Genomic DNA, 55,197 nt, shown 5'->3' on the forward strand with positions numbered 1-55,197 from the left:
CACCGCGAGCTCGCGTTCGTCGAGCTCGTAGAGCAGTTGCGCGGCGCGCACGATCTCCAGCCGCTCGGCGCCGCGCCCGCGCGGCTGGCTGTTGAGCTCGATCTGCGGCAGGCCGAGTTTTGCCCGCGCGAGCTGGCCGTAATAGCTGGTCGACTGCTCGGCCGCGCGGGCATAGGCGTTGCGCGCCTCCTGCTGGCGGCCCATCGCCTCCGCGGCACGGCCCTGCCAATAGCCGGCGCGCGCCAGCGTGGTCGGGTTGACGCTGCCGACGCCGATGCGGGCAAAATGCTGGGCGGCGGTCGCGGGGTCGTTGAGGAAGCGCAGCGCGATCCACCCGGCGGTGAACTCCTGCTCGGTCTTGTAGATGTCGCGCGAGGGCAGGGCGGCGTCGCGCGCGATCAGATAGGCACTGCGGAATTCCTCGGTGTCGATCATCTTGCGCGCCAACAGGCGCCGCTCGATCCACCATTCGTCGAGATTGTGGAGGCGACCCGGATCCTTGGGCGCGGACAGCATCAGCTGGGCGGCCTCGGCGAACTTCTCCTCCCGGCGCAAGAGCTGGATCTTGCTGAAGATGAAGCCGGGATCGCTGTGCAGCTCGCGCGGCACCGCGTCGAGCAGTGCCCGCGCGTTCGGCGCCTTCTTGACCGCGGCGATGCGGGCCTTGGCGAGCGCGACATAGCCGGCGCCGAGCCGCTTTGCGGCGCGCAGCGCCGCCTCGGTCTCGCTGCCGTAGAGCAGGGTGTCCATCCGCGCCTTCTGATCGCCCGGCGTAAGCAGAGCGCCGAACTGGTCGAGCGCGTTGTTCTCGGTCTCCTCCGACATCGGATCGCTGCGCCAGGCCTCGCGCACCAGCCGCTCGGCATTGGCGCGGTCACCGCGCCCCAGCATCGCCTTGGCGAGCATGAAGCGGCCCTTGGCGGAGATCGGAGACTCGTTCTCGAACCATGACCACGCGACCGAATCGTCGCGCCTGTCGTCCCACATCGCGGCCTCGAGGCGCCGGCGCAGGAAAGTCTGCGACGGCCAGCTCGGATTGGCGGAGAGGAAGGCGCGATAGCGTTCCACGCTCGCGCCGTTATCCTCGCTGCGCAGGATGATCCATTCGGCGAGCTTTCGCGCGACCGGATCCGATATGCCGGTGGCCGCATTGGTGGCGTCACCGGCCTTGCGCTTGCGCACGAGCTCGATGACGCTCTCCAGCGTGTCCTTGTCCGCTTGCGACGTCGACGACGTCGCAGCGACGGCGGCCGGGATGACCGGCTTGCGCGGCGCCGCATGCTGGCGCGTCGCAGGAGCCAGGACGGGAGCTGTAACCGGCTTGGCGGTGACAGGGGCGGTGGGTCTGACGGTGGCCGTCACCGCCGGCTCGGTCTTGGGCGGTGCGGTCTTGGGCGGTGCGGTCTTAGGCGGTGCGGTTTTGGGTGATGCGGTTTTGGCCGGCGACCCGTTCGCGGTCGGCTGTGACTTTGGCGAGGAGACTGCTGCGGCGGGTTTCGACTTGTCTTTCGCAGGTTCCTTACCAGCAGCATCCTTGGCAGGATTCTTTGCTGCGTCCTTGGCCGGGGCGCCAGCCGCACTCTTGCCCGCGCTCTTCGCTGCGTCCTTGCCGGTTCCCTTGGCTGAGGCCTTGGCTGATCCCTTGACGGGCTCCTTCGCCGCGTCCTTGGCGGCTGGCTTCGCGGTATCCTTGGCCTCCGCGGCCATCTCATTGGACTCATTGGACTTGGCGAGCGCGGCGCAGCCCACCGACAGCCCGGCCATCAGGCACACGGCCAGACCTAGGGATCGCCATGTGGCACGAGCAAAGGAGGTCACGGCGTTTGGTCGCCCCGAATCAGTGAAGTGGCTCAAGACCTAGCTGAATTTGATTGAATATGCGGAGAAAATACCAACGCCCGCTTACCTCGGTCCGATTTGCACCATCACCGCGGCAAAATCGCGGCCTAAACGCAGCCTCGCACCGAGGCGGCCCTTTTACCGCCGGGATAGACCCGATATGTATGGGGCTTGCTCTCAAGATTGCCGCGTACGGAGGAAGTCCATGGCAGCCAAGACGAAATTCCGGGGATCGTTCACCGCCTTGGTCACCCCGTTCAAGAACGGCTCGCTGGACGAGGCGGCTTTCCGCTCCCTGGTCAACTGGCAGATTTCCGAGGGGACGAACGGCCTCGTTCCGGTCGGCACCACCGGCGAGAGCCCGACGCTCAGCCATGACGAGCACAAGAAGGTCGTCGAATGGTGCATCGCTGAGGCCAAAGGCCGCGTGCCCGTCATCGCGGGAGCCGGCTCCAACTCGACCAAGGAGGCGATCGAACTCTCCCAGCACGCCGAGAAGGCGGGCGCAGACGCCGTGTTGATCGTCACGCCCTATTACAACAAGCCGACCCAGGAGGGGATGTACCAGCACTTCAAGGCGATCAACGATGCGATCGGGATTCCGATCATCATCTACAACATTCCGCCGCGCTCGGTGATCGACATGTCGGTCGACACCATGAAGCGGCTGTGGGAGCTGAAGAACATCGCCGGCGTGAAGGATGCCACAGCCAGCATGGTTCGCGTGTCGCAGCAGCGCGCGGCGATGGGCGAGGATTTCAACCAGCTTTCGGGCGAGGACGCCACCATCATCGGCTACATGGCCCATGGCGGCCATGGCTGCATCTCGGTGACCTCGAACGTGGCGCCGCGCCTGTGCTCGGAGTTCCACGCCGCCTGGCAGAAGGGTGACACCAAGTCGGCGCTCGCCATCCACGACAAGCTGATGCCGCTGCACAACAACCTCTTCATCGAGAGCAACCCGGCGCCGATCAAGTACGCGATGTCGCTGCTCGGCAAGCTGGACGAGACGTTGCGGCTGCCGATGGTTCCGGTTTCCGAGCCGACCCGCGTTGCCGTGCGCAGCGCGATGGTTCACGCCGGACTGATCAACTGACGCCTTAGCACGCCGGGGGGTCTTTCATGAGCGTCGAGGAGAAGGGCGCACGGATGCTGAAGGAGTTCCGCGAGTTCGCGATGAAGGGCAATGTCGTCGACCTCGCGGTCGGCGTCATCATCGGCGCGGCGTTCGGCGCCATCGTCAACTCGCTGGTCGGCGACGTGATCATGCCGATCATCGGTGCCGTCACCGGCGGGCTCGACTTCTCGAACTACTTCACCCCCTTGTCGGCGAAGGTCACAGCCACCAACTTAGCCGATGCGAAAAAGCAAGGCGCCGTGCTGGCTTGGGGCAGCTTCCTCACGCTGACGATCAACTTCATCATCATCGCGTTCGTGCTGTTCCTGGTGATCCGCGCCATGAACACCCTGAAGCGCAAGGACGAGGCCGCTCCGGCCGCGCCGCCAAAGCCCTCGGCCGAAGTCGAACTCCTGACCGAGATCCGCGATCTCCTCAAGAAGTGACGCGCGCGCTTCATCCGAACTGTTAGAATCCGCGCCCATCTCGATCAGGTTAACGCATCATGGCCGATAAGAACGAACGTCCGATCAAGGTCATGGCGGAGAATCGCAAGGCCCGCTTCAACTATGCGATCGAAGACACGGTCGAGGCGGGCATTGCGCTGACCGGCACCGAGGTCAAGTCGATCCGCAGCGGCAAAAGCACGATCGCGGAATCCTACGCCGATTCAAAGGACGGCGAGATCTGGCTGATCAACGCCACCATTCCCGAATATCTCCAGGGCAATCGCTTCAATCACGAGCCCAAGCGGCCGCGAAAGCTGCTGCTGCATCGCCGGCAAATCAACAAGCTGATGGGGGCGGTCGACCGCGAGGGCATGACGCTGATCCCGCTCAAGCTTTACTTCAACGAGCGCGGTCGCGCCAAATTGCAGCTCGCGGTTGCCAAGGGCAAGAAGCTGCACGACAAGCGCGAGAGCGAGAAGAAGCGCGACTGGAGTCGCGAGAAGGGCCGGCTGATGCGGGCGAGGGGATAATGCGATGAACCAGCGGAACCTACTCGAGGTCGACTGGAGCCAGATTCCGGCGCCCACCGATGACGGCGGTGCCGCGCATCTGACTGGCATGACGCTGCCCCCGATCGGCCTGCTCGCGACCGACGACCGGTCGGTGACGCTGTCGGCGCTGCGTGGCCGGACCGTGGTGTTCGCCTATCCGCGTACCGGCGAGCCCGGCAAGATCGCGCTGGTGGACGATTGGGATATGATTCCGGGAGCGCGCGGCTGCACGCCGCAGACTTGCGCGTTCCGCGATCTATTCGCCGAGCTGAAGGCCGCGGGCGCCGCCCATGTGTTTGGCCTCTCGACCCAGAGCAACGACTACCAGACCGAGATGGCCTCGCGCCTGCATCTGCCGTTCCCGGTGCTCTCGGACGAGAAGCTGGCGCTGACGCGCGCCTTGAATTTGCCGACCATGGAGGTCGCAGGCCTGACGTTGATCAAGCGCCTGGCGCTGATCATCGACGACGCCAGGATCACGCATGTGTTCTATCCGGTGTTCCCGCCCGACCGGAACGCCGGCGATGTGCTCGATTGGCTGAAGGCCAATCCGGCCAACGGATCGTCCGCAAAGGTCGGATGAGTTTTGGTTGAGCCGGCGCATGCCGAGGGCGCATCTCTCCGTTGGGGAGAGGTGAACCACGACCGGCAGGCCAGCATGAGGCCTAGTCGAGGTCGGCCTTGATCCTCGCGAACACGCTCCGGAACATGTCCGGCGTCAGCACGCCAGTGTTGGTGTTGTAGCGCGAGCAATGATAGCTGTCGTACAGCTTGAACGCGCCGGCCTGATGCACCGCGCCATGGCCGAAGGGGGCTTGCGAACCCTTCAGATTCAGCGGCTTGAGCACGCTGTCGTGCGCAATCCGCCCGAGCGCGACGATCGCGCGCAGGTTCGGCATCGTTGCCAGATTCGCCGCAAGAAACTGGCGGCAGGTGTTGATCTCGGACGGCAGCGGCTTGTTCTGCGGCGGCACGCAATGCACCGCGTTCGCGATCCGGCAGTCCACCAGCGTCAGGCCATCGTCGGGCCGCGCCTGATAGGTGCCCCTGGCAAAGCCGTATTCGACCAGCGTGGCGTAGAGCAGGTCGCCGGCATAATCGCCGGTGAACGGCCGTCCCGTGCGGTTGGCGCCCTGCATTCCCGGCGCGAGGCCCACGATCAAAAGGCGCGCCTTGATGTCGCCGAAGGGCGCAACCGGCGCATTGTGCCAGGATGGCTCACGCGCGCGGTTCGCCTCGCGAAAGGCGACCAGGCGCGGACAGAGCGGACAGTCACGGTCGGGGACGGTGAGAGGCTGGCGGTTTGACCGGGCCGCCTCACTCCTCGAAGTCGTCATCGCCCCTCGGCGCCATCGTCGTTGCGCGCTGGAGGAATTGCGGGGCGTGGTGGCGTTCGCCACGCTCGCCGCGGTCACGCGGGGCGGGGCGTTCGGACGGATCGCGGCCGAGTTTGGATTGCAGCTCGACGAGGTCGGTGAAGACGTCGGCCTGGCGGCGCAGCTCGTCGGCGATCATCGGCGGCTGGCTGGCGATGGTGGAGATCACCGTGACCCGTACGCCGCGGCGCTGCACCGCCTCGACCAGGGAGCGGAAGTCGCCGTCGCCCGAGAACAGCACCATCTGGTCGATGTGCTCGGCGAGCTCCATGGCGTCCACCGCGAGCTCGATGTCCATGTTGCCCTTCACCTTGCGGCGGCCGGAGGCGTCGATGAATTCCTTGGTCGCCTTGGTGACGACGGTGTAGCCGTTGTAGTCCAGCCAGTCGATCAACGGGCGGATCGAGGAGTATTCCTGGTCTTCGATGATGGCCGTGTAGTAGAACGCCCGCAACAATGTCCCGCGGCTCTGAAACTCCTTCAGCAGGCGCTTGTAGTCGATGTCGAAGCCCAGAGTTTTCGCCGTCGCGTACAGATTGGCCCCATCGATGAAGAGCGCGATCTTGTTGGTAGGAGAAGGTGACATTCAGTTGCTCGCGTAGTGTTCGAGATTGATCGTTTTTTGTTGGCGCGGGGACAGCAAGCCGCGCGGTTCTAAAGTGGCGCTGAGACCCGTCGAAACCGCAAATCCGGAGAAGTCGGGGCAATCAAGGTATAGTTATGGCGGACTCGCATACACTCGGGGCCGCCCCTGTTGGCAGCCCGGGGAAAACCACCCGTCCCAGCCCCAATGTGGGGTTAGCAGAGCCGTTTGGCGAGGCCAAATTACAAATTGGCCTTGCGAAACCGTCCCGGCCCCTATAACTAGCCCCAATCATCCACATCTTTTCGTCCCACCCACAACGGAGCGACAGTCCATGGCTCGCGTCACCGTAGAAGATTGTATCGACAAGGTCGACAACCGGTTTGACTTGGTCCTGCTGGCTGCCCACCGTGCCCGCATGATCTCGTCCGGGTCACAACTAACGGTTGACCGCGATAACGACAAGAACCCTGTTGTGTCCTTGCGCGAAATTGCCGAGACGACGATTTCGCCGGAGGACCTCCGCGAGGAGCTGGTGCACTCGCTCCAGAAGTTCGTCGAGGTGGATGAGCCCGAGCCGGATACCGTGCCGCTGATCGGTTCCGCAGGTGCCAGCGTCGATGCGGACGACACCGAGGTCGCCGTGGAGCGCATGACCGAGGAGGAGCTTCTGAAGGGCCTGGAAGGCCTCGCTCCGCCCGAGGAGCAGCCCGAGGAAGACGAGTAATTCCTCAGTCGCGATCATCGACTTCTTGTGATCTTATCAAAGGCCCGAACCGTCGTTCGGGCCTTTGCTTTTGTTGACCTTTTCGTGGTTACCATAGCGTTGCCGGTTGGCGCTGCGCCCGGTCAACGAATAGGTCGGACACAAGCGCGATCGGGGCGAGGATGTATACAACGGGCCGGGTCAGGGCCCGTTTGAAGGCAGGACGGAATGGTATATCGGCGTCGCAGATCCACGCAGATGCAGGCTGCAACCGAATCGGTTGCCGTAGCCCCGACTGCGCCGGTCGCGCGCCCGGCCCGCCCCCGCGCGCGCATGATGCGTCAGTATGACCTCGTCGAACGGGTCAGATCCTACAATCCCAACACCAACGAAGACCTGCTGAATCGCGCCTATGTCTACGCCATGAAGGCGCATGGTTCGCAGACCCGTGCCTCGGGCGACCCCTATTTCTCGCATCCGCTCGAAGTGGCGGCGATTCTCACCGACCTGAAGCTCGACGACGCCACCATCGTGGCCGCGCTGCTCCACGATACGATCGAGGACACCGAGGCGACGCGGGCCGAGATCGACCAGATCTTCGGACCCGAAATCGGCGCGCTGGTCGAGGGCCTGACCAAGCTGAAGCGGCTCGAGCTGGTCTCGCGGGAGGCCAAGCAGGCCGAGAACCTGCGCAAATTGCTGCTGGCGATCGCCGATGATGTCCGCGTGCTTCTGGTCAAGCTCGCCGATCGCCTGCACAACATGCGCACGCTGGACTTCGTGCCGACGGAATCGCGCCGGCGCATCGCCGAGGAGACGCTCGACATCTACGCGCCGCTGGCGGGGCGCATGGGCATGCAGGAAATGCGCGAGGAGCTGGAGGATCTGTCCTTCCGCACCCTCGATCCCGAAGCCTATTCGGTCGTGATGCAGCGGCTCGACGCACTCGCCGAGCGCAACCGCAATCTGATCGGCGAGATCGAGGACCAGCTCTCCAACAATCTGCGCCACAGGGGCCTCGGGGCGCGGGTCTATGGCCGCCGCAAGAAGCCCTTCTCGATCTGGACCAAGATGGAGCGCAAATCGGTCGGTTTCGAGCAATTGTCCGACATCTTCGGCTTTCGCCTCGTCGTCAGCGACATCGAGGCCTGTTATCGCGCGCTCGGGATCGTCCACACCACCTGGCCGGTCGTGCCGGGACGCTTCAAGGACTACATCTCGACGCCGAAGCAGAACGACTACCGCTCGATCCACACCACGGTGATCGGCCCCGGTAACCAGCGCGTCGAGCTCCAGATCCGCACCGAGGCGATGGACCAGATCGCCGAGCGCGGCATTGCCGCGCACGTCTTCTACAAGGAAGGCGTGGGCTCGCCGACCGAATTCCTCAAGCGCGAGTCCAACGCGTTCGCCTGGCTGCGCCACACCATCGGAATTCTCTCCGAGAGCGCCAATCCCGAGGAATTCCTCGAGCACACCAAGCTCGAGCTGTTCCACGACCAGGTGTTCTGCTTCACCCCCAAGGGCAAGCTGATCGCGCTGCCGCGCCACGCCAACGTGATCGACTTCGCCTATGCGGTGCACACCGACGTCGGCAACAGCGCGGTCGGCTGCAAGATCAACGGCAAGTTCGCGCCACTGTCCTCGGAGCTCCAGAACGGCGATGAGGTCGAGGTGCTGACTTCGGAAGCGCAATCCGCGCCGCCGTCGGCCTGGGAAACGCTCGCCGTCACCGGCAAGGCGCGTGCCGCGATCCGCCGCGCCACGCGCACCGCGGTGCGCGATCAATATGTCGGCCTCGGCCGGCGCATCGTCGAGCGCCTGTTCGAGCGCGCCAAGATCGAATACGCCGACGACAAGCTCAAGGGCGCGCTGCCGCGGCTCGCGCGCACCTCGATCGAGGACGTCATGGCGGCGGTGGGCCGCGGCGAGATCAAGGCGTCCCACGTCGCGCGTGCGATGTACCCGGACTACAAGGAGGAGCGGATCGCGCGCTACGGCGGCAAGAAGGGGCTGGCCGCCAAGCTCAAGGAGAAATCCTTGGAACCGCGCAGCCCGGTTGCGATCCCGATCCGCGGCATCAATTCCGACCTTCCGGTGAAGTTCGCTCCGAACGGCGGCGCCGTGCCCGGGGATCGCATCGTCGGCATCGTCACGCCGGGCGAGGGCATCACGATCTATCCGATCCAGGCGCCGGCCCTGAAGGATTTCGAGGAGGAGCCGGAGCGCTGGCTCGACGTCCGCTGGGACATCGAGGATTCCGCGCCGCAGCGCTTCCCGGCCCGCATCAAGGTGGAGAACGTCAACGAACCCGGCGCATTGGCGCAGATCGCGACCGTGATCGCCGAGCACGACGGCAACATCGACAACATCAGCATGCAGCGCCGCTCGCCTGACTTCACGGAGACGACGATCGATCTCGAAGTCTACGACCTGAAGCACCTGAGCGCGATCCTGGCCCAGCTGCGCGCGAAGGCGGTCGTCGCCCGTGTCGAACGTGTTAATGGATGATGCTGGTCGTTGCCGGGCTTGACCCGGCAACCCATCTCTTCAAGAAGAGGGATACGCGGGCCTTCGCCGCGCCGAAGGGGCTTCGGCCCCGCAGGCGGGTCGAGCCCGCGCATGACGAGAGGGAAATGTCGCTTCGTGAGTTCTGAAATGCCCGCACCTCCGCTCCGCCTCGGCATCAATGTCGACCATGTCGCAACCCTGCGTAACGCGCGCGGCGGCCGCAATCCCGATCCGGTGCGTGCGGCGCTGCTCGCGATCGAGGCCGGCGCCGACGGCATTACCGCTCATCTGCGCGAAGATCGCCGGCATATCCGCGACGAGGACATGGCGCGGCTGAAGGCGGAGATCTCCAAGCCCCTCAATTTCGAGATGGCCGCGACTGACGACATGATGCGGATCTCGCTCGCCACCAAGCCGCACGCGGTGTGCCTCGTGCCGGAGCGGCGCCAGGAGGTGACGACCGAAGGTGGGTTGGATGCGGTCGGTCAGCACAACGCGCTCAGGCCCTATATCGCACGGCTGAACGATGCCGGCATCCGGGTCTCGCTGTTCATCGCCGCGGATCCCGCCCAGATCGAGATGGCGGCACGGCTGCGCGCGCCCGTGATCGAGATCCACACCGGCGCCTGGTGCGACGCCGTCGTCGACGGCCACACCGACAAGGCCGAGGCCGAATGGCAGCGGATCGTGGCCGGGGCAAGGCTCGCCAAGGATGCGGGGCTCGAGGTCCACGCCGGGCACGGGCTGGACTATGCGACGGCAGAGACGATCGCGGCCCTTCCTGAGATCATGGAGCTCAATATCGGCTACTACATGATCGGCGAAGCGCTGTTCGTGGGCCTGGCCGAGACCGTGCGCAGGATGCGCGCGGCGATGGACCGCGGCCGGAGCCGGGCATGATCATCGGCATCGGCTCCGACCTGATCGACATCACCCGCGTTGCCAAGGTGATCGAGCGCCATGGCGAGCGCTTCCTCGACCGGATCTTCACTGCGGCCGAGCGGGCCAAGGCGGAACGCCGCGCCAAGAATGACAAGATGGTGGTGGCGACCTACGCCAAACGCTTCGCCGCCAAGGAGGCCTGCTCCAAGGCGCTCGGCACTGGCATCAGGCGCGGGGTGTGGTGGCGCGACATGGGGGTGGTCAACCTGCCGGGCGGGCGGCCGACCATGCAACTGACCGGCGGCGCCTTGGCCCGGCTCCAGGCTCTGACGCCGGAGGGGTTCGAGGCGCGGATCGACGTTTCGATCACCGACGACTGGCCGCTGGCGCAGGCCTTTGTCATCATTTCCGCCGTCCCCCTGGCGAAGCTCTGACGCCCTCCGTTCAATTTTATAATTCGTACGTAAAATCAATGTCTTATTCAGTTTTGATGCGATCCTTGATTGCGTGGCCTCCGACAACAGTCTAAAAGTCCGCCAACGCAAATCAGCTTGGGCGGATTCGGCTTTACGCCGGAATTGGCCCTCACTATCAGAATCAGGACAATCTCCATGGGCCGCGAAGCAATGGGCTGTTCGCGCCAGGAGGGCGCTCTGTGACCGGCGGCCGGAATTGAGAGAGCAATGAGCGTGACTTCAGGAACGAAATCTGAGAGCGGCGTCGGTGAAACGATCCGGGTCGTCATTCACGCTCTCCTGATCGCGCTGGTGATCCGCACCTTCCTGTTTCAGCCCTTCAATATTCCCTCCGGCTCGATGAAGGCGACGTTGCTGGTCGGCGACTACCTGTTCGTCTCGAAATATTCCTACGGCTACAGCCACTATTCGATTCCGCTCTCGCCGCCGCTGTTCTCGGGGCGGATCTGGGGCTCGGATCCGAACCGCGGCGACATCGTCGTGTTTCGCCTTCCGAAGGACGATTCCACCGACTACATCAAGCGCGTGATCGGTCTTCCCGGCGACCGCATCCAGATGCGGGACGGGCTGCTCTACATCAACGACACGCCCGTCGAACGGCAGCGCATGAGCGAATATGTCGGCGAGGACCCCTGCGGCTCGGAAGGCGGCGGCATCTCCCGGGTGAAGCGCTGGAAGGAGACGCTGCCGAACGGCGTGTCCTACGAGACGCTGGACTGCGCCGACAACGGCTACATGGACAACACCAACGTCTACACGGTGCCGCCCGGTCACTTCTTCATGATGGGCGACAACCGCGACAACTCCACCGACAGCCGCTTCCTCGGCCAGGTCGGCTACGTGCCAAAGGAGAATTTGATCGGCCGCGCCCAGATGATCTTCTTCTCCATCGCTGAAGGCGAGCATGCCTGGACGTTCTGGCGCTGGCCGTGGGCGGTGCGCTGGAATCGCTTCTTCAAAATCGTCCGATGAAAGACGAAGCCAAGGACATCGCGACCCAGCCGATCGAGGCGCAAGCGGGCCCCGAAGGGGAAGCTGCGGCCAAAACGCCTGCAAACAAGACAACTGCGAAGAAGAAGCGGGCGCGGAGCAGCAAGGCCAAGGGCATGGATGCGAATGCGGCGCTCGAGGCGCGCATCGGCCACAGCTTCACGGACTCGAACCTCTTGATGCAGGCGATCACGCATGTCTCGGCATTGAAGTCCAGGCGCAAGCGCGGCGACAGCTATCAGCGGCTGGAATTCCTCGGCGATCACGTGCTCGGGCTCGTCGTCTCCGACATGCTCTATCATGCCTTCCCGAACGCCGATGAAGGTGAGCTGTCCAAGCGTCTTGCCGAGCTCGTGCGCAAGGAAAGCTGCGCCGACGTCGCCAAGTCGCTCGGTCTGCTCGACGACATCAAGCTGGGCTCGGTCGGTCCCAGCGCCGACGCGCGCCTGCGCAAGTCGGTGCTGGGCGACATTTGCGAGGCCGTGATCGGTGCCATCTACCTCGACGGCGGCCATGCGGCAGCAGCCGAATTCGTCAAGCGCAACTGGACCGAGCGGATGCACAAGCCGCGCCGTCCCTTGCGCGATCCCAAGACCGTGCTGCAGGAATGGGCGCAGGGCAAGGGGCTGCCGACCCCTGTTTACCGCGAGGTCGAGCGCACCGGCCCGCATCACGATCCGCAGTTCCGTGTCGCGGTCGATCTGCCGGGGCTGGCGCCGGCCGAGGGCATCGGCGGCAGCAAGCGCGCGGCCGAGAAGGTGGCAGCTTCAGTGATGATCGAACGCGAAGGCGTTGGCGGCGGCAATGACGGCTGAAGCAAGCGGCGAGGCGCCCACTCCGACGCGCTGCGGCTTCGTCGCACTGATCGGCGCACCGAACGTCGGCAAGTCCACGCTGGTCAACGCGCTGGTCGGGGCCAAGGTCACGATCGTCTCGCGCAAGGTGCAGACCACGCGCGCGTTGATCCGCGGCATCGTCATCGAGAACAACGCGCAAATCATCCTGGTCGACACGCCCGGCATCTTCTCACCGAAGCGCCGGCTCGACCGCGCGATGGTCTCGACCGCATGGAGCGGAGCGCATGACGCCGACCTCGTCTGCGTACTGCTGGACGCCAAAACCGGGATCGACGAGGAGGCCGAGGCGATCCTCGCCAAGGCAGCCAGCGTCAATCACGAGAAGATCCTGGTCATCAACAAGGTCGATCTCGTCCAGCGCGAGAAGCTGCTGGCGCTGGCCCAGGCCGCCAACGAGCGCATGAAGTTCGCGCGGACGTTCATGATCTCGGCGATCTCAGGCGACGGCGTCGACGACATCCGCAAGACGCTCGCGGACATGGTGCCGCCGGGCCCGTTCCTCTATCCCGAGGACCAGATGTCGGACGCACCGATGCGGCAGCTGGCGGCCGAGATCACGCGCGAGAAGATCTATCAAAAGCTGCATCAGGAGTTGCCTTACCAGTCCACGGTCGAGACCGACAAGTGGGAGGAGCGCAAGGACAAGTCGGTGCGCATCGAGCAGACGATCTTCGTCGAGCGCGAAAGCCAGCGCAAGATCGTGCTCGGCAAGGGCGGCGCCACCATCAAGTCGATCGGCGCGGATTCGCGGAAAGAGCTGATGCAGATCCTGGACGTGCCGGTGCATCTGTTCCTGTTCGTCAAGGTGCGCGAGAACTGGGGCGACGATCCAGATCGCTACCGCGAGATGGGCCTGGACTTCCCCAAGGAATAACCAAGACAAGATCGGTTTCCGATGAGCGTGCCCAGCAATGTCAGGCGCTTCGAAGCGCTGCTCTATGCGTCGTTGATGCTGGATGCCCTTTCGGTTGCCGTGCAGGACCGTACGCCGAATGCCGAGGTGACCGAGCAGATGATCATGACGGCGACGCTGCTCGCCGGCGGCATGATTCTGCTGCTGGTCCATTTCGTCTCGCTCGCGGCGCGCTGGCGCAAGAACTGGCCGCGCTGGGTGCTGGCGGCAGCGCTCGTGCTGTCGGTGATCTCGCTCGGACAGATCATCGGCGAGAAGGGCATGGAGCTCGACAGCGCCATCGAGATCGTCTCCTGCGCGCTGACGACCATGGGCCTGTACTTCTCCTTCACCGGCGACGCTCAGGGCTGGTTCAACGCGTGAAGCCCCGTGTCCCGGACAAGGTGCAGCGCGTCAGCGCTGCGCCGCAGAGCCGGGACACGGGGAGCGCGCGGAGAGATGGGCCCCGGCTCGGCAACACGTTGCTTGCGCGCCGCGTTTTGTCCGGGGCACGAGTGCGTGCGAGAGGCACCGGAATCCTGTAATATTCCCTCATGGAATGGACCGACGAAGGCATCGTGCTGGGGGTGCGGCGGCATGGCGAGTCTAGCGCCATCGTCGAGTTGTTGACGCGCGCGCACGGCCGGCATCTGGGCCTCGTGCGCGGCGGGGCCAGCTCGCGGATGCGGCCGCTGCTGCAACCCGGAAACAGCGTCAGTGCAGTGTGGCGGGCACGGCTCGACGAGCATCTCGGGACCTATACGATCGAGGGATTGAAGCTGCGCGCGGCGACGCTGCTGGCCTCGTCCCACGGCGTCTATGGCGTCACCCATCTCGCCTCGATCGCGCGGCTCTTGCCGGAGCGCGATCCGCACGAAGACATCTTTGCGCTGCTCGAACATTCGCTGGATGATTTCGACGATATCGGCAGCGCCGCCGTGCATTTGATCCATTTCGAGCTGGCGATGCTCGCCGAGCTGGGTTTCGGACTGGCGCTGGACAACTGCGCGGTGACCGGGGAGACCACGGACCTGATCTATGTCTCGCCGAAATCCGGCGGCGCGGTGTCGCGCGGCGCTGGCGAGCCGTGGCGCGATCGGCTGTTGCGTCTGCCGCCGTTCCTGCGGCATGGCGAGACCGCGAGCGATCTCACCGAGCAGGATCTCCAGGACGGCTTCCGGCTGACCGGCCTGTTCCTGCTGCGCCACGTGCTGGAGCCGCGCGGGCAGGGCCATTCCGATGCGCGGGCCGGCTTCATCAATGCCTTGATGCGACAGCAGGCGAGAGCGGCGATTTTCGCGCCATGAGTCATCGCGATTCTGCATTGCTGCTTTGCGGGCGGTCCTGCGGAACCAAATCGGACCAGTCGAGTTCGCTTTCAGGTTCCACACAGGGGGGACAGCCTAAATGTTGATCAGGGGCTTCGCCTTGTCCGCGGCGCTGCTTGCGTTTGCGCCCGATGCAGTTGCCGGCGAGCAGCAACCTGGCGTATTTCGCCGGGCGTCCTGCACGCTCGTCCGATATTATGTGGCGAAATATTCCGCTGCCGCCGCAGAGACATGGGCACGGTCCCATGGTGCGACTGAGGCCGAGATCGAGGCGGCCCGCCGCTGCTTGACCAATGCGCCGGCGCCTGCCCAAGCGCCGGGTCAAGCCAAGACCCAGACGTTCACGGCCGGCTGGGCGGGCCAGTAGGCCACCCACAGGGGACCACTCGATCCTTGCCCGATTCGCTCCCACGGTTTAACCGGGCGGCATGGGAAAACGAATCGTTCCGCCGGAAGAACCGGCCGAAATCCATGAGGTGCCGCTGCGTGATGCGCTCGAAGAGCGCTATCTCGCCTATGCGCTGTCGACCATCATGCACCGTGCGCTGCCGGACGCGCGCGATGGCCTGAAGCCGGTGCACCGGCGCATCCTCTACGGCATGCGGCTGCTCCGCCTCGACCCCGGTACGGGCTTCAAGAAGTCGGCAAAGATCGTCGGCGATGTGATGGGCTCGTTCCATCCGCACGGCGACCAGGCGATCTACGACGCCATGGTCCGTCTCGCGCAGGATTTCTCCTCGCGCTATCCGCTGGTCGACGGCCAGGGAAACTTCGGCAATATCGACGGCGATAATCCGGCCGCCTACCGCTACACCGAAGCGCGCATGACCGACGTCGCGCGGCTTCTGCTCGAAGGCATCGACGAGGACGGCGTTGAATTCCGCGCCAATTACGACGGCCAGTCGAAAGAGCCCGTCGTGCTGCCCGGCGGTTTTCCGAACCTGCTCGCCAACGGCGCGCAGGGCATCGCGGTCGGCATGGCGACCTCGATTCCGCCGCACAACGCCGCCGAGCTTTGCGATGCGGCGCTGCATCTGATCGAGAAGCCCGACGCGAAATCCAAGGCGTTGTTGAAGTGGGTCAAGGGCCCGGATTTCCCGACCGGCGGCATCTGCGTCGATTCCAAGCAGGCCATCGCCGAAGCCTACACGACCGGCCGCGGCTCGTTCCGTGTTCGCGCCAGGTGGCAGCAGGAAGAGGGCGCACGCGGTACCTGGGTCGTCGTCGTCACCGAGATTCCGTATCTGGTGCAGAAGTCGCGGATGGTCGAGAAGATCGCCGAGCTGCTCGACCAGAAGAAGTTGCCGTTGGTAGGCGAGGTCCGCGACGAATCTGCCGAGGACGTTCGCCTCGTCATCGAGCCGAAGTCGAAGAACGTCGACCCGGCGCTGATGATGGAATCGCTGTTCCGCCTGACCGAGCTCGAAAGCAAGATTCCGCTGAACCTCAACGTGCTGGTCAAGGGCCGCATCCCCAAGGTGGTCGGCCTTGCCGAAGCGTTGCGCGAATGGCTCGACCATCTGCGCGACGTGCTGATCCGGCGCAGCAACTACCGCAAGGCGCAGATCGAGCACCGATTGGAAGTGCTCGGTGGCTTCCTGATCGCCTATCTGAACATCGACAAGGTGATCAAGATCATCCGCACCGAGGATGAGCCGAAGCCCGAGCTGATGAAGGCGTTCAAGCTCACCGAGGTTCAGGCGGAAGCCATCCTCAACATGCGCCTGCGCTCCTTGCGCAAGCTCGAGGAGATGGAGATCCGCACCGAGGACAAGAACCTCCGCGCCGAGCTCAAGGGCATCAACGCGGTGCTCGCCTCCGAAGCCGAGCAGTGGAAGAAGGTCGGCGAGCAGGTCGGCAAGGTCCGCGACATGTTCGGACCGAAGACGCCGCTCGGCAAGCGCCGCACCACCTTTGCCGACGCGCCCGAGCACGACCTCGCCGCGATCGAGGAGGCCTTCGTCGAGCGTGAGCCGGTCACCGTCGTCGTCTCCGACAAGGGCTGGATCCGTACCATGAAGGGACATGTCGAGGATCTCTCGGGCCTCGCCTTCAAGCAGGACGACAAGCTCGGCTTCGCCTTCTTCGCCGAGACGACCTCGAAGCTCTTGCTGTTCGCCACCAACGGCAAGTTCTACTCGCTCGATGTCGCCAAGCTGCCGGGCGGGCGCGGTCACGGCGAGCCGATCCGCCTGTTCATCGACCTCGAGCAGGAGGCGGCACCCGTCGCGCTGTTCGTTCACAAGGGCGGGCGCAAGTTCCTGGTCGCGAGCCACGAGGGCCAGGGCTTCGTCGTCAACGAGGACGATTGCGTCGGCACCACCAAGAAGGGCAAGCAGGTCCTCAACGTCGACATGCCGAACGAGGCGCGCGCGATCACCGAAGTGGTCGGCGACACCGTCGCCGTCATCGGCGAGAACCGCAAGATGCTGGTCTTCCCGCTTGAGCAGGTGTCCGAGATGGCGCGCGGCCGCGGGACGCGGTTGCAGAAGTACAAGGACGGCGGCCTCTCCGACGTCGCTGTCTTCGACGCCAAGGCAGGCCTAACCTGGAAGGACTCCGCGGGCCGCGAATTCTCCGCGAGCATGAAGGAGCTTGCCGAGTGGCAGGGCAATCGCGGTGATGCCGGCCGCCTGCCGCCGAAGGGTTTCCCGAAGTCGAACAAGTTCGGCCGGGTAATCGGGTAGGGCGGCTCTCACCAACGGTGTCATGCCCCGGCTCGACCGGGCATCCAGTACGCCGCGGCTTCTCCGTATGCGTCGCTGTCGCTGGAATACTCGGTCGCCCGGTCGAGCCGGGCGACGACAGCGAGAGTGTGGCGCGCACCTGTCTCCACATCGTCATCGCGAGCGTATGGATTGCTTCGCTGCGCTCGCAATGACGAGAGGCGATGGCGCTGCTCTCCAACTGACATTGAGTACCCCGCAAACGCGTAGCAGATAGTCCCGAGTGCATACGTGCGGGCACGAACATTGCTTTTTCCTGGCGACTGCAAACGGCTGGTGAAAAGGCAAACACATCCCAATGTTCAAACTGAAGGCTTTCATTGCGGCGCTGTTCGGTCTCGCGCTGGCGGCTGCGCCCGCGCATGCGGTGGGCAATCTGGTCGCGGTGCTCGAGGCGGAAATCGTCACACTCGATCCGCATTTCTCCACGGCCTATATTTCGCGCACGTTCGGCTACATGGTGTTCGACACGCTGTTTGCGAAGGATTCCAAGGGCGACATCAAACCGCAGATGGTGCAGGACTGGAAAGTCTCGCCCGATGGCTTGACCTACACGTTCACGCTGCGCGACGGTTTGAAATGGCATGACGGCCAGCCGGTCACATCTGTCGATTGCGTGGCCTCGCTACGTCGCTGGGGCACCCGCAGCGCACTCGGCCGTCGCATTTTCGCGATCACGGCCTCGCTCGAGCCGACCGATGCGAAAACCTTCGTGCTGACGCTGAAGGAGCCGTCCGGGCTCGTCATCGACGCGCTCGGCAATCCGGTCAGCCCGGTCGCCTTCATGATGCCCGAGCGCATCGCGAAAACGCCTGGCGACCAGCGGATCACCGAGATCATCGGCTCCGGTCCGTTCGTCTACAGCAAGGCCGAGCACCGCACCGGCGACCGCATGATCCTGAAGAAATTCGCCGACTATGTGCCGCGTCCCGAACCCGCTGACTTCCTCGCCGGCGGCAAGCGCGTCAACATCGATACGCTGGAGATCCGCGTCATTCCCGATGGCGCGACGGCGGCCTCCGCGCTGCAGGCCGGCGAAGTCGATTTCATGCAATACGCGCCGTTCGATCTGTTGCCGCAGCTGGAGAAGAACTCGCGGGTCAAAGTGGTCAATTTCACCGGCGGCAACATGTTCGCGGGCGCCTATCGCCTCAATGCCGCATCGAAACCGTTCGACGATCCCGAGATCCGCCGCGTGCTGTGGAAGCTGGTGGACCAGCGCGAAGTGCTGGATGCACTCGGCTTGGACGCCAAATACGCCACGCCGTGCGCGACGTTCTTCACCTGCGGTACCACCTATGAAAACAAGGCCGGCACGGAAGCGGCGGCAAAGCCCTCGATCGAAGCGGCGAAGGCTGCGCTGAAGGCGACCAAATACGCCGGCGAGCCTGTGATCGTCATGGAGGCCAACGATCTCGAAGCCCCGCGCGTCTCGGCGCAGGTGCTGGCCGAGAGGTTGAAGGCTGCCGGGTTCAACGTCGATCTGCAGGTGATGGACTGGGCGAGCGTGCTGGCGCGCCGTGCCAAGAAGGAGGGCTGGAGCGTCTATGGCGTTCACGCCGGCGGCTTTGATCTGGGCTCGCCGCTGACCAACGTCATGGTCGCCTTCAACTGCGCCGATTTCACCGGCTGGCAGTGCGATGCGCGCATCACCCCTCTGATGGAAGCCTTCGCCAAGGCGCCGGCCGAGGCGGACCGCAAGAAGATCGCGGGCGAGATCCAGGCCGTCATGTACGATCAGGCGCCCGCAATTCCGTGGGGCCAGTTCGCTCAGCCGGCCGCCTATCGCGCGACTTTGCGCGGTCTGATACCGTCCGCCATCCCGGTGTTCTGGAACATTGAGAAATAACGCGATGTACGATGTCATTGTTGTCGGCGGCGGCTCCGCCGGTGCTGCTGTTGCGGCACGGCTCTCCGAGGATCCGGCACGGCGCGTCCTGCTGCTCGAAGCGGGGCGCGACTGGCGCGCTGATGATGCGCCCTGGGAGGTGAGGACGCCGAACCCGATCCCGATCATCCACAGGCGCGAATACCAGGAGAAATGGCAATGGCCCGATCTGCTGACGCGCCGTGTGGCTGGGCAGGAGCCGCGCTTCTATTGGCGGGGCAAGGGGTTGGGCGGCTCGTCGATGATGAACGGCCAGATTGCAATCCGCGGCGTTGCGGATGCCTTCGACGAATGGGCGGCCAATGGCTGCACCGGCTGGTCGGCCAGGGAGGTGATGCCGCTCTTCTCGGTGATCGAGGACGATCTGGAGTTCGGCGATGCCGACGGCCACGGACGCGGCGGACCGTTGCCGGTCTACCGCGCGCCGCCGGAGACATGGGGCCCGATCGATCGCGGCCTGCGCGACGCGGCGCTGGCGAGCGGCTATCCCTGGTGCGCGGACCTCAACGGTCCTGATGGCGAGGGCGTCGCCTGCTATCCCATCAACAGCCGCGACAGTCGCCGCATCACCACCAATGAGGGCTATCTCGAGCCCGCGCGCGGTCGCGCCAATCTGGAGATCCGCGGGCACGCGCTGGTCGATCGCGTGCTGATCAGCGACGGAAGGGCAACCGGACTCCGCGTTCATATCGAGGGGCAGGGCACCCACGACATCAGCGCGCGCCAGATCGTGCTGTGCGCCGGCGCCATTCACAGTCCTGCGATCCTGCTGCGCTCGGGCATCGGACCAGCGCAAGAGTTGAAGGCGATGGGGATTGCGGTCGCGCGCGACCTGCCGGTCGGCCGCCACTTCTTCGATCACCCGCTGTTTCGCGCCACGATCCAGCTGCGGGAGGAGCTTCGTCCCACCGATCCCGATACGCGCCACACCAATTGCTGCGTGACCTATTCCTCGGGCCTCGCCGATGGCGGCAAGCGCGACATGATCCTGATCGCGTTCAATCACCGTGGCATCGGTAACCCCGGGGCGATCGGCGCAGGGCTGTTCAACGCGTATTCGCGTGGGACGCTGAAGCTCGTCTCGACTGATCCTGCGATCGATCCTGTCGTCGAGGAGAACATGTTGGCTGATCCCCGCGACATGTTGCGGATGATGGATGCGGTGAAGCGCCTCGCCGTGATCACCTCGCAGCCGGCGCTCGTCAACATCGCCGATTGGATCCGGCTCGCCGACACGGACCTGACGCTGCCGAAGGCCGCCAGCCTGCCAGACCACGAACTCGACGCGGTGCTGCGGCGAGAGACCGGCGACATCCAGCACGCCGCCGGCAGCTGCCGCATGAGCGGCGTTGGCGATGCCGACGGCGTGGTCAATCCCGATGGCACCGTGAAAGGGATCAGCGGCCTGCGCGTCGCCGACGCCTCGATCATGCCGTCCGACTGCCGGGCCAACACCCATTTCACGACGGTGGTGATCGGGGAAGCGATCGCGCGAATGATGATGCGATAGCAGAATCGCGTGAGGCGCAAGCTATAGCACAACACCGTCATTGCGAGCGCAGCGAAGCAATCCAGAATCTTTTCGCGGAGGGATTCTGGATTGCTTCGTCGCAAGGGCTCCTCGCAATGACGGAGCAAGGGGCGAGGCCATCGCTCGCTACACTCTTCAAACAGCAGACAAACGTTCGCCTTCTCGCGGCGCAGCTCGCCCGAGTTTTGCTCCGTGTGCCGCCCTCGCAAAGACAAGGGCGCAGGGAAGGCCGGGCGCCGGCTGGCACCCGCAAGTCCGTGCGCTTTCCAAGAATGCACACGGGGTGGATCACAGGTCTCGCCGAACGCTTGGCCTTCCCTGCGCGGCTGGTTTTAACGGTGTCCTTCGTGCTCTTGTGTCCAGAAAATCTGCCAGAATGTGCGAACGGGCGGTTCTCGCAAAACCGCCCGTCGCTGGATCTGAGCCCGTTCGTGCTCAAAGGCCTTGAGCCTGTCGGGGAGCGAGGGACAGATCCGGTGGTCTTCCTCAACCCGAACAGTTGCATGGGCTTCGAGCCCGAACCGAGCAACGAAGGGAGTAGATGATGGCACAAAACGACGTCCTTGTCGCTGGCATCGATGTGGCCAAGGACAAGGTGGATGTGTGCATTCGCTCATTGTCACAACGGCAGACGTTCACGAGCAGCCCAGAAGGTCGGCGAGCGCTGATCCGCTGGCTTCGCAAGCACAAGGTCGGCAAAGCCGCCATGGAGGCTTCCGGTGGTTATGAGCGGGAGTGGGCCAAGGTGCTACGCCAGGATGGTATCGAAGGCTTGGTGGTGGATCCAAAGCGGGTGCGCAACTTCGCCAAATCGGCTGGACAGCTCGCCAAGAACGATCCGATCGATGCGGAGATGATTGCCTGGTTCGCCGAGACCTTCATTGAGGCAAGGGGGCAAGCCTACGATGCGGCACGCGAGAAGCTGGCGCAGATCGTGAGTGCGCGCCAGGCTCTGATTGACGTGCAGACGAGCTTGCGAAACAGGACGGAGCATTCCACTCCTGACGTCGTGCAGAAGATGCAAAATCGCCTGCTGAAGCGGCTCGCCGCCGAAATTGCCAAGCTGGAAGCAGCGATCGCAGCCCTGATCAAGACCACACCGCGTTTTGCCGAACTCGCCGAGATCATCGAGAGCGTACCAGGTCTTGCCGGGGGCACATCCGCCGGACTGATCGGGGCGATGCCGGAACTCGGCCAGATAGGCAACAAAGTGGCCGCGGCCCTGCTGGGTGCTGCGCCTTATGACGACGACAGCGGCAAACGTCGGGGCGTCCGTCATATCCAGGGCGGACGCCGCAAGGTCCGCAACGTCTTCTACATGGCGTCCATGGGAGCCGCGACCCGGCATAACCCCGTGCTCAAGGCCTTTTACGATCGCCTGATCGCCAAAGGCAAGGAGCCGAAGGTTGCGCTCACCGCCTGCATGCGCAAGCTGATCGTGATCCTGAACGTCATGATCGCACGCGGCGAGAAATGGGACGCCGGCCGGTACGAAGTGAGCAACTCCGCTCGGCTTCCGCCGAGCGCTTGCACGCCCTGAAGACCGGCGAGCGGACGGGGTCAAGGCCGGGAGCCGCCGGAGGCGGTGGCGCGCCAGCGCCAGCCTTGAGGCCGGCCGATCGCCGGGCTACTTCAACACAGTTGCTCCTCGGGGAGCGATGCACTATTGCCCCCGTCGCCTTGCGGATCACTGATGTGCGGACCCGGTTGGGCTGCAGGCATCACCGCAGGACTTGACGCACAGACCCCGGGCGTCAGGACCACACGACTTCTCCGTCCGCGCACGTCCTCGCTGGGAATCCGAGGGGTGGCGTGTGCTCGCCCCCGAAGCCATGCGAAGACGCTGTCGGCGCCGTGTCGTTCGCGCGGAAAGGCAATTGCTCACGGTGTCCCGCCCTGCAATGTCTTCTACGCCCGACGCCGTCGCGTCCATCGCTGCCCGGCCCGCGGTTCGTGACGATCGCGATCCGCCCCTTGTCTCGGGCCAGGGTGTCTTTGCATGTACGACAAATCCGAATTTCGGTAAAGTGGAATATTTTGCCAGGTGAGGCTTGACAAGCGATGTGGCGGAATTGGTCGGCTGCGTTGCCCGACGGGCGGGCGGCCTCAGCGCGCGCCTCGTCCTTCGAAACGGCGTTTACGCGCCTCCTCAGGATGAGGCTAATTGGCGTGAGTGCCCGTTGAAACTGCTGCCGCACGCTCCGCCCTCATCCTGAGGAGCCCGCCCAAAGCAGGCGTCTCGAAGGATGGCTGCAGGGGGAAACCGGTCAAATGCGATTGCCCTTGAGGACGGGGTAGATGGGAAGTGACCGGTCCGTAGTTAAAGCAACGCTGATGACCTATATGACACACGAGCGACTTGATATGTTATTCGAGGCCAGTCCACGGAGCCAAGTCTCGTGTCGTCTGTTCTCCGATCGCCGACAGTCGAAGAGCTGCCAATGCTCTCGGCTTTGTGCATGAGGTCGAAAGCTGTGTGGGGCTATGGCGACGACTTCATGAGAGCCTGTCGCAGCGAGCTCACCATTAAAGCGTGTGAACTGCAATCAAGCTCAATCGCGGTGGCGGAAGAGAGCGGCAAAATTGTCGGCGTTGCCCAAGTCAAGATAAATGGAAGCGAGGCCGATTTATTGAAGCTGTTCGTCGAGCCGATGATGCTTCGCGGCGGCGTAGGAACAAGGCTGCTCCGCTGGGCCTCCAGTCAAGCAAAGTCGATGGGTGCTCGTCGTTTGGTGATCGAAGCCGACCCAGAGGCCGCACCTTTCTATCGACGAATGGGTGCCAAAGATTGTGGCTTTTCTCCTTCCGGCTCAATACCCGGTAGGATGCTTCCCAGACTTGTCATCGAGCTGAAACAAGTATGAGGTCGCTTGTCGGCTCCAAGCCGCCATGCAGCCCTGTGGGCTTTGATGTCGCCTTCCGACAGCAAACCGGACGCGACGAACCTATGACTCCTTCGCCGCTAGATCACCCCCACCATCCGCAGCGCCACTCCCGCCGCGCAGCTTCCCGCCAGCACGGTGAGCATCCCCAGCTTGAACCGGAAGATCGCGGTTGCCGCCGCAATCGACAGCAGCAGCGCGGGGATGTCGACGCTGGTCAGCACCGGACGGTCGAACGCGAACGGAAACGCGTGCAGCGGCACGGTCTCGCGGAACAGCGTGTGCAGGGCAAACCAGATCGAGAGGTTCAGAATCACGCCGACGACGGCGGCGGTGATCGCACTCAATGCACCGGCCAATCCCGTGTTGCCGCGCAGGCGCTCGATGTAGGGGGCGCCGACGAAGATCCAGAGGAAGCAGGGCGTGAAGGTGACCCAGGTCGCGAGCAGGCCGCCAAAAGTTGCCGCTAGCATCGGCGAGAGGCCGCCGGGATCGCGATAGGCCGCCATGAAGCCCACGAACTGCAGCACCATGATCAGCGGCCCCGGCGTGGTCTCGGCCATGCCGAGGCCGTCGAGCATCTCCTGCGGCTTGAGCCAGTGATAGTGCTCGACCGCCTGCTGGGCGACGTAGGCCAGCACCGCGTAGGCGCCGCCGAAGGTGACGAGCGACATTTTGGAGAAGAACAGCGCGATCTGGCTGAACACATTGGCTTGGCCCAAGGCCACCAGCAGCGCGATCACGGGCACCAGCCAGAGCGCGAGCCACAGCGCACTGAGGCGGATCGTGCGTGCGGTGTTGGGGCGGACGTGATCGGGCACGGCCTCGCCGAGCATGCTGTCGATCGCGGCGCCGCTGCCGCCATGGCCGTGACCGGCCGGCGCGAACTCCGGACGGCCGCTCCGCGCGCCGGCATAGCCGATGAGGCCGGCGGCGATGATGATGATCGGGAAGGGGACCGCGAAGAAGAAGATCGCGATGAAGGCCGCAGCCGCGAGCGCGATCATGATGCGGTTCTTCAGCGCACGCTTGCCGACGCGCACGACAGCTTCGACGACGATGGCCAGGACCGCGGCCTTGAGTCCGAAGAACAGCGCCTCGACGAAGCTGACATTGCCGAAGGCGGCGTAGATGTAACTCAGACCCATGATGGCGATGATGCCGGGCAGGATGAACAGTCCGCCCGCCATCAGCCCGCCGGCCGTGCGATGCATCAGCCAGCCGACATAGGTTGCGAGCTGCTGCGCCTCAGGTCCCGGCAGCAGCATGCAGTAATTCAGCGCATGCAGGAAACGCCCCTCGGAGATCCAATTCTTCTCCTCGACCAGGATACGGTGCATCACAGCGATCTGGCCCGCGGGCCCGCCAAAACTGAGGCAGGCGACGCGGAGCCAGACGCGAAAGGCCTCGTTGAAGCTGACGCCGTGGCCGGCGTCAGCTCCTGCTTGCACGTTGCGGGTATCCATTACGCCTTCACCTTGTTGGTCGGCCAGTTGTGGGTCTCGGTGGTCGCGTCGCGGCACCAGCGGTAGAAGGCATCGTAGAGCAACATGCCGGCCTCGAGCTGTTCGAGGTCGTCGTCGAACATGCGCGACAGCCCGAGCGAGGCTGCGAGCAGGCCGGGCGCCTCCGGCGCGAGCTCGGGCCGCGCGGTGTCGGCACCGCGCACCAGTGTCGCGAGGCGGAGCAGCGGCGGCGTGGCGATCCCGAACTCCTCGATCATCACGTCGAAGGTGCAGAGCTCGCCCCGGTGACTCCAGAACACATTCTCGATGTCGAAGGGGGCCGCATTGAACCGCTCCCCCACCCCGACCACCTCGGACGGCGCCACATACAGGAACATCGCGTTGGGATCGACGAAGCGGCGGATCAGCCAGGGGCAGGCGATGCGATCGACCTTCGGCCGCGCCCGCGTGACCCAGACGGTACGCCCCCTGGCATCGCGCGGCGGCAGCTTGCGGGTGTCGAGCAGCGGCAGCTTGGCCGCCTTCCAGCCCTCGAAGCCGCCCTCCAGCGTCTCGGCCCTCACGCCGAGCTGACGGAGCCAGGCCGCCGTGCCCTGCGCGAGCTTTTCGCCGCGGAAGCAGGAGACGACGGCGCGGCGGCCGGCGAATGTGCCGCCCCAGTCCGTCACATTGTCGTGGCTGAGCCTGATGGAGCCGGGGATCAGCCGCCGGTCGGCGGCGAAATCCTCCTCGGTGCGCACGTCGATCAGGACAGGCGCGTTGGCCGTGCCGATCAGCCGTGCCATTTTGTCAGATGAGATGGTCGTGAATGTAGACATGATGCGTCCTCGCAAGAAACGAACGGGACGCGATGCTTGGGCCTGTCGCCTCGTGGGGAGATCGCTCAAATCCCCATGAGACAGATTACAGCGAAACTAAGAAGCACTGTCAATCCGCGGGACGATTGGAGCTTAGAAAATTGGTTCCCACCGTCTATATTGCACGCCGACAGATCGTGAATCTTCGGGAGAATTCGATGCATTCCCATTCCATCGAACAATGGACCCATGACCACGCCTTCCTGGGCGAGAAGCACGACGAGAACGAACGGCGCACCTGGTTCGTGGTCGTGCTGACGCTGGTCATGATGGTCGGCGAGATCGTTGCCGGCTCGCTGTTCGGCTCGATGGCGCTGCTGGCCGACGGCTGGCACATGGGCACGCATGCGGCGGCGCTCGGCATTGCCGCCTTCGCCTATCGCTTCGCGCGGCGGCACCTGGGCAATGCGCATTTCACCTTCGGCACCGGCAAGTTCGGGGATCTTGCCGCCTTCGCCAGCGCCATCATCCTCGGCCTGATCGCGGTCGAGATCGCCTATGAAAGCGTGCTGCGCCTGTTCACGCCGGTGCCGATCGTCTATGGCGAGGCCATGGCGGTGGCCGCCCTCGGCTTGTGCGTCAATCTCGCGAGTGTGTGGCTGCTGCGCGATAGCCATGATCATCATCATCACGCGCATGGCCACAGCCATGCGCATGATGACCACGACGATCATGACCACGACCATGATCATCATGGCCATCATCACCATCACCACGACAACAACCTTCGCGCGGCCTATGTCCACGTCATGACCGATGCCGCGACCTCGGTGCTGGCGATCGCAGCGCTCGCCGTCGCTATGTATTCGGGCTGGGTCTGGGCCGATCCGGCCGTGGGCCTGATCGGCAGCGTCGTGATCGCGAGCTGGGCGTTCGGCCTCATCAAGTCATCGGGTGCGGTGCTGCTCGACGTGCGCGCCGACGAGAAGCTGGAGCGGGTGATCCGGGCCCGCATGGAAGTCGGCGACGATCGCGTGACTGACCTGCATCTCTGGCGGGTCGGCCCCGGCCATTGTGCCGTGCTGCTCTCGGTGGTGTCGGACAAGCCGAAGCAGCCGGCCGTCTACAAGCGGCGGCTCGCGGGGCTGAAGGGCCTCAGCCACATCACGGTCGAGGTCGAGACCTGCCTGCATTGACGGAGCGCGGAATTCTGCTGAGCGGCCGGGGTTGATCCTCGGTCGCAGCCCTGTACGGGAGGAACAATGATGCACAGGATCGCGTTCGCGGTCGCCATCGCCGCACTCGCTCTTTCCAGCCCCGGGGCGCTGGCGCAATCGGAAAAGGCCGGCGTTGAAAAGCTCTATGTGCTGAATTGCGGAGAGGGTACCGCCGGTGACATCTCGCGGTGGACGCCGGGCCTGAACGAAGGCAAGACGATGGATTTCGTCGACACCTGCTATCTGATCAAGCATGTCAAAGGCTGGTTCCTGTGGGACACCGGCATTGCCGATTCCGTCGCCGCGATGCCGAACGGTCTCGTGCCCGCCGATCCCAAAGCCGTGACCTGGCGTCGGCCGAAGACGTTGCAAGCGCAGCTCGAGCAGCTTGGCCTCAAGCCCGATGACGTCCGGGCGATGGCCGTCTCGCATACGCATCCGGATCATATCGGCAATGTCGAGCTGTTCCCGCAGGCCATGCTCTATGTGCAGAAGGCCGAATACGACTGGCCCGGCGCCGACAACGCGCCGCGCTTCAAGCCGTCGCATCCGGTCGAGTTGCTCACGGGCGACAAGGATGTCTTCGGCGACGGCAGCCTGACCATCCTATCGACGCCGGGTCACACGCCGGGTCACCAGTCGCTGCTGGTGAAACTGCCGAAAACCGGCGCGGTTCTGCTGTCTGGCGATGCCGTGCACTTCAAGGACAATTGGGACAACCGCCGCGTGCCCAGCATGAACGTCGACAAGGACCAGAGCGCGGCCTCGATGCAGAAGATCGCCGACACGCTCGCCAAGGAGAAGGCGCAGCTCTGGATCAACCACGACAAGGCCCAGCGCGACGGCCAGAAGATGGCGCCGGAGTTTTACGACTGAGGCGGATCAGCCTTTCGGCGCGGTCAACGTCGGCGGATTCGCGTCCGGCGTCTTCTTCGGCTTCAGCGTGCCGGCATAGAACGAGAGCAGCCAGACCAGGAGGACCGCGAGGAGATAGACGCCCCAGGCCTGCGGCGGCGTGGTCGCCCAGCGCAGGAGGCCTTTGAATGTGCGGGGCGGGCCGGCATCGTTGCTCATGGCTCGCTTGTGCGCGAAAGCGGCTGTGCCGTCAATCAGGCCGCGACACGGGGCGGATCAGGAACAGCGCCACAAGCGCCGAGAGGCTGAGCGCAGACGAGACGATCAGCACCTTGGCGCCCATGAGGTCGATGAGCAGGCCGAAGGCGAGCGGCGCCACGGCCTGCGCCATCCGCGCCGGGGCGCCGATGATGCCGAGGCGGTAGCCGAAATCTTTCGGGCCGAAGATCGACAGCGGCAGCGTGCCTCGCGCGATCGTCAAGATGCCGTTGCCGGAGCCGTGGAACAACGCGAAGGCGCTCGCCGCGGCGCCGCCGAAGATCGCGACGATCACGGCTCCGATCGGGTGGGTGAGGCTGGCGAGCCGCGTCGACCACAGCGGATGGAAGCGGCTGAGGAAGCCGGCCTCTAGCATGCGCGCACCAACCTGTGCCGGGCCGATCAGTGCGCCGGCCGCGATGGCCTCGGCCGGCGTTGCGCCCGTGGTCTCCAGGATGCGCGGGAAATGCGCGGCCATGGCGCCGGTGACGGTCCAGACCGCGGCGAAGATGAAGGCGAGCAGCAGCATGGTGCGGTCGAGCGGCAAATGCGGCTTCTCGGCCGTGGCCGCCGCCTGCTTGGCGCCCTTGATCGCCGGCAGCATGAAGAAGTTGAGGGGCAGGCCGATCAGGATGTTGGCCGCGGCCCAGGCGAAACAGGTGTCGCGCCAGCCGATATGGGCGATGCCCCAGGCGGTGAGCGGCCAGCCGACGGTGGAGGCGAAGCCCGCCATCAGCGTGATGCCGGTGATGGCCCTGCGCGCCTCGATGCCGTAGATGCGCCCCAAGGCGGCGAAGGCGGCGTCGTAGAGTCCCATTGCCATGCCGATGCCGAGCACGAGCCAGGCGATCGCCATCACCGCGATCGATTGCGAGAGCCCGAGGAGCACGAGGCCGGCGGCAATGGTCAGGTTCGAGGCCGACAGCACCTGACGGCCGCCGACGAGATCGATCTGCCGCCCGATGCGCGGGCCGAGCATTGCCGAGATCACCAGTGCGGCCGAAAACGCACCGAAGATCCAGTTGGAGGAGACGCCGAGGTCGCGTGCCATGGGATCAGCGAGCAGCGCCGGCAAATAGTAGCTCGAGGCCCAGGCCAGAGTCTCGGTGGTGCCGAGCGCCAGGATGATCGGAAGCTGGCGCTGGGTCATCGGCGCGTGCCTCCGATTCTGGCCGACAAAGTCTTCATCGCCGGCATTTGCCGCCCGCGTGGCGAGTGCGTCAACCGCGCCCGCGACATATTCGATCTGCAAGGGGCGCGAGCCTGCCGCGCATGTCGGGCCCTCGCGCCTTTCGCCGGTCACGAATGCACGCCATAATGGCGCATGCAAGTCACTTCGCGTCTCTCACTGATGAACTGGGTCACCAGCCAGGGGCTTACGGGCCTGCCTGAACCCGAACTGCTCCGCGGCTTCTGCGAGCGCTGCTGCGCCGAAGGGCTCGACCTGTCGCGCGGGCTGGTCTTCATCGACACGTTGCACCCGATCTACGAGGGCCGCGGCTTTCGCTGGACCGACCGGTCGAGCAACGACAGCGACATGTTCGAATACGGTTCGACGGCCGAGGGGGATCCGAACAAGAACTGGCGGCGGTCGGTGTTCTATCATTTGCTCGAGCATGGCGAGGACGAGATGGTGATCGATCTCGCCGACGCAGCCACGCTCGATTTCTCGCAGATCGGCGACCTCGCCGAGAAGGGCCATCGGCATTTCCTCGCCTTCGTCCATCGCTTCGGCGAAAGCGGCGCGCTGGGGCAGATGGACTGTCTCTACTCCTACTGGACCACCCGGCGCGAGGACGGCTTCACGCCATCGGAGCTGGAAGCGCTGCGCGATCTCGTGCCGGTGCTGGGGCTCGCGATCAAATCGGCGCAGCAGGTCGACATCGCCCGCACGCTCGGCCGCGTCTATCTCGGCCGCGACGCCTCCGAGCAGGTCTTGCGCGGGCGCATCTCGCGCGGGGTCACCGAGCGGATCAACGCCGTGCTGTGGTATTCGGACCTGCGCGGCTCCACCGGCATCAGCGAGAGCATCGGTCCCGACGAGATCATTCCGTTCCTCAACGACTATGCGCAGGCCGTGATCGATCCGATCCACGAGGCCGGCGGCGACGTGCTGAAGCTGATCGGCGATGGCGTGCTCGCGATGTTCTGGGGCGAGGACATGGCGGATGCGCGACGGGCCGCATTACGGGCCGAGCATCTCTTCCGCAAGAACGTCGCCGCGCTGAACAAGCGGCGGGCGGCGGAGGGCCGCCCGACCACGTCAGCCTATATCGGCCTGCATGTCGGCGAGGTCTTCTACGGCAATATCGGCAGCCAGGACCGGCTCGATTTCACGGTGGTCGGCCCGACCGTCAACGAGGTCAGCCGCATCGCCTCGATGAGCCGCTCGGTCGACCGCGAGCTGCTGGCCTCATCCGAGTTCTACAAGGGCCTCGATGCCGCCGGCCGCCGCTATCTCGTCTCCACCGGCCGCTACGCGCTGCGCGGCATCGGCCGCGCGCAGGATCTCTACACGCTCGATCCAGAGGTTGAGGCGAGCGAGCCGGTGGCGGGGAGCTATGAGCGCTATCTGGCGGGTTAGGCCGGCTGCTCCAGCGCCGCTTCATCCCCCACCATGGCCGGCTGCCGATCCAGCGCCACTGCCGGTGACAGCAGGATCACCAAAGCCTGCATGCCGAAGACGGCTGCGGCGAGATAAAGGCACGCTTCCGCGCTCCAGAGGCCGCCGACGATTGCCCCTAATGCCGAGCCGAGCGGGCGGGCGCCGTAGCTCATGATGTTGATGGCGGAGACGCGGCCAAGCAGCCGCGGCGGTGTCACCGACTGGCGCAGGGTCGTGGTCGAGATCACCCACAGGATCGGCCCGGCGCCGAGCAGGAAGAAGCTCAAGGCTGCGAGCCAGGGCGAGGGGAGCAGCACCGTCAGCGCCATCACCAATGCGGCGACGAAGCCGGTGACGGGGCCGAGTCCGACCACGAGGCCGAACGCGATGCGCTTCATCACGCGCGTGGCGACCAGCGCGCCGATCACCATGCCGACGCCATACATCGTCAGCACCGTGCCGACGCCGGCGGCCGTCAGGCCGAGATGGCGCACGGCGTAGGGCACGAACACCGCGATCTGCAGGAACCAGCCGGTGTTGAAGATGAACTGGGTGATGAATACCGGCCGCAGCAGTGGATGGTGAAATACGAAGGCCGCGCCTTCGCGGATCTCCTGCAGCGGATGACGGCGCGGCGCCGGCGCGCGCGCGGGCTCGTAGATGCCGGAGAGCAGCACCACCGCGATGGCCGAGAGCGCCGCGGCAAAGCCGAAGGCTGGGCTTGCGCCCCACCATCCCACCAGCGCACCGCCGAGTGCAGGGCCGCTGGCGAAGGCGATGGTGCGCGCGAGCTCGATCCGCGCATTCGCCGCCGGCAACAAGTCGGAGCTCACCAGCGAGGGAACCAGCGCCGGCGCCGCCACGCTGTAGACGACGGTGCCGCACACGGCCGCAAAGCCGAGCAGGGCCAGCAGCGGCAAGTTGAGGGCCCCCAGCACCAGCAGCAGCACGATGGCGGCGAGCGCAGCCGCCCGCAGCGCCTCGGCACCCGCCATCAGCCAGCGGCGGGAGATGCGATCGGCGAGCACGCCGGCGGGAATGGCGAACAGGACGAAGGGCAGGGTGAGCGCGGTCTGGAGCAGGCCGGTCTGACCTTCGGCAACACCCAGCGTCAGCACGGCCACAATGGGCGCTGCGGCGAGCGCGATCTGCTCGGCCGACTGCGCCGCGAGATTCGACCAGGCGAGGCGGTTGAAGGTGTCGGGGAGGCGAGACGGCGTTGACATGGCGCATATCCTGCAAAGTCGAGTTGCTGCCAATATCCGCTCCCAGGGACGGCCAAACCCACCCGCTTCCCGACAGGGCAGCGGATAATGGCCGGACCGGAACCGCTGCGGCTAGATGCAGTTGCAAATGAGTTGCAATAAGATCGAACTTCGGTATTCTCCTCTTATGGATGCGCGATCGCCCGACCTGACCCAAACCTCGTCCCAAGACGTCGCCGGCTGGCGCGCTGACGCGCCCACCACCAAGAGCCTCGCGGAGGTCAATTCCACCGTCGCCATTCCGGTCGCCGGGCACTGGTTGCGGCGGCTGCTCGCCTTCGTCGGTCCGGGCTATCTCGTCTCGGTCGGGTACATGGATCCCGGCAATTGGGCGACCGACCTCGCCGGCGGGTCGAAGTTCGGCTACACGCTGCTCTCGGTCATCCTGCTCTCGAATTTGATGGCGATCCTGCTGCAGTCGCTGGCGGCGCGGCTCGGCATCGTCACCGACCGCGACCTCGCGCAGGCCTGCCGCGCGACCTATTCGCCGGTGGTGAACTTCCTGCTCTGGCTCGCCTGCGAGGCGGCGATCATCGCCTGCGATCTCGCCGAGGTGATCGGTACGGCGATCGCGCTCAAACTCCTGTTCGGCATTCCCCTGATCGGCGGCGCGCTTCTCGCCGCACTCGACGCCTTCCTGCTGCTGCTCCTGATGAACCGTGGCTTTCGATTCCTCGAGGCGTTCGTCATTGCGCTGCTCGCGGTGATCGCGGTCTGCTTCGTGGTCCAGATCGCGGCGGCGGCCCCGCCGGTGGCGGAGGTTCTGCGCGGCTTCGTGCCGAAGAGCGAGATCTTCACCAATTCCGACATGCTCTACATCGCGATCGGCATCATCGGCGCGACGGTGATGCCGCATAATCTCTACCTGCATTCCTCGATCGTGCAGACGCGCGCTTATGAACGCAATGACAGTGGTCGGCGCGAAGCGATCAAATGGGCAACGACGGACTCCACCGTCGCCCTGATGCTGGCGCTGTTCATCAACGCCGCGATCCTGGTCGTGGCGGCTGCGACCTTCCACAGAAGTGGCCATTCCGATGTCGCCGAGATCGGACAGGCGTTCGAGCTCTTGTCGCCGCTGCTCGGCCTCGGCATCGCCTCGACGCTGTTCGCGGTGGCGCTGCTCGCTTCGGGCCTCAACTCGACGGTGACCGCGACCCTCGCCGGCCAGATCGTGATGGAAGGCTTCCTCGATCTGCGCCTGCCGAGCTGGGCGCGTCGCCTGCTCACACGCGGCATCGCCATTGTTCCCGTGATCATCGTCACGGCGATCTACGGCGAGCGCGGCACGGCCGATCTGCTGGTGTTCAGCCAGGTCGTGCTGTCGATGCAGCTGCCCTTCGCCGTCATCCCGCTGGTCCGCTTCGTCTCCGACCGCCGCAAGATGGGCCAGTTCGCGATACCGGTATCCGTCGCCGCAATTGCCTGGATCGTCGCGGGCGTGATCGTGGTGCTGAACGTGAAGCTGCTGGCGGATACGTTTTTCGGGTGATGCTAGCCATTGGGTAGCTGTCATCGTCCGGTTCAACCGGGCGATCCAGTATTCCAGAGACGGCTGTAATTGACTCGGGACGCCGCGCCGTACCGTACTGGATGCCCCGGTCAAGCCAGGTCAAGCCGGGGCATGACGGAGAGTGTGAGGCGCCTAGTCCTGCGGCTCGGATGCTGTATCGCCCTGCGCATCGATGCGCAGCCAGCCTGAGGGCGCGAGCCGCTGCTGCGGCAGGAAGCGGGCCTTGTAGTCCATCTTCTTGGAGCCTTCGATCCAGTAGCCGAGATAGACGTAGGGCAGGCCCTGACGTCGCGCGCGCGCGATGTGGTCGAGGATCATGAAGGTGCCCATCGAGCGGCTGACCTGGCCCGGATCGAAGAACGAATAGACCATCGAGAGGCCATCGCTGAGCACGTCCGTGAGCGCCACCGCGATCAGCTCCTCGCCACGGCCGGTGAGGCCGCTGTCGGGACCGCGCTTGCGGTATTCGATGATGCGGGTCTCGACATGGCTGTCCTCGACCATCATGGCGTAGTCGAGCACGGTCATGTCGGCCATGCCGCCATGGCGGTGGCGGGCGTCGAGATAGGCGCGGAACACCGAATATTGCTCGGAGGTCGGCACCGCGCTGCGCTGCTCGCCGATGATGTCGGCATTGCGCGCCATCACCTTGCGGAAGCTGCGAGAGGGCCGGAACTCGTTGGCGATGACCCGGACCGAGACGCAGGCGCGGCACTGGTCGCAGGCAGGACGATAGGCAATCGACTGGCTGCGGCGGAAGCCGCCATGGGTCAGGAGGTCGTTGAGGTCGCCCGCACGATCTCCGACAAGGTGCGTGAACACCTTCCGCTCATGGCGGCCCGGCAGATAGGGGCACGGGGATGGCGCCGTGAGGTAAAATTGCGGGGTATCGCGAGAGTGCTGGGTCAAGGGACGTCGTGGGCCTCCGAACAAGATCTCAGCATCGCGCTACCAAAGCTCCCGGTCAATCGGCCTGCGCGGCAGGACACGCTCGTCATCCTAGCAGGCACAGGTTGCCAGCTCCTCACCAGGACCTGGCGGCCTGCGACACCGGCGCGCGGATGGAATTGTTGATCACGACGGTTCCCAGCACGAAATCGTGCAGCAGGCGGCGGCGGCCGTTGAACAGGCCGACCAGCACCACGAAGGGCGACAGGAACGAGACGGTCACCCAGAACAGCACGGCGTGCGTGGCGCCGAGCACGAAATAGCCTGGTGCGCCGTACCAGGTGCGCAGTTCCAGATCCATCACGCGCATGCCGATCGTCGCCGAGGACGGACCGCCGATGCAGGCGCCGTAATACACGATCGCCCAGATCACCGAGGCGGGCCAAGCCAGCCAGAACAGTGCCCAGCCGAGGCCGAGCGTCACCAGGCCGAACAACGCAATGAAGAGGTAGCCGAGGATGACCGGCACAGAGATCACGATCATGTCGATCAGGAAGGCAAACACCCGCCGTGTCGCGACCCCGCGGAACAGTTCCGGATGCAGATCGGGATCGTAGGCGTGCGGTTGCATGGCACCATCATTGCGCCAAGTGCCGCTGTCATTTGGCGAACCCGAATAAGACATGAGCTTCTCTTTCGCTTTCGGATCTCTCACCGGCAGCAGATGGGAACAGTCCGGCCACGCGCCAAGGCTGTTGGTCTATCAATACCGCAAAATATTCCGGCGATTCGGCGGCCGCAGGCGCTTGCGCGGCGCGTGATTTGCACCATGCTGGGGCGGGCTGAGCCCTCACAGGAAGATTTCATGGGTGGTCAGGTCGAATTACGTTGCAGCTGTGGCGGGGTCCGCGCCGTGGTCACGGGCGTGTCGCCGCGGACGGTCAATCGCGTGGTCTGCTACTGCGACGACTGCCAGGCTTTCGCACACCAGCTCGGCCGCGCCGATCTGTTGAACGCGAAGGGCGGCAGCGACATTATCCAGGTCGCGCCATCGACGCTCTCGTTTGTGCAGGGTCAGAGCCGGATCGCGGGGGTGCGGCTGACCGCGAAAGGTCTCTACCGGTGGTATGCAAGCTGCTGCAACACGCCGGTCGGCAACACGCTTTCGCCCAGCGTTCCCTTTGTCGGCATCATCGCGCAGGCGTTCGAGGGCGGCACGCCGGCGGTCGACGATGTCGCCGGAGCGCCGACCGGCGCCATTCTCGGCAAGTACGCGGTCGGTGAGCCACCGGCGGGCTCGACCGGGCTTAATCTTTCTCTCATCTTGCGCGCCATCGGCAAGGTGCTGGCATGGAAGCTGCGGGGGAAGACCTGGCCGCACCCGTTCTTCAAGCGGGAGACGCGTGAGCCGATCTATCCAATTACCGTGCTGTCGCGCGAGCAACGCGAGGCGCTGCGTCTGTTATGCGGACCTCAGCCGAACGCGCAAGCGGGTTGAGTGTTGCAGCGGTAGGGTGCGCGAGCAACTCCGCCCTCATGTCCCGGACAAGCGCCGCAAAGCGGCGCGCAGAACCAGGACCTAAAGCATGATCCGGAAAAGTGCGAAGCGGTTTTCCGGAAAGATCATGCGTAAACAACAAGCTAAAGCGCGATGACGATTCATCCAAATCTCATCGCGCTTTAGAGGTCACAAGTGAGATCGCGGAGAAGAAATGGGCCCGGGCTCTGCAACGCATCACGCCGCAACTGGACCATGCTTCGCATCGCCAAGGGCGTGCTGCATTGCGTCCGGGGCACGACCTTACCCCTGCGCGCGCAGCTTCTCCGCCGCCTTGGGCGCAAAATAGCTCAGCACGCCGTCGGCGCCGGCGCGCTTGAACGCCAAAAGGCTCTCCATCATCGCGCGCTCGCCGTCGAGCCAGCCGTTGTTCGCGGCCGCCGCGATCATCGCGTATTCGCCGGAGACCTGGTAGGCGAAGGTCGGCATTGCAAACGTGTCCTTCACGCGGCGGACCACGTCGAGATAGGGCATGCCGGGCTTCACCATCACCATGTCGGCGCCCTCGGCGATATCGAGCTCGACCTCGCGCAGGGCTTCATCGGTGTTGGCGCTGTCCATCTGGTAGGTGCGCTTGTCGCCGGTGAGCGTCTTGGCCGAGCCGATGGCGTCGCGGAACGGGCCATAGAAGGCGGAGGCGTATTTGGCCGCATAGGCCATGATCTGGACGTCGAGCAGGCCGGCGCGGTCCAGCCCCTCGCGGATCGCGGCGACGCGGCCGTCCATCATGTCGGAAGGCGCGATGATGTCGCAGCCGGCTTCGGACTGCACCAGCGCCTGACGCACCAGCACGGCGACCGTCTCGTCGTTCAAAATTTTGCCGTCAGAGATCAGGCCGTCATGGCCGTGACTGGTGAAGGGATCGAGCGCGACGTCGCAGAGGATTCCGATCTCCGGAAACTCCTTCTTGATCGCGCGCACGGCCTGGCAGACCAGGTTGTTCGGATTGGTGGCTTCCGAGCCTTCCTCGTCGCGCAGGGAGGGATCGGTGTAGGGAAACAGCGCGATGCAGGGGATCGTCAGCTTCATCGCGCGCTCGGCCTCGCGCACGGCCTGATCGACGCTGAGGCGGTCGACGCCCGGCATCGAGGCAACCTGCTCGCGCTTGTTGTGGCCGTCGATCAGGAACAGCGGCCAGATCAGATCGTCGGTGGTGAGGACGTTCTCGCGCACCATCCGCCGGGCCCATTCCGCCTTGCGGTTGCGGCGCGGGCGGACGGTCAGATCGAGAGCAGGGGAGGCCGCTCCGCCATCCTTGCGCGAAACCTCGCGCAATTCGATCGGACGTCCGTATTTGATCGCCATTACTCTTCCTCCGGCTGGAATTATTCTTATACCAGCTCGCATGGTTCCCGTCACCGCGGCTTGACCTGCCGCAAGGGATGGCAGCCGATTGATTTTGTGGGGCGAAGCAGCCAGAAGGGGCCATGTCCGAGATCTCCACCCGCGATGCGACCCGCGACAGCGCCAGGGACGGCGCCCGAGACAATGCCAGAGAGAGCGCATTGTCGGTGGCGGCGATCTCATCGGAGCGCTCAGAGTCCGACGACAATGTCTGGACCCGCCGGCTCGTGCTGTTCCTGCGGGTGATGGCGCTGCTCTCGATCCTCAAGGGCCTTTATCACTGGGCGCAGGTGACTGGCTTTGTCGGCGGCGAGGATGAGGCATTCGAGAACCAGTCGATGGCCTGGCAGGCCGCGACCGTCTACTTCGCCGTGATCGAGCTTGTCGCCGCCGTCGGCCTGTGGCTCGCGACGCCCTGGGGCGCGGTGGTGTGGCTGACGACCGTGGTGTCGATGGCGGTGATCGAGTTGATGTTCCCGGGAATCTACGGCGGCAGCCTCGCCGTGGTCGGCGTCGAGGTCTTCATGCTTGCCGCGTATCTGGCGCTCGCCTGGATGGCCGCGCGCGAACGGCCGCCGTAGCCGGCCTCGCCGCTCGCACAACGGTCTCGTGCCCTGGACGCAATGCAGCGTGGCGCTCTTGCGACGTGATGCGCTGCAGAGCCGGGCCCCATCTCACCGCGGTCCCATCTTGCAACATATGGGTCCCGGCTCCGCGATGCATCGCTGCGCGCTGCATCCTGTCCGGGACATGAGAGTGTTGCGCTTGGTTGACCGTTGGTTGCCTAAAATTTGCGGTAAGTTTTCATTGACCAGCCGGTTCCGCCACAGCTGTTACGCGCTCGTTTCGAAACGGGGCGGGGCTGTTCTGGAATGCGACAACAACGGCGGACGGAGGGTGAACAGGACCTTGCGAAGGTCAACAGACGGTTGCGAAAAGTGCTTGTGGCACAGGCTTAATCCGCAATTCACTGTCTTAAATTCATGATCTCTTTATTCTCTTATTTAAGCCGATCTTCAAACGCGCCCCTTAAGTTGCACCTATCAGACGGGACACAAGTTTCGTCGAATAAGTGTCGATAAAAACGACAACAGGGGAAGTGTCATGATGAAAGCCGTCGCAACTGCGGCAGATACCGCAGAGCGCGTCTCCGGCCAGCAGGGCTCGGTGCAGTCGCTCTATCTGGAAGCTTTGACTCTGGTGGAGCGGCTGCATCGCCGGCTCCTCGACGTCATCAAGGATGAATTCGATCGCCGCGGCCGTGCGGACATCAACTCGGTGCAGGCGCTCTTGCTCTACAACATCGGCGACAAGGAGCTGACCGCGGGCGAGCTGCGCACGCGCGGTTACTATCTCGGCTCCAACGTCTCCTACAATCTGAAGAAGCTCGTCGAGCTCGGCTTCCTCGATCATCAGCGCTCGCGCGTCGATCGCCGCTCGGTGCGCATCCGCCTGACCCCGCAGGGCCAGGAAGTCCGCCGTATCGTCGAGGCGCTCTACCAGAAGCACGTCAAGACGGTCGAGCAGGTCGGCGGCATCTCCGGCGACGAGTTTGCGACGCTCAACAAGTCGCTGCACCGCCTCGAGCGGTTCTGGACCGACCAGATCCTCTATCGCCTCTGAGTCTCCAAGGGATCAAGGCCAAGCCGGCCCGCAACAAGACCGGCAAGCCTCCCGAACGTGCCTGACTTCCCCCAAGCGCGCCGGCCCGGATTTCGGACCGGCGCGTTCCATATTTTGCACCTGCGAAAAAATGTCCCGGGCACGAGGAACCAGTTCCGGGCCGGGCGCTTATCTCCTTCGGATCGGAGAAACGTCGATGCTGGTCGAGCGCGGGCTTCAGGCCACGAACGTAGAACTCGTGAGCAAGGCCTACGCCATTGCCGCGAACTTCCTTCGCCGTTCGGGCGCCATCCCCGACTCGCTGGTCACCGACGAACGCCTGCTCGGCCTCATCGTGAAGCTGCTCCAGCAAGGCGAATTCAACAAGATCAGGCTGGCGAACAAGGCAATCGCCAAGTTCCAGCAGACCGAGGCCAGAGCGGTTGCCTGATCAAGACTCCCAAATTAGCGACAAACCAGAGGGTGCCATGGAAGCCGCCGTCGACCGCATCATGCAGACCTATGACCTGCTCGCCAACCGCACCGCGGCGGCGAGTGAGGAGGCGCGGGAAAAGGTGACGAACTACCTCAATACCCTGATGGAAGCGGGCGAGACGGACCCGCACAGATTGACGGTCTGCGGTCTGACCTATTTGCGCCAGCTCGACGGCAGCGTGGACCCGGTCAAGGCGGGGTATACCGGGCTGTGAAACGACGCCGGCTCCGCCGGGTTGCCGTTTGCGAGGAATGAGGCCAAAGCGGCCCTGGTCCCCGAGGAGCGGCTCCCCGGAACCGATCTCGGGATGAGAACCTCCAATCCCCCATATCTTGCATAAATATCAGGCCCCACCCGCAAATGCTTGGCCTGTTGCGGGCGATGTGGTAGATCGCGCGTGCTTCCGACCGCCACACCAGACACGCCCGTAGCCCGCCAAAAGGCTGCGGCGGTGGAGATATTCGCAAGATGACCGCACCCAAAACCGCCTCCGCGCCCGATTCGTTTTTCACCGCCTCGCTCGAGAAGGCCGATCCGGAAATCGCCGCCGCCATCAAGGGCGAGCTCGGCCGGCAGCGCCATGAGGTCGAGCTGATCGCTTCCGAGAACATCGTCAGCCGGGCCGTGCTGGAAGCGCAGGGTTCGGTGATGACCAACAAGTACGCGGAGGGTTATCCGGGCGCGCGGTACTACGGCGGTTGTGAGTGGGTCGACGTCGCCGAGAACCTCGCGATAGATCGCGCCAAGAAGCTGTTCGGTGCCAACTTCGCCAACGTGCAGCCGAACTCCGGCAGCCAGATGAACCAGGCGGTGTTTCTGGCGCTGCTTCAGCCCGGCGACACCTTCATGGGTCTCGATCTCGCCGCCGGCGGCCATCTCACCCACGGCTCGCCCGTCAACATGAGCGGCAAGTGGTTCAAGGCCGCGCACTACACCGTGCGCCGCGAGGACCAGATCATCGACATGGATGCGGTGGCCAAGCAGGCCGAAGAGGTCAAGCCGAAGCTGATCGTCGCCGGCGGGTCGGCCTATTCGCGCGCCTGGGACTTCAAGCGTTTCCGCGAGATCGCCGACAGCGTCGGCGCCTATCTCCTGGTCGACATGGCGCACTTCGCCGGCCTCGTCGCCGGCGGCGTACATGCTTCGCCGGTGCCCTATGCCCACGTCACCACCACCACGACGCACAAGTCCCTGCGCGGTCCGCGCGGCGGCCTGATGCTGTGGAATGACGAGACGCTGACCAAGAAGCTCAACGGGGCGATTTTCCCGGGCCTCCAGGGCGGTCCCCTCATGCATGTGATCGCGGCGAAGGCGGTCGCCTTCGGCGAGGCGCTGCGTCCGGACTTCAAGGTCTATGCCAAGAACGTCGTCGAGAACGCCAAGGCGCTGGCCGAGGCGATGAAGAGCCACGGGTTCGACATCGTCTCCGGCGGCACCGACAACCATCTGATGCTGGTCGACCTCAGGCCGAAGGGCCTGAAGGGCAACGTCTCGGAGAAGGCGCTGGTCCGCGCCGCCATCACCTGCAACAAGAACGGCATTCCGTTCGATCCCGAAAAGCCGTTCGTCACCTCGGGCCTGCGGCTCGGCACGCCGGCTGCGACCACGCGCGGCTTCGGTGTCGCCGAATTCCAGCAGGTCGCCGGCATGATCGCCGAGGTCCTCAACGCGATCGCGCAGTCCTCCGACGGCAAGGCGCCGCTGGTGGAAGCTGCGATCAAGGAACGAGTCAAGGCGCTCACCGATCGGTTCCCGATCTACCAGTAAGGCAAGGCCAAGCGGATGCGCTGCCCGAACTGCAACAGTCTCGATACGCAGGTAAAGGACTCGCGTCCGACCGAGGACTCGTCCGTGATCCGCAGGCGGCGCGTGTGCGTCGCCTGCAATTTCCGCTTCACCACCTTCGAGCGCGTGCAGCTGCGCGAACTCACGGTGATCAAGCGCAACGGCCGCCGCGTGCCGTTCGACCGCGACAAGCTGATGCGCTCGGTGCAGATTTCGTTGCGCAAGCGGCAGGTCGAGCCTGAAAGGGTGGAGAAGATGGTCTCCACCATCGTGCGCGAGCTCGAGACCGGGGGCGAGGCCGAGATCTCCTCGGAGGTGATCGGCGAGACCGTGATGGAGCATCTGCGCACGCTCGACGACGTCGCCTATGTGCGCTTTGCCTCCGTCTACCGCAATTTCCGCGAGGCCAAGGATTTCGCCGACGTGCTCGGCGAGCTCTCCGGTGAGGAGGAAGCGCGGCTCGCCGCGATCCGCAAATGATCTTCCGCATCCTGGAGGATCAGTTCGCGCAGAAGGCGCGCGAGGCCAGGGATGCCGATCGGCGCTTCATGCAGCTGGCGCTGGCGCTGGGTAAGCGCGGGCAGGGGCGGACCTGGCCCAATCCGGCCGTGGGCGCCGTCATCGTCAAGGACGGGATCATCATCGGCCGCGGCTGGACGCAGCCCGGAGGACGGCCGCATGGCGAGCCTGAAGCGCTAAGGCGCGCGGGCGAGGCCGCGCGGGGCGCCACTCTCTACGTCACGCTGGAGCCGTGCTCGCATTTCGGCAAGTCGCCCCCTTGCGCCGACGCGGTGATTGCAGCGGGAATCAAGCGTGTGGTCGCGGCGATCGAGGATCCCAATCCTGAAGTCGCAGGCCAGGGCCATGCGCGCCTGCGCGCGGCCGGCATCAATGTGGATGTCGGTTTGTGCGCGGCGGAGGCCGCGTTCGATCATGCCGGCCATTTCCGTCGCATCCGCGACAGGCGCCCGCATGTGATCTTGAAGCTCGCGATCTCGCCTGACGGCAAGATCGGTGCGGCAGGCGGCAAGCCGGTCGCGATCACGGGCGAGGCCGTGCGCGATCGCGTGCACCTCTTGCGCGCGCAGAGCGATGCCATTCTGGTCGGGATCGGCACGGTGCTGGCGGACGATCCGCTTCTCACCTGCCGGCTGCCTGGCATGGCGGCGCGCTCGCCGGTGCGTATCGTGCTCGATCAGAGCCTGCGCATTCCCGCATCGAGCCGGCTCGTGCGATCCGCGCGCGAGACGCCGCTCTGGGTGGTTGGTTCCGAGCTCGCCGAGGCTGCTGCTGCCATGCGGCTTGGCGCGGCCGGTGCGCAAATGTTGCGCGTGCCTCGGGGCGGTGCGTCCGGGCTCGATCTTCCGGCCGTGCTGCATGCGCTGGCCGAGAAGGGCATCACGCGGCTGATGGTCGAGGGGGGTAGCCGTGTTGCGGCTTCGTTCATGGCGGCCGATCTCGTCGACGAGATCTGGCTGTTCCGCGGCACGGAAGCGGTGGGCGAAGGCGGCGTCGATGCGCTCGATGCATTGCCCCTGTCGAAAATCACGCAGTCGCAGGCCTACAAGGTTCATGCTAGCGAGACCTTCGGCAAGGATACTCTCACCATCTACGAGCGCGCGTAATGTTCACCGGCATTGTCACCGATATCGGCGAGATCGTCAGCTTCACGCCAACGGCGCAGGGGCAGCTGCACCGCCTGCGCATCGCCTGCCGCTACGATCAGAGCACCATCGCCGACGGTGCCTCGATCGCCTGCAACGGCGTCTGCCTGACCGTGGTTGCCTCGGGCGTTGCCGACGGCAGGGACTCTAAGCAAAGGACCTGGTTCGACGTCGATACCGCGGCCGAGACGCTGGCGCTGACGACCGCCAAGCACTGGAAGGTGGGGACGAAGCTCAATCTCGAGCGCGCGCTGAAGATCGGTGACGAACTCGGCGGCCACATCGTCGCCGGCCATGCCGACGGGATCGCCACCATCGTCAGCCGCGAGGACCTGCCTGATATGGCGCGCTTCGTGCTCTCGACGACGCGGGAGCTGGCGCGGTACATCGCCACCAAGGGCTCGATCACGCTCGACGGCGTGTCGCTCACGATCAATACGGTTGCAGACGTGACCTTTTCGGTGCTGATCATCCCGCACACGCTTGATGTCACGACCATCGGCGGCTGGAAGGCGGGCGACGAGGTCAACATCGAGGTTGACCTGATGGCCCGCTACGCGGCGCGGCTGACGGAAATGAAGTGACCGGCGCTTGCTGTCATTTCGGGTTCGGCTCTTCGAGCCGCCCCGGAATGACGGTGCCCTTTTGAACTTGGCTTACCCGCCTGCGGCGACTACATAACGCGCCGACCCAGTAGAACGGATTGAACGATGGCAGACGCGCGGCGCGCACCCCTGAAGGACCAGACCGACATTTCCGGCGCGCGCGCGCTCGTAGTCGAGGCGCGGTTCTATGACGATCTCCAGGACGCGCTGCTCGAAGGCGCGGTGGCCGAGCTGAAGGCAGCCGGCCTGACGCATGACGTCATCACGGTTCCCGGTGCGCTGGAGATCCCGGCGGCAGTCGCGATCGCGGTCGATGCCGCGGCGGCGAACGGCAAGCCCTATGACGCGGTGATCGCGCTTGGCTGCGTGATCCGCGGCGACACCATTCATTTCGAGATCGTGTCGCAGGAATCCTCGCGCGCGCTGATGGACCTCGCCGTGACGCGAAAGCTGCCGCTCGGCAACGGCATCCTCACCGTCAACAATGAGGACCAGGCCTGGGCGCGGGCGCGCGCCAGCGAGCTCAACAAGGGTGGCGACGCCGCGCGCGCGGCGCTGGCGATGCTGCGCATCAAACGCCGCCTGGCACGGGCCTGAAGCCATGGCCGACAACAGCAAGAAGCCGGCTGGCACTCCAGAGAAGAAAGCAAACCGGCGCGGCGCGGCGCGGCTCGCCGCCGTGCAGGCGCTGTACCAGATGGACATCGCCGGCGCCGGCATCAACGATATCTTCGCCGAGTTCGAGAGCCATTGGCTGGGCAACGAGGTCGAGGGCGACACGTACCTGCCGGCTGAAGCCGCGTTCTTCCGCGACGTCGTCTCCGGCGTCGTGCGCGACCAGAAGAAGCTCGATCCGCTGATCGACGAGGCGTTGTCGAAGGGCTGGCCCTTGAAGCGGATCGAAGCCATCCTGCGCGCGGTGCTGCGCGCGGGTGCCTACGAGCTCCAGCACCGCAAGGACGTGCCGGGCCGCGTCGTGGTCTCCGAATATGTCGACGTCGCCAATGCTTTCGTCGACCGCGAGGAGACGGGCATGGTCAACGCCGTGCTCGACCAGATCGGCCGCCAGTTTCGTGGTGACGAGTTCGGGCGGGGGTAATTGAGGCGATGACTTCCGCCGTAGCCGTCACCTGAGGTGCCGGAGCGAAGCGGAGGCCTCGAAGGGCGGCGGCGTGCCGCTGAGGCAACACCTCGGCCGGCCATCCTTCGAGGCTCGCAAGGGCTCGCACCTCAGAATGACGGGTCTGCTATCGTGACGCAGGACAAGAACAAAGCTTCCGGCGAAGACTCCCTCATCGCGCGCTATTTCAAGCCGCTGGCGACTGACCCCGGCGCGTTCGGGCTGGTCAATGACGCTGCGGTGCTGCCCTCATCCGGCGAGGACATCGTCGTCACCACCGACGCCGTCGTCGAGGGCGTGCATTATCTTGCCAGCGATCCGCCTGACACCATCGCGCGCAAGGCGCTGCGGGTGAACCTGTCCGATCTCGCCGCCAAGGGCGCGTTGCCGGCAGGTTTCGTGCTGACGCTGGCATTGCGCAGCAAGGAGGATGCCTGGCTCCGTCCTTTTGCGGACGCGCTGGGCGAGGACGCAAAGAATTTCGCTTGTCCTCTGCTCGGCGGCGACACGGTGTCGACGCCGGGTCCGCAGATGATCTCGATCACAGCCTTCGGCCGTGTGCCTCGGGGGCGGATGATCGGCCGTACCGGCGCAAGGCCGGGCGACCGCATCCTGGTGACAGGGACGATCGGCGATGCCGCGCTTGGCCTGGACGTGCTCAGAGGCGGCGCCGCTGCCGGCGCGCTGACATCCGATCCCGCTGCACGGGATTTTCTCATCTCACGCTATCGGGTGCCGCAGCCGCGCAACGTGCTGGCGCGAGCGGTGCGCGATCATGCGACCGCCGCGATGGACGTTTCCGACGGCCTCGCTGGTGACCTGACCAAACTCTGTGCAGCGTCCGAGGTTTCGGCTTCGGTCGATGTGACAAGCGTGCCACTCTCGGCCGCGGCAGCCGGCCTGCTCGCCGGCAACGTCGTTCGCGTCGAGACGCTGCTCGCGGGGGGCGATGACTACGAGGTGCTGTGCACCGTTCCGCCCGCGCAAAGCGACGCGCTGATTGCGGCGGGGCAAGCCATGGGCGTTGCCGTGACCGCGATCGGTACGATCGTGGAGGGGCACGAGCGGCCGCGCTTCCTGGACGGGCAGGGCCAGGAACTGCTCTTGACGCGGCTGTCCTACAGCCACTTCTAGGAATTGCGCCAAACCGGCATCTTAGTTCGCAGCACTTGGTCCTAAATACCTGCCGAGATCGGCGATTTCGGCCTTATCCGGCGTTGCACCCTCAATTTGATTTTGGCAAGCTCGCAACCGACTGGAGCCGCCCCTCAGGGCAAGGGGGCGGCTTTGTTCAAAATCAAGGCGCCGCACCGCACGACGGACAACAAAAGGCGCCGGGGGTACATCAAGGATCTGAGGCAAAAATCACATGACAGCATTATGGTTGATAGTGCTCTGCGGAGTGCTTTCCGTCGTCTACGCGATTTGGGCGACGTCTTCGGTGTTGGGCGCGGATGCGGGGTCGCCGCGCATGCAGGAGATCGCGGGCGCAGTGCGCGAAGGCGCACAGGCGTATCTGCGGCGCCAGTACACCACGATCGGTCTCGTCGGCATCGTCATCTTCGTGCTCCTTGCCTATTTCCTCGGGGTCTATGTCGCGATCGGTTTTGCCATCGGCGCGGTCCTGTCGGGAGCGGCCGGCTTCATCGGCATGAACGTCTCGGTCCGCGCCAATGTGCGCACCGCCCAGGCTGCGACGACGTCGCTTGCCGGCGGCCTCGAGCTCGCCTTCAAGGCGGGCGCCATCACCGGACTTCTGGTTGCCGGTCTCGCGCTGTTGGGCGTGACCCTCTATTTCGGCTTCCTGGTCCACTCGCTGAAGCTCGCGCCCGATAGCCGCACCGTCGTCGACGCCATGGTGGCGCTCGGCTTCGGTGCCTCGCTGATCTCGATCTTCGCCCGTCTCGGCGGCGGCATCTTCACCAAGGGTGCTGACGTCGGCGGCGACCTCGTCGGTAAGGTCGAGGCCGGCATTCCCGAGGACGATCCGCGCAACCCGGCGACCATCGCCGACAACGTCGGCGACAATGTCGGCGACTGCGCCGGCATGGCCGCCGACCTGTTCGAGACCTATGCGGTGACCGCGGTCGCCACCATGGTCCTGGCGGCGATCTTCTTCGCCAAGACGCCGATCCTCGCCAACATGATGACGCTGCCGCTCGCGATCGGCGGCATCTGCATCATCACCTCGATCATCGGCACCTTCTTCGTCAAGCTCGGGCCGAGCCAGTCGATCATGGGCGCGCTCTACAAGGGCCTGATCGCGACCGGCATCCTGTCGCTGATCGGCATCGCGCTGGTGATCTACTACCTGATCGGCTTCGGCAAGCTCGAGGGCGTCGATTACACGGGCATGGCGCTGTTCGAGTGCGGCGTGGTCGGCCTCGTCGTTACCGCGCTGATCATCTGGATCACCGAATACTACACCGGCACCGACTACCGTCCGGTGAAGTCGATTGCGCAGGCCTCGGTCACCGGCCATGGCACCAACGTGATCCAGGGTCTCGCCGTCTCGATGGAAGCGACCGCGCTGCCCGCGATCGTGATCATCGCCGGTATCCTCGTCACCTATAGCCTCGCCGGCCTGTTCGGCATCGCGATCGCGACTGCCACCATGCTGGCACTGGCCGGCATGATCGTCGCGCTCGACGCCTTCGGCCCCGTCACCGACAATGCCGGTGGCATCGCAGAAATGGCGGGCCTGCCGAAGGAGGTGCGCAAGTCGACCGACGCGCTCGATGCGGTCGGCAACACCACCAAGGCAGTGACCAAGGGTTACGCGATCGGCTCCGCCGGTCTCGGTGCCCTCGTGCTGTTCGCGGCCTACAACCAGGACCTCAAGTTCTTCGTAGCGGACAGCGCGCAGCACGCCTACTTCGCCGGCGTCAATCCGGACTTCTCGCTCAACAACCCCTATGTGGTCGTGGGCCTCTTGTTCGGCGGCCTGTTGCCGTATCTGTTCGGCGCGCTGGGCATGACCGCAGTCGGCCGTGCGGCCGGCGCGATCGTCGAGGAGGTGCGCCGTCAGTTCCGCGAGAAGCCGGGCATCATGCAGGGCACCGACAAGCCGGACTACGGCAAGGCGGTTGACCTCCTCACCCGCGCTGCGATCAAGGAGATGATCATCCCCTCGCTGCTGCCGGTGCTGTCGCCGATCGTCGTCTACTTCGTGATCTATGCGATCGCGGGCGGCGGCGCGGCCGGCAAGTCGGCCGCGTTCTCCGCCGTCGGCGCCATGCTGCTCGGCGTGATCGTGACGGGCCTGTTCGTCGCGATCTCCATGACCTCGGGCGGCGGCGCGTGGGACAACGCCAAGAAGTACATCGAGGACGGTCATTTCGGCGGCAAGGGCTCTGATGCCCACAAGTCGGCGGTGACCGGCGACACCGTCGGCGATCCCTACAAGGACACGGCGGGACCTGCGGTGAACCCGATGATCAAGATCACCAACATCGTCGCCTTGCTGCTGCTGGCGATTTTGGCGCACTGAGCGGCGGAAGCCGGAAAGACGAAACCCCGCGGCGCGAGCCGCGGGGTTTTGTTTGATGGGTTGGATGCTCTCACCTCGTCATTGCGCAATGACGAAGGAGGCAGCAGCGCTCGCGTGAACGCTATTGCACATCCATCTGCAGGCCTTCCTTCTGGATGATGCCGGCGAACTTCTTCGTCTCGGCCTCCACCAAGGCGGCGAACTGCTGCGGGGTGCCGTAGTCGGCGCGGGCGCCCATCGCGGCGATCTGCTTCTTGATGTCGTCGCGCTCCAGCATCGCCTTGACCTGGAGATTGAGCGCGTTGAGCACCTCGGGTGAGACCCCCTTCGGCAGGAACACGGAGAACCAGGACGAGACGTCGAAGTTCGCCAATTCCGGCGCGCTCTCGCGCATGGTCGGCAGGTTCGGCGCGAGGTCGCTGCGCTCGGTCGTGGTGACGCAGAGGCCGTTGAGCGTGCCGTTCTGCACCTGAGGCAGGCTCGGATAGAGATTGTCGAACAGGATCTGGATGTCGCCGGCGAGCGCCGCTTGCAGCGCGGGTCCGGCGCCGCGGAATGGGATGTGTGTCATCTTCAGGCCGGTGAGCTGGAGGAACCAGGCGCCGGTGAGGTGGGGGCTCTGGCCGACGCCGGAGGAGGCGTAGCTGAGCTTGTCCGGATTGGCCTTCAGGTACGCGATCAGCTCGGGGACCGACTTGATGCCGGTCTTCGGATGCGCCGAGACGATGTTCGGGATCCGGATCATGTTCGACACCGGCTGCAGCTGGTCCGGCTTGTAGGTGAGGTTCTTGAAGATGCTGTAGGCGATCGCGTTCGGCCCCGGGTTGCCGATCAGGATGGTGTGTCCATCCGGCTTGGCGCGCACGGCCTCAGCCGTGCCGATCGTGCCGCCGCCGCCGGAGCGGTTTTCCACGACCGCCGACTGGCCCCAGGCGGTTTGCAGATGTGCTGCAAGGAGCCGGCCCATCACGTCGGTCGAGCCGCCGGCCGCAGCCGGCACGATGAGGCGGACGTTTTCGGTGGGCTTCCAGTCGGCGAGGCTCGATCGCGGCAGGATCGCTGCGGCCGAAAGGCCGGCAGCGCCGGCGAGCACGCGACGGCGGGACAAGAAAGTGTTCTGAAATGTGTTCTGAGTTTTATTGGGCACGAATCCGCTCCCTGCTTCTTGCTTTGCTGGGACGGTACGGAACCGCTCGTGCGGCCGCAAGTCGCGCGCGACGGCAAGCGCCGCGCGGAGGGTGGCACGAAGCCGCAGAGATCGAGCCATTTACCTTGCAGCGGAATTGGTGCGCGCACGATGACGCGAACCGATATCCACCTCGCTCGAAAATATCGCGAAGCCTCAGTTGAAGCTGAGCAGCTTGAACAGCGGAGCGAGGTAGCTCATCTCCTGACCCGAGGTCGGCGTGGTGCGGCTGATGAAGTCGAAGATCTTGCCGTCCTGGAGGCCGTAATTCGCAAGCCGGCGCACGCGCCGGTTCTTGTCGAAATAGATCGCGATCACGCGCTGATCGACCACCCTCTGGTTCATGAAGGCGACCGGGCGCTCCGAGCGCTGCGAGATGTAATAGAACACTTCACCGTCGAGGGTCGCGACGGTGGAGGGCGTGCCCATCACGATCAGCACCTGGTCCTGGCTCGCACCGATCGGAATCTGCTCGAGCGCGCCGGGCGGCAGGATGTAGCCCTTCTGGAACTGTTCACCGGTGCAGCCCGCAAGGGCCAGGCCGACCACGGCCGTAGCCGCGAGCATGCGCAAGCCGTGCCAGCATGCGTGAAGGCCGCGCCGCTTGTCCGCGCGCAGGCTGGTCTCGTTCGTTGTCGTCATAGTGGAACTGATTCCGTCCCCTTGCGTCGCGCGAGGCGCTGAAGTACCGGGCTGGGCGTCTGAATGCAACACGCGCGCGCCCGCTTGCGGAAACCACAATGCTTTGGCCGTTCAATCACTTCAGGAAACCCCGGCGAACCCCATCGGACACCATTGAAGCCATCTATGGCATGATCGTGACGCAGGCGCGAGAACCCATATTTTACCGCGACTTGGGCGTGCCCGATACGGTTAACGGGCGTTTCGACCTGTTGCTGCTGCATCTCTGGCTGCTGCTGCGCCGCCTGCGCACGGCCCAGGGCGCCACCGACCTGTCCCAGGCGCTGTTCGACCGCTTCTGCGAGGATATGGATGACAATCTGCGCGAGATGGGGGTGGGCGATCAGACCGTGCCGAAGCGGATGCGGGCCTTCGGCGAGGCCTTCTACGGCCGCGTCCAGGCCTATGACCAGGCCATGGAGGCCGGCGGCGAGGCGCTGGCATCGGCGATCTGCAAGAATATCTTGAATGGGACCGGCTTCGACCAGGCGCAGCGGCTTGCGGCCTATGCGCGGGCCAGTGAGGCCGATCTTGGCCGGACCGAGGAGGCTGCGCTGCTGCGCGCCGCCTTCAAGTTTCCTCCAGCACTCCCTGAGGATGTCACGCCATGAGCCGACCGAATGCCGGATCCGAGCCCGATCCCTGGCGGGCGCCCGTCATCGTTGCGCAGATCCCCGACGCCGGGCTGCATCGCGAGCTGGAGGCCTCGGCGGCCGAGCGACGGGCCATGGCGGAGGTCGCAGGCCTCCGCGAGATCCTGTCCGCCCATGCCAGCTTCGATGTCGTGCCGAAAAGCGGCGGGCGGGTCCAGGTCACGGGGCTCGTTCGCGGCCGGATCGGCCAGACCTGCGTCGTCACGCTCGATCCGATCGAGAGCGAGATCGAGGAGGAGGTGGACCTGATGTTCGCCCCCGAAGCCGAGGCGCGCCGCCTGGCCGACCTGATCGAGGAGGGACAGGATGGCGCGCCGTCTGAGGTCGCCGACCCGCCCGAGCCGATCGCTGGCGGCATCATCGACCTCGGCCGCCTCGCCACCGATGCCCTGTTCCTGGCGATCGATCCCTATCCGCGCAAGGAGGGGGCCGTGTTCGAGACGGAGGTCACCGCGCCCGATCCCGAGGACCATCCCTTCGCGGCGCTGAAGGCACTGCAGGACAAGAAGAAGGGCCAGTAGGGCATTTGCGCTTGCGGCCGCCTTGCGATCGGACCCGAGCCATTTGCCTTGATGGTTTGAAAGAACCTCTTATCTTTCTGATTTCAATGCGTTTCCTGCGAAATACGGTGTTCGCGGCCGGATCGTCCCGAATGCAAAAGGCTGGGGGCAAGAGGTTGTTTCGGGGGCACAAAACGCTATTGTCGCGCCCCGGTCCGGGTGCGGCGTGGCGCTTGGCCGATCGCCATGTCCGTGGCGAACCCATTTTGCGGCCCCGCTAGCACAGACCGCACCAGACCAGGTTTCCAGGACTTTTATGCCAAGCAAGGTTCGCATCGCGCTGGACGCCATGGGAGGCGATGTCGGCCCCGCCGTGGTCATTCCGGGCGCCGCCATCTCGCTGGGCAGGCATCGCGATACCGAGTTTCTGCTGGTCGGCGACCGCGCCAGGATCGAGCCCGAGCTCGATAAGCACCCGAAGCTGAAAGCCGCCTCCAAGATTGTCCATACCGACGTCGCCGTCAGCATGGAGGACAAGCCGAGCCAGGCGCTGCGGCGCGGCCGCAAGACCTCCTCGATGTGGCTCGCGATCGATGCGGTCAAGAAGGGCGAGGTGGATGTCGCGATCTCCGCCGGCAATACCGGCGCGCTGATGGCGATGGCGCGCTTCCATCTGCGGACGCTGCCGGGCATCGACCGGCCGGCCATCTCCGCGATCTGGCCGACCATGCGCGGCGAATCCGTCGTGCTCGACCTCGGCGCCACCCTCGGCGGCGATGCCCACCACCTGGTCTCGATGGCGGTGATGGGCGCGGCCAAGGCGAGCGTGCTGTTCAACAAGACGCGGCCGACGGTCGGGCTGCTCAATATCGGCGCCGAGGAGATCAAGGGCCACGAGGAGATCCGCGAGGCCAGCGAGATCCTGCGGGCGAGGAACCTGCCGGAGCTCGACTATATCGGCTTCGTCGAGGGCGACGGCATCGGCAAGGGGCTGGCCGACGTGATCGTCACTGAAGGTTTCAGCGGCAACATCGCGCTCAAGGCCGCCGAGGGAACCGCGCGGCAGATGGCGGAATTGCTCCGTAACGAGATGCGGCGGAGCTGGCTCTCCAAGCTCGGCTATGTGTTCGCCCGCAGCGCCTTCCAGGTCCTCCGCGACAAGATGGACCCCAACAAGTCCAATGGCGGCGTGCTGCTGGGACTGAACGGGGTGGTGGTCAAGAGCCATGGCGGAACCAACGCCGAAGGCTTTGCCTATGCGATCGATGTTGGCTATGAGATGGCTCACTACGATCTCCTGAACAAGATCAATCAGATGCTCAACCGCGAGGGTGGTGCACTCAGTTCCGTGCAGGCCGCGCAGGAGGCTGTTTCGTGACTCAAATTCGTTCGGTCGTGCTCGGCTGCGGCTCTTACTTGCCGGAGCAGGTGGTGACCAACGCCCAGTTGGCGGCGCGTATCGACACCTCCGACGAGTGGATCGTCCAGCGCACCGGCATTCGCGAGCGGCACATCGCGGCCGAGGGCGAGTTCACCTCGCACCTCGCGATCAAGGCGGCCCAGGCCGCGCTCACTCATGGCGGCGTGGACGCGCAATCGATCGAGCTCATCGTGCTCGCGACCTCGACGCCGGACAACACCTTCCCCGCGACGGCGGTCGCCGTGCAGCACGGGCTCGGCATCAACCATGGCGCGGCCTTCGATCTCCAGGCGGTGTGCTCGGGCTTCGTATTCGCGCTCGCTACCGCCGACAACTTCCTGCGTACCGGCGCCTACAAGCGCGCGCTGGTGATCGGTGCGGAGACCTTCTCGCGCATCCTCGACTGGAACGATCGCGGCACCTGCGTGCTGTTCGGCGACGGCGCCGGCGCCGTGGTGCTGGAAGCGCAGGAGCAGCCGGGCAATGCCGCGACCGATCGCGGCGTCCTGACCACTCACTTGCGCTCCGACGGCCGCCACAAGGCCAAGCTGTTCGTCGACGGCGGGCCGTCCTCGACCCAGACCGTCGGCCATCTGCGCATGGAAGGCCGCGAGGTCTTCAAGCATGCGGTCGGCATGATCACCGATGTCATCGTCGATGCCTTCAACGCGACCGGGCTCAATGCCGACAGCATCGACTGGTTCGTGCCGCACCAGGCCAACAAGCGGATCATCGATGCCTCCGCGCACAAGCTGCATATCGCGCCGGAGAAGGTGGTGCTGACGGTGGACCGCCACGGCAACACCTCGGCGGCTTCGATCCCGCTGGCGCTGTCGGTGGCTCGCAAGGACGGCCGCATCAAGAAGGGCGATCTGGTCCTGCTGGAAGCCATGGGCGGCGGCTTCACCTGGGGTTCCGCGCTGGTGCGCTGGTAAGCCACATCAGATAAAATTTTGCCGGAATCAGCGCCGATTATGAATGCGTCGGCATTGATGAGCGCTGTTGACCGTCGTATCGTAACCTCATAATTTCAGACAACAATTGTTCGCCGTGAGGTGGGGCAGGGCGATGACCGAGACCAGCAAAACCGTAACGCGAGTTGATCTTTGCGAAGCCGTCTACCAGAAGGTAGGTCTGTCGCGCACGGAGTCGTCCGCCTTCGTGGAACTCGTGCTGAAGGAGATCACCGACTGCCTGGAGAAGGGTGAGACGGTGAAATTGTCATCGTTCGGTTCCTTCATGGTGCGCAAGAAGGGTCAGCGTATCGGCCGTAACCCGAAGACTGGCACCGAGGTGCCGATCTCGCCGCGCCGCGTCATGGTGTTCAAGCCCTCGGCGATCCTGAAGCAGCGGATCAATGCCCAGCACCGCACCAACGGCGACGCCACCAAGGCACAACAGGAAGAGGCGTAACCGCCTTTCGGAAAGGACTGGCATTTGGACAAGGCGCCGGATGCGTTCCGAACCATCAGCGAAGTAGCGCAGGAACTCGACATTCCGCAGCACGTGCTGCGGTTCTGGGAGACCCGCTTCTCCCAGATCAAGCCGATGAAGCGCAGCGGCGGACGCCGCTATTACCGCCCCGACGATGTCGACCTGCTGAAGGGCATCCGCCGGCTGCTCTACGGCGAGGGCTACACCATCCGCGGGGTGCAGCGGATCCTGAAAGAGCACGGCGTCAAATCGGTGCAGGGCCTCGCCGACAGCGCGGCAGCAGTCTCGTTCGGAGCCATCGAGGACGCCATCGGGCAGAGCCTGATGGAGCCCGAGGACGAGGCGCCCATCAAGGGCATCACCGACACCGACGATGACGACTTCCAGGGCGATGAGGAGGAAGGCATCGACTTCCGCTTCACCGAGATCGACGACGAGGAGATCCTCACCACCTTCCGCAAGGGCGGCGCCGCCGCCGCACCCGCCGGCCCCAGCGCGGTGGACCGGGAGCGCTTGGGTCGGGCACTTGCCGATCTCGTCGCAGCCAAGGAGATGCTGGATCAGGCGCTGAAGGACGGGTGAAGAGCTGCTTCCCGCCGGCTTTGCGGGCAGTTCCGGGACGGTTTGGGCGGATACACCAAAATGGTGTGACGTCGCCTTGCGCAAAGCGGCGATCCTAGCTAATGGAACGACATTCGGAGCGTGGCGCAGCCCGGTTAGCGCACTAGTCTGGGAGACTAGGGGTCGGAGGTTCAAATCCTCTCGCTCCGACCAACAAAATCAAAGGCTTAGCCGGAAGCCTCGTGACCCCAAAATTGAGCTAGGAAACAAGTGGGAAACAACGGCGGGCGGGGGTGTGCCTGCGATCTCTTTTTTTTGCGCGCTCAACAAAAAAAAGTCCGCCTTGCGCCGAACAAGTTGAGGATGGGGCGTTGACCATAGAGGTGCATGCAGGGGCGTCGTCGCTCTCTAAGGGGCGATTTAATCGACAAGCTGCCATTGCCTCGCGTACACAAGACTGAAGCACATTGAAAAGCGCACCGCCGAATTAAGGGTATGAGGCGGACGGTAGGGGCGGCATGTTCAGGCACAGGCGTGTGTCTAGCCGACTCTGATGACCGAAGAAAAACGGTCGCTCGCCTTCCGGGCGAGTTGCAGCCACTCCCGAGCTGCGGTTTCGCGACACACGCCTACTAGTCATGACCCGAGCT

The 55,197-nt window shown here is 64.8% G+C and carries 55 protein-coding genes and 1 tRNA gene (1 of these 56 only partly in view); 43 read left to right on the top strand and 13 right to left on the bottom strand.

Features of this window, described 5'->3' with window-relative positions; all coding sequences use genetic code 11:
* On the bottom strand, positions 1 to 1,818 hold the 5' portion of the coding sequence (locus P6U27_RS15735; protein WP_376707322.1) for a transglycosylase SLT domain-containing protein. It extends 675 nt beyond the left edge of the window; 1,818 of the gene's 2,493 nt are visible here — the first part of the coding sequence; its start codon is at positions 1,816 to 1,818; its stop codon lies beyond the left edge, outside the window.
* A gap of 226 nt (positions 1,819 to 2,044) precedes the next feature.
* Here P6U27_RS15735 and dapA point away from each other — a divergent pair, with 226 nt between their 5' ends.
* The 4 genes from dapA to P6U27_RS15755 are packed head-to-tail and all read left to right on the top strand — an operon-like array spanning position 2,045 to position 4,539.
* Positions 2,045 to 2,935 carry a 4-hydroxy-tetrahydrodipicolinate synthase gene (dapA, locus tag P6U27_RS15740; protein WP_122402904.1) on the top strand — a complete coding sequence of 297 codons (891 nt, stop codon included), beginning with the start codon at positions 2,045 to 2,047 and terminating at the stop codon, positions 2,933 to 2,935.
* Positions 2,936 to 2,988: 53 nt separating this feature from the next.
* Complete coding sequence (gene mscL / locus P6U27_RS15745; RefSeq protein ID WP_027573655.1) at positions 2,989 to 3,402, top strand: large conductance mechanosensitive channel protein MscL; 414 nt, start codon at positions 2,989 to 2,991, stop codon at positions 3,400 to 3,402.
* A 59-nt stretch (positions 3,403 to 3,461) separates the two neighbouring features.
* Positions 3,462 to 3,935, top strand: coding sequence for an SsrA-binding protein SmpB (gene smpB / locus P6U27_RS15750; protein WP_122402905.1), 474 nt, complete (start codon positions 3,462 to 3,464; stop codon positions 3,933 to 3,935).
* Positions 3,936 to 3,939: 4 nt separating this feature from the next.
* Positions 3,940 to 4,539 (top strand): peroxiredoxin, encoded by a 600-nt coding sequence (locus P6U27_RS15755; RefSeq protein WP_122402906.1) that lies wholly within the window; start codon positions 3,940 to 3,942, stop codon positions 4,537 to 4,539.
* An 82-nt stretch (positions 4,540 to 4,621) separates the two neighbouring features.
* Here the strand turns inward: P6U27_RS15755 and P6U27_RS15760 are convergent, their stop codons facing one another.
* Both P6U27_RS15760 and P6U27_RS15765 read right to left on the bottom strand, forming a co-directional pair.
* Positions 4,622 to 5,293 carry a uracil-DNA glycosylase gene (locus tag P6U27_RS15760; RefSeq protein ID WP_122402907.1) on the bottom strand — a complete coding sequence of 224 codons (672 nt, stop codon included), beginning with the start codon at positions 5,291 to 5,293 and terminating at the stop codon, positions 4,622 to 4,624.
* Positions 5,274 to 5,918, bottom strand: coding sequence for an NYN domain-containing protein (locus tag P6U27_RS15765; protein WP_027573659.1), 645 nt, complete (start codon positions 5,916 to 5,918; stop codon positions 5,274 to 5,276). Before P6U27_RS15765 ends, P6U27_RS15760 begins: the two co-directional genes overlap by 20 nt.
* A 331-nt stretch (positions 5,919 to 6,249) precedes the next feature.
* On the opposite strand from P6U27_RS15765, the gene rpoZ reads away from it, so the two are divergent.
* From rpoZ to P6U27_RS15840, 15 genes are all read left to right on the top strand, one after another.
* Positions 6,250 to 6,642: a DNA-directed RNA polymerase subunit omega gene (gene rpoZ, locus P6U27_RS15770; RefSeq protein ID WP_007603391.1), complete on the top strand. Its 393-nt coding sequence runs from the start codon at positions 6,250 to 6,252 to the stop codon at positions 6,640 to 6,642.
* Positions 6,643 to 6,849: 207 nt separating this feature from the next.
* Positions 6,850 to 9,132, top strand: a complete 2,283-nt coding sequence (locus tag P6U27_RS15775; RefSeq protein WP_122402908.1) for a bifunctional (p)ppGpp synthetase/guanosine-3',5'-bis(diphosphate) 3'-pyrophosphohydrolase — start codon at positions 6,850 to 6,852, stop codon at positions 9,130 to 9,132.
* 147 nt (positions 9,133 to 9,279) lie between these two features.
* Positions 9,280 to 10,032 (top strand): pyridoxine 5'-phosphate synthase, encoded by a 753-nt coding sequence (locus tag P6U27_RS15780; protein ID WP_122402909.1) that lies wholly within the window; start codon positions 9,280 to 9,282, stop codon positions 10,030 to 10,032.
* Positions 10,029 to 10,448, top strand: coding sequence for a holo-ACP synthase (acpS, locus tag P6U27_RS15785; RefSeq protein WP_122402910.1), 420 nt, complete (start codon positions 10,029 to 10,031; stop codon positions 10,446 to 10,448). The genes P6U27_RS15780 and acpS overlap by 4 nt, the downstream gene beginning before the upstream one ends.
* 249 nt (positions 10,449 to 10,697) lie before the next feature.
* On the top strand, positions 10,698 to 11,462 hold the full coding sequence (gene lepB, locus P6U27_RS15790; protein WP_122402911.1) for a signal peptidase I: 765 nt from the start codon (positions 10,698 to 10,700) through the stop codon (positions 11,460 to 11,462).
* Positions 11,459 to 12,295: a ribonuclease III gene (gene rnc / locus P6U27_RS15795; protein WP_122402912.1), complete on the top strand. Its 837-nt coding sequence runs from the start codon at positions 11,459 to 11,461 to the stop codon at positions 12,293 to 12,295. The genes lepB and rnc overlap by 4 nt, the downstream gene beginning before the upstream one ends.
* Positions 12,285 to 13,211, top strand: coding sequence for a GTPase Era (era, locus tag P6U27_RS15800; protein WP_122402913.1), 927 nt, complete (start codon positions 12,285 to 12,287; stop codon positions 13,209 to 13,211). Before rnc ends, era begins: the two co-directional genes overlap by 11 nt.
* A 21-nt stretch (positions 13,212 to 13,232) precedes the next feature.
* Complete coding sequence (locus tag P6U27_RS15805; protein ID WP_407194277.1) at positions 13,233 to 13,613, top strand: hypothetical protein; 381 nt, start codon at positions 13,233 to 13,235, stop codon at positions 13,611 to 13,613.
* A 170-nt stretch (positions 13,614 to 13,783) separates the two neighbouring features.
* Positions 13,784 to 14,536 (top strand): DNA repair protein RecO, encoded by a 753-nt coding sequence (gene recO / locus P6U27_RS15810; protein WP_122402915.1) that lies wholly within the window; start codon positions 13,784 to 13,786, stop codon positions 14,534 to 14,536.
* A 100-nt stretch (positions 14,537 to 14,636) separates the two neighbouring features.
* Positions 14,637 to 14,924, top strand: a complete 288-nt coding sequence (locus tag P6U27_RS15815; RefSeq protein WP_122402916.1) for a hypothetical protein — start codon at positions 14,637 to 14,639, stop codon at positions 14,922 to 14,924.
* Between the two features lie 61 nt (positions 14,925 to 14,985).
* Positions 14,986 to 17,244, top strand: a complete 2,259-nt coding sequence (gene parC / locus P6U27_RS15820) for a DNA topoisomerase IV subunit A (protein WP_122402917.1) — start codon at positions 14,986 to 14,988, stop codon at positions 17,242 to 17,244.
* A 337-nt stretch (positions 17,245 to 17,581) separates the two neighbouring features.
* On the top strand, positions 17,582 to 19,132 hold the full coding sequence (locus tag P6U27_RS15825) for an ABC transporter substrate-binding protein (protein WP_122402918.1): 1,551 nt from the start codon (positions 17,582 to 17,584) through the stop codon (positions 19,130 to 19,132).
* 4 nt (positions 19,133 to 19,136) lie between these two features.
* Positions 19,137 to 20,681 carry a GMC family oxidoreductase gene (locus tag P6U27_RS15830; RefSeq protein ID WP_407122780.1) on the top strand — a complete coding sequence of 515 codons (1,545 nt, stop codon included), beginning with the start codon at positions 19,137 to 19,139 and terminating at the stop codon, positions 20,679 to 20,681.
* A 562-nt stretch (positions 20,682 to 21,243) separates the two neighbouring features.
* Positions 21,244 to 22,242, top strand: coding sequence for an IS110 family transposase (locus P6U27_RS15835; protein ID WP_407194278.1), 999 nt, complete (start codon positions 21,244 to 21,246; stop codon positions 22,240 to 22,242).
* Positions 22,243 to 23,143: 901 nt separating this feature from the next.
* Positions 23,144 to 23,566, top strand: a complete 423-nt coding sequence (locus P6U27_RS15840) for a GNAT family N-acetyltransferase (RefSeq protein ID WP_122402920.1) — start codon at positions 23,144 to 23,146, stop codon at positions 23,564 to 23,566.
* A gap of 98 nt (positions 23,567 to 23,664) precedes the next feature.
* On the opposite strand, the gene chrA is transcribed toward P6U27_RS15840, so the two are convergent.
* Both chrA and P6U27_RS15850 read right to left on the bottom strand, forming a co-directional pair.
* The gene (gene chrA, locus P6U27_RS15845; protein ID WP_122402921.1) at positions 23,665 to 25,050 is read right to left on the bottom strand and encodes a chromate efflux transporter; all 1,386 of its coding nucleotides are present in this window, start codon (positions 25,048 to 25,050) and stop codon (positions 23,665 to 23,667) included.
* On the bottom strand, positions 25,050 to 25,868 hold the full coding sequence (locus tag P6U27_RS15850; protein WP_145987015.1) for a chromate resistance protein ChrB domain-containing protein: 819 nt from the start codon (positions 25,866 to 25,868) through the stop codon (positions 25,050 to 25,052). Before P6U27_RS15850 ends, chrA begins: the two co-directional genes overlap by 1 nt.
* A gap of 197 nt (positions 25,869 to 26,065) precedes the next feature.
* On the opposite strand from P6U27_RS15850, the gene dmeF reads away from it, so the two are divergent.
* The gene (gene dmeF / locus P6U27_RS15855; RefSeq protein WP_129145812.1) at positions 26,066 to 27,043 is read left to right on the top strand and encodes a CDF family Co(II)/Ni(II) efflux transporter DmeF; all 978 of its coding nucleotides are present in this window, start codon (positions 26,066 to 26,068) and stop codon (positions 27,041 to 27,043) included.
* 66 nt (positions 27,044 to 27,109) lie between these two features.
* Positions 27,110 to 27,940 carry an N-acyl homoserine lactonase family protein gene (locus P6U27_RS15860; RefSeq protein ID WP_129145811.1) on the top strand — a complete coding sequence of 277 codons (831 nt, stop codon included), beginning with the start codon at positions 27,110 to 27,112 and terminating at the stop codon, positions 27,938 to 27,940.
* 6 nt (positions 27,941 to 27,946) lie between these two features.
* Here P6U27_RS15860 and P6U27_RS15865 read toward each other — a convergent pair whose 3' ends face one another.
* Both P6U27_RS15865 and P6U27_RS15870 read right to left on the bottom strand, forming a co-directional pair.
* Positions 27,947 to 28,138: a hypothetical protein gene (locus P6U27_RS15865; protein ID WP_122402923.1), complete on the bottom strand. Its 192-nt coding sequence runs from the start codon at positions 28,136 to 28,138 to the stop codon at positions 27,947 to 27,949.
* Between the two features lie 31 nt (positions 28,139 to 28,169).
* The gene (locus tag P6U27_RS15870) at positions 28,170 to 29,327 is read right to left on the bottom strand and encodes an MFS transporter (RefSeq protein WP_122406627.1); all 1,158 of its coding nucleotides are present in this window, start codon (positions 29,325 to 29,327) and stop codon (positions 28,170 to 28,172) included.
* A 174-nt stretch (positions 29,328 to 29,501) separates the two neighbouring features.
* On the opposite strand from P6U27_RS15870, the gene P6U27_RS15875 reads away from it, so the two are divergent.
* Entirely contained in the window at positions 29,502 to 30,761 is a 1,260-nt protein-coding gene (locus tag P6U27_RS15875; protein WP_407194279.1) for an adenylate/guanylate cyclase domain-containing protein, read from the top strand.
* Here the strand turns inward: P6U27_RS15875 and P6U27_RS15880 are convergent.
* Positions 30,758 to 32,008 (bottom strand): MFS transporter, encoded by a 1,251-nt coding sequence (locus tag P6U27_RS15880; RefSeq protein ID WP_122402925.1) that lies wholly within the window; start codon positions 32,006 to 32,008, stop codon positions 30,758 to 30,760. The genes P6U27_RS15875 and P6U27_RS15880 overlap by 4 nt on opposite strands.
* A gap of 166 nt (positions 32,009 to 32,174) precedes the next feature.
* On the opposite strand from P6U27_RS15880, the gene P6U27_RS15885 reads away from it, so the two are divergent.
* Entirely contained in the window at positions 32,175 to 33,539 is a 1,365-nt protein-coding gene (locus tag P6U27_RS15885; protein ID WP_122402926.1) for an Nramp family divalent metal transporter, read from the top strand.
* A 153-nt stretch (positions 33,540 to 33,692) separates the two neighbouring features.
* Here the strand turns inward: P6U27_RS15885 and P6U27_RS15890 are convergent, their stop codons facing one another.
* Entirely contained in the window at positions 33,693 to 34,469 is a 777-nt protein-coding gene (locus P6U27_RS15890) for an arginyltransferase (RefSeq protein ID WP_122402927.1), read from the bottom strand.
* Between the two features lie 115 nt (positions 34,470 to 34,584).
* Entirely contained in the window at positions 34,585 to 35,133 is a 549-nt protein-coding gene (locus P6U27_RS15895) for an RDD family protein (protein ID WP_122402928.1), read from the bottom strand.
* A gap of 180 nt (positions 35,134 to 35,313) precedes the next feature.
* Between P6U27_RS15895 and P6U27_RS15900 the strand changes: the two genes are divergently transcribed.
* On the top strand, positions 35,314 to 35,946 hold the full coding sequence (locus P6U27_RS15900; protein ID WP_122402929.1) for a DUF6151 family protein: 633 nt from the start codon (positions 35,314 to 35,316) through the stop codon (positions 35,944 to 35,946).
* A 303-nt stretch (positions 35,947 to 36,249) separates the two neighbouring features.
* On the opposite strand, the gene hemB is transcribed toward P6U27_RS15900, so the two are convergent.
* Positions 36,250 to 37,311 (bottom strand): porphobilinogen synthase, encoded by a 1,062-nt coding sequence (gene hemB, locus P6U27_RS15905; protein WP_122402930.1) that lies wholly within the window; start codon positions 37,309 to 37,311, stop codon positions 36,250 to 36,252.
* 122 nt (positions 37,312 to 37,433) lie between these two features.
* Here hemB and P6U27_RS15910 point away from each other — a divergent pair, with 122 nt between their 5' ends.
* The 12 genes from P6U27_RS15910 to P6U27_RS15965 all read left to right on the top strand — a co-directional run bounded on the left by P6U27_RS15910 (position 37,434) and on the right by P6U27_RS15965 (position 48,112).
* Entirely contained in the window at positions 37,434 to 37,931 is a 498-nt protein-coding gene (locus P6U27_RS15910; RefSeq protein WP_122402931.1) for a DUF6163 family protein, read from the top strand.
* A 523-nt stretch (positions 37,932 to 38,454) separates the two neighbouring features.
* A complete protein-coding gene (gene ldtR, locus P6U27_RS15915) occupies positions 38,455 to 38,973 on the top strand; it encodes a transcriptional regulator LdtR (protein ID WP_122402932.1) in 519 nt (172 codons plus the stop codon).
* Between the two features lie 196 nt (positions 38,974 to 39,169).
* Positions 39,170 to 39,403 carry a hypothetical protein gene (locus P6U27_RS15920; RefSeq protein ID WP_122402933.1) on the top strand — a complete coding sequence of 78 codons (234 nt, stop codon included), beginning with the start codon at positions 39,170 to 39,172 and terminating at the stop codon, positions 39,401 to 39,403.
* Positions 39,404 to 39,440: 37 nt separating this feature from the next.
* The gene (locus P6U27_RS15925; protein WP_122402934.1) at positions 39,441 to 39,662 is read left to right on the top strand and encodes a hypothetical protein; all 222 of its coding nucleotides are present in this window, start codon (positions 39,441 to 39,443) and stop codon (positions 39,660 to 39,662) included.
* Between the two features lie 254 nt (positions 39,663 to 39,916).
* Positions 39,917 to 41,215, top strand: a complete 1,299-nt coding sequence (glyA, locus tag P6U27_RS15930) for a serine hydroxymethyltransferase (RefSeq protein ID WP_122402935.1) — start codon at positions 39,917 to 39,919, stop codon at positions 41,213 to 41,215.
* A gap of 15 nt (positions 41,216 to 41,230) precedes the next feature.
* Positions 41,231 to 41,713 carry a transcriptional regulator NrdR gene (nrdR, locus tag P6U27_RS15935; RefSeq protein WP_011087793.1) on the top strand — a complete coding sequence of 161 codons (483 nt, stop codon included), beginning with the start codon at positions 41,231 to 41,233 and terminating at the stop codon, positions 41,711 to 41,713.
* Positions 41,710 to 42,858 (top strand): bifunctional diaminohydroxyphosphoribosylaminopyrimidine deaminase/5-amino-6-(5-phosphoribosylamino)uracil reductase RibD, encoded by a 1,149-nt coding sequence (gene ribD, locus P6U27_RS15940; RefSeq protein WP_122402936.1) that lies wholly within the window; start codon positions 41,710 to 41,712, stop codon positions 42,856 to 42,858. The genes nrdR and ribD overlap by 4 nt, the downstream gene beginning before the upstream one ends.
* Positions 42,858 to 43,481 (top strand): riboflavin synthase, encoded by a 624-nt coding sequence (locus tag P6U27_RS15945; protein WP_122402937.1) that lies wholly within the window; start codon positions 42,858 to 42,860, stop codon positions 43,479 to 43,481. The genes ribD and P6U27_RS15945 overlap by 1 nt, the downstream gene beginning before the upstream one ends.
* A 126-nt stretch (positions 43,482 to 43,607) precedes the next feature.
* Positions 43,608 to 44,099 (top strand): 6,7-dimethyl-8-ribityllumazine synthase, encoded by a 492-nt coding sequence (ribH, locus tag P6U27_RS15950; protein WP_122402938.1) that lies wholly within the window; start codon positions 43,608 to 43,610, stop codon positions 44,097 to 44,099.
* 4 nt (positions 44,100 to 44,103) lie between these two features.
* On the top strand, positions 44,104 to 44,601 hold the full coding sequence (gene nusB / locus P6U27_RS15955; RefSeq protein WP_100232645.1) for a transcription antitermination factor NusB: 498 nt from the start codon (positions 44,104 to 44,106) through the stop codon (positions 44,599 to 44,601).
* Between the two features lie 153 nt (positions 44,602 to 44,754).
* Positions 44,755 to 45,756 carry a thiamine-phosphate kinase gene (gene thiL / locus P6U27_RS15960; protein ID WP_407194280.1) on the top strand — a complete coding sequence of 334 codons (1,002 nt, stop codon included), beginning with the start codon at positions 44,755 to 44,757 and terminating at the stop codon, positions 45,754 to 45,756.
* A gap of 235 nt (positions 45,757 to 45,991) precedes the next feature.
* Positions 45,992 to 48,112 (top strand): sodium-translocating pyrophosphatase, encoded by a 2,121-nt coding sequence (locus P6U27_RS15965; RefSeq protein WP_122402940.1) that lies wholly within the window; start codon positions 45,992 to 45,994, stop codon positions 48,110 to 48,112.
* Between the two features lie 121 nt (positions 48,113 to 48,233).
* Here the strand turns inward: P6U27_RS15965 and P6U27_RS15970 are convergent, their stop codons facing one another.
* Together P6U27_RS15970 and P6U27_RS15975 are read right to left on the bottom strand one after the other, a co-directional pair.
* Positions 48,234 to 49,220, bottom strand: a complete 987-nt coding sequence (locus P6U27_RS15970; protein WP_407194281.1) for a Bug family tripartite tricarboxylate transporter substrate binding protein — start codon at positions 49,218 to 49,220, stop codon at positions 48,234 to 48,236.
* 234 nt (positions 49,221 to 49,454) lie between these two features.
* Positions 49,455 to 49,940, bottom strand: a complete 486-nt coding sequence (locus P6U27_RS15975) for an outer membrane protein assembly factor BamE (protein WP_162500245.1) — start codon at positions 49,938 to 49,940, stop codon at positions 49,455 to 49,457.
* A 98-nt stretch (positions 49,941 to 50,038) separates the two neighbouring features.
* Here P6U27_RS15975 and P6U27_RS15980 point away from each other — a divergent pair, with 98 nt between their 5' ends.
* The 7 genes from P6U27_RS15980 to P6U27_RS16010 all read left to right on the top strand — a co-directional run bounded on the left by P6U27_RS15980 (position 50,039) and on the right by P6U27_RS16010 (position 54,760).
* Positions 50,039 to 50,590, top strand: coding sequence for a ubiquinol-cytochrome C chaperone family protein (locus tag P6U27_RS15980; RefSeq protein WP_209295874.1), 552 nt, complete (start codon positions 50,039 to 50,041; stop codon positions 50,588 to 50,590).
* Positions 50,587 to 51,153: a DUF177 domain-containing protein gene (locus tag P6U27_RS15985; RefSeq protein ID WP_122402943.1), complete on the top strand. Its 567-nt coding sequence runs from the start codon at positions 50,587 to 50,589 to the stop codon at positions 51,151 to 51,153. Before P6U27_RS15980 ends, P6U27_RS15985 begins: the two co-directional genes overlap by 4 nt.
* A gap of 295 nt (positions 51,154 to 51,448) precedes the next feature.
* Positions 51,449 to 52,510 (top strand): phosphate acyltransferase PlsX, encoded by a 1,062-nt coding sequence (gene plsX, locus P6U27_RS15990; protein ID WP_122402944.1) that lies wholly within the window; start codon positions 51,449 to 51,451, stop codon positions 52,508 to 52,510.
* Positions 52,507 to 53,487: a beta-ketoacyl-ACP synthase III gene (locus tag P6U27_RS15995; protein ID WP_407194282.1), complete on the top strand. Its 981-nt coding sequence runs from the start codon at positions 52,507 to 52,509 to the stop codon at positions 53,485 to 53,487. Before plsX ends, P6U27_RS15995 begins: the two co-directional genes overlap by 4 nt.
* A 133-nt stretch (positions 53,488 to 53,620) precedes the next feature.
* Positions 53,621 to 53,965 (top strand): integration host factor subunit alpha, encoded by a 345-nt coding sequence (locus P6U27_RS16000; RefSeq protein WP_162500246.1) that lies wholly within the window; start codon positions 53,621 to 53,623, stop codon positions 53,963 to 53,965.
* Positions 53,966 to 53,989: 24 nt separating this feature from the next.
* A complete protein-coding gene (locus P6U27_RS16005) occupies positions 53,990 to 54,568 on the top strand; it encodes a MerR family transcriptional regulator (RefSeq protein WP_122402946.1) in 579 nt (192 codons plus the stop codon).
* A gap of 114 nt (positions 54,569 to 54,682) precedes the next feature.
* Positions 54,683 to 54,760 (top strand) — tRNA-Pro (locus P6U27_RS16010).
* The last annotated feature ends 437 nt before the right edge of the window (positions 54,761 to 55,197 follow it).

This window comes from Bradyrhizobium sp. STM 3566 (genome assembly GCF_045571445.1).
Taxonomy (GTDB): Bacteria; Pseudomonadota; Alphaproteobacteria; order Rhizobiales; family Xanthobacteraceae; genus Bradyrhizobium; species Bradyrhizobium vignae.

What these genes read in the sequence shown, in the direction of transcription:
- dapA (WP_122402904.1), top strand. Translation starts at nt 2,045, where the DNA reads ATGGCAGCCAAGACGAAATTCCGGGGATCGTTCACCGCCTTGGTCACC.
- mscL (WP_027573655.1), top strand. Translation starts at nt 2,989, where the DNA reads ATGCTGAAGGAGTTCCGCGAGTTCGCGATGAAGGGCAATGTCGTCGAC.
- smpB (WP_122402905.1), top strand. Translation starts at nt 3,462, where the DNA reads ATGGCCGATAAGAACGAACGTCCGATCAAGGTCATGGCGGAGAATCGC.
- P6U27_RS15755 (WP_122402906.1), top strand. Translation starts at nt 3,940, where the DNA reads ATGAACCAGCGGAACCTACTCGAGGTCGACTGGAGCCAGATTCCGGCG.
- P6U27_RS15760 (WP_122402907.1), bottom strand. Translation starts at nt 5,293, where the DNA reads ATGACGACTTCGAGGAGTGAGGCGGCCCGGTCAAACCGCCAGCCTCTC.
- P6U27_RS15765 (WP_027573659.1), bottom strand. Translation starts at nt 5,918, where the DNA reads ATGTCACCTTCTCCTACCAACAAGATCGCGCTCTTCATCGATGGGGCC.
- rpoZ (WP_007603391.1), top strand. Translation starts at nt 6,250, where the DNA reads ATGGCTCGCGTCACCGTAGAAGATTGTATCGACAAGGTCGACAACCGG.
- P6U27_RS15775 (WP_122402908.1), top strand. Translation starts at nt 6,850, where the DNA reads ATGGTATATCGGCGTCGCAGATCCACGCAGATGCAGGCTGCAACCGAA.
- P6U27_RS15780 (WP_122402909.1), top strand. Translation starts at nt 9,280, where the DNA reads ATGCCCGCACCTCCGCTCCGCCTCGGCATCAATGTCGACCATGTCGCA.
- acpS (WP_122402910.1), top strand. Translation starts at nt 10,029, where the DNA reads ATGATCATCGGCATCGGCTCCGACCTGATCGACATCACCCGCGTTGCC.
- lepB (WP_122402911.1), top strand. Translation starts at nt 10,698, where the DNA reads ATGAGCGTGACTTCAGGAACGAAATCTGAGAGCGGCGTCGGTGAAACG.
- rnc (WP_122402912.1), top strand. Translation starts at nt 11,459, where the DNA reads ATGAAAGACGAAGCCAAGGACATCGCGACCCAGCCGATCGAGGCGCAA.
- era (WP_122402913.1), top strand. Translation starts at nt 12,285, where the DNA reads ATGACGGCTGAAGCAAGCGGCGAGGCGCCCACTCCGACGCGCTGCGGC.
- P6U27_RS15805 (WP_407194277.1), top strand. Translation starts at nt 13,233, where the DNA reads ATGAGCGTGCCCAGCAATGTCAGGCGCTTCGAAGCGCTGCTCTATGCG.
- recO (WP_122402915.1), top strand. Translation starts at nt 13,784, where the DNA reads ATGGAATGGACCGACGAAGGCATCGTGCTGGGGGTGCGGCGGCATGGC.
- P6U27_RS15815 (WP_122402916.1), top strand. Translation starts at nt 14,637, where the DNA reads ATGTTGATCAGGGGCTTCGCCTTGTCCGCGGCGCTGCTTGCGTTTGCG.
- parC (WP_122402917.1), top strand. Translation starts at nt 14,986, where the DNA reads ATGGGAAAACGAATCGTTCCGCCGGAAGAACCGGCCGAAATCCATGAG.
- P6U27_RS15825 (WP_122402918.1), top strand. Translation starts at nt 17,582, where the DNA reads ATGTTCAAACTGAAGGCTTTCATTGCGGCGCTGTTCGGTCTCGCGCTG.
- P6U27_RS15830 (WP_407122780.1), top strand. Translation starts at nt 19,137, where the DNA reads ATGTACGATGTCATTGTTGTCGGCGGCGGCTCCGCCGGTGCTGCTGTT.
- P6U27_RS15835 (WP_407194278.1), top strand. Translation starts at nt 21,244, where the DNA reads ATGATGGCACAAAACGACGTCCTTGTCGCTGGCATCGATGTGGCCAAG.
- P6U27_RS15840 (WP_122402920.1), top strand. Translation starts at nt 23,144, where the DNA reads ATGCTCTCGGCTTTGTGCATGAGGTCGAAAGCTGTGTGGGGCTATGGC.
- chrA (WP_122402921.1), bottom strand. Translation starts at nt 25,050, where the DNA reads ATGGATACCCGCAACGTGCAAGCAGGAGCTGACGCCGGCCACGGCGTC.
- P6U27_RS15850 (WP_145987015.1), bottom strand. Translation starts at nt 25,868, where the DNA reads ATGTCTACATTCACGACCATCTCATCTGACAAAATGGCACGGCTGATC.
- dmeF (WP_129145812.1), top strand. Translation starts at nt 26,066, where the DNA reads ATGCATTCCCATTCCATCGAACAATGGACCCATGACCACGCCTTCCTG.
- P6U27_RS15860 (WP_129145811.1), top strand. Translation starts at nt 27,110, where the DNA reads ATGATGCACAGGATCGCGTTCGCGGTCGCCATCGCCGCACTCGCTCTT.
- P6U27_RS15865 (WP_122402923.1), bottom strand. Translation starts at nt 28,138, where the DNA reads ATGAGCAACGATGCCGGCCCGCCCCGCACATTCAAAGGCCTCCTGCGC.
- P6U27_RS15870 (WP_122406627.1), bottom strand. Translation starts at nt 29,327, where the DNA reads ATGACCCAGCGCCAGCTTCCGATCATCCTGGCGCTCGGCACCACCGAG.
- P6U27_RS15875 (WP_407194279.1), top strand. Translation starts at nt 29,502, where the DNA reads ATGCAAGTCACTTCGCGTCTCTCACTGATGAACTGGGTCACCAGCCAG.
- P6U27_RS15880 (WP_122402925.1), bottom strand. Translation starts at nt 32,008, where the DNA reads ATGTCAACGCCGTCTCGCCTCCCCGACACCTTCAACCGCCTCGCCTGG.
- P6U27_RS15885 (WP_122402926.1), top strand. Translation starts at nt 32,175, where the DNA reads ATGGATGCGCGATCGCCCGACCTGACCCAAACCTCGTCCCAAGACGTC.
- P6U27_RS15895 (WP_122402928.1), bottom strand. Translation starts at nt 35,133, where the DNA reads ATGTCTTATTCGGGTTCGCCAAATGACAGCGGCACTTGGCGCAATGAT.
- P6U27_RS15900 (WP_122402929.1), top strand. Translation starts at nt 35,314, where the DNA reads ATGGGTGGTCAGGTCGAATTACGTTGCAGCTGTGGCGGGGTCCGCGCC.
- hemB (WP_122402930.1), bottom strand. Translation starts at nt 37,311, where the DNA reads ATGGCGATCAAATACGGACGTCCGATCGAATTGCGCGAGGTTTCGCGC.
- P6U27_RS15910 (WP_122402931.1), top strand. Translation starts at nt 37,434, where the DNA reads ATGTCCGAGATCTCCACCCGCGATGCGACCCGCGACAGCGCCAGGGAC.
- ldtR (WP_122402932.1), top strand. Translation starts at nt 38,455, where the DNA reads ATGATGAAAGCCGTCGCAACTGCGGCAGATACCGCAGAGCGCGTCTCC.
- P6U27_RS15920 (WP_122402933.1), top strand. Translation starts at nt 39,170, where the DNA reads ATGCTGGTCGAGCGCGGGCTTCAGGCCACGAACGTAGAACTCGTGAGC.
- P6U27_RS15925 (WP_122402934.1), top strand. Translation starts at nt 39,441, where the DNA reads ATGGAAGCCGCCGTCGACCGCATCATGCAGACCTATGACCTGCTCGCC.
- glyA (WP_122402935.1), top strand. Translation starts at nt 39,917, where the DNA reads ATGACCGCACCCAAAACCGCCTCCGCGCCCGATTCGTTTTTCACCGCC.
- nrdR (WP_011087793.1), top strand. Translation starts at nt 41,231, where the DNA reads ATGCGCTGCCCGAACTGCAACAGTCTCGATACGCAGGTAAAGGACTCG.
- ribD (WP_122402936.1), top strand. Translation starts at nt 41,710, where the DNA reads ATGATCTTCCGCATCCTGGAGGATCAGTTCGCGCAGAAGGCGCGCGAG.
- P6U27_RS15945 (WP_122402937.1), top strand. Translation starts at nt 42,858, where the DNA reads ATGTTCACCGGCATTGTCACCGATATCGGCGAGATCGTCAGCTTCACG.
- ribH (WP_122402938.1), top strand. Translation starts at nt 43,608, where the DNA reads ATGGCAGACGCGCGGCGCGCACCCCTGAAGGACCAGACCGACATTTCC.
- nusB (WP_100232645.1), top strand. Translation starts at nt 44,104, where the DNA reads ATGGCCGACAACAGCAAGAAGCCGGCTGGCACTCCAGAGAAGAAAGCA.
- P6U27_RS15965 (WP_122402940.1), top strand. Translation starts at nt 45,992, where the DNA reads ATGACAGCATTATGGTTGATAGTGCTCTGCGGAGTGCTTTCCGTCGTC.
- P6U27_RS15975 (WP_162500245.1), bottom strand. Translation starts at nt 49,940, where the DNA reads ATGACGACAACGAACGAGACCAGCCTGCGCGCGGACAAGCGGCGCGGC.
- P6U27_RS15980 (WP_209295874.1), top strand. Translation starts at nt 50,039, where the DNA reads ATGCTTTGGCCGTTCAATCACTTCAGGAAACCCCGGCGAACCCCATCG.
- P6U27_RS15985 (WP_122402943.1), top strand. Translation starts at nt 50,587, where the DNA reads ATGAGCCGACCGAATGCCGGATCCGAGCCCGATCCCTGGCGGGCGCCC.
- plsX (WP_122402944.1), top strand. Translation starts at nt 51,449, where the DNA reads ATGCCAAGCAAGGTTCGCATCGCGCTGGACGCCATGGGAGGCGATGTC.
- P6U27_RS16000 (WP_162500246.1), top strand. Translation starts at nt 53,621, where the DNA reads ATGACCGAGACCAGCAAAACCGTAACGCGAGTTGATCTTTGCGAAGCC.